The sequence below is a fragment of the Cellulomonas shaoxiangyii genome (assembly GCF_004798685.1).
In the GTDB taxonomy this organism is placed as follows: Bacteria; Actinomycetota; Actinomycetes; order Actinomycetales; family Cellulomonadaceae; genus Cellulomonas; species Cellulomonas shaoxiangyii.
Genome location: NZ_CP039291.1, coordinates 3,498,179 through 3,551,257 on the forward strand (window position 1 = coordinate 3,498,179; position 53,079 = coordinate 3,551,257).

61 protein-coding genes (2 of these 61 only partly in view) are annotated in these 53,079 nt (G+C 75.3%); 32 read left to right on the forward strand and 29 right to left on the reverse strand.

Features of this window, described 5'->3' with window-relative positions; translation table 11 throughout:
* The 3 genes in view from E5225_RS15635 to E5225_RS15645 are tightly spaced (at most 48 nt apart) and all read left to right on the forward strand, a layout consistent with a single transcriptional unit that may run on beyond the window.
* Positions 1-88, forward strand: partial view of a uridine kinase family protein gene (locus E5225_RS15635; RefSeq protein ID WP_166435867.1) — the 3' end only. The gene continues 428 nt to the left of window position 1, outside the view; only the last 88 of its 516 coding nucleotides appear in the window; its start codon lies beyond the left edge, outside the window; the stop codon is at positions 86-88.
* A 48-nt stretch (positions 89-136) separates the two neighbouring features.
* Positions 137-382: a hypothetical protein gene (locus E5225_RS15640; RefSeq protein ID WP_135972050.1), complete on the forward strand. Its 246-nt coding sequence runs from the start codon at positions 137-139 to the stop codon at positions 380-382.
* The gene (locus E5225_RS15645; RefSeq protein WP_135972051.1) at positions 379-921 is read left to right on the forward strand and encodes a hypothetical protein; all 543 of its coding nucleotides are present in this window, start codon (positions 379-381) and stop codon (positions 919-921) included. Before E5225_RS15640 ends, E5225_RS15645 begins: the two co-directional genes overlap by 4 nt.
* A 201-nt stretch (positions 922-1,122) precedes the next feature.
* On the opposite strand, the gene E5225_RS15650 is transcribed toward E5225_RS15645, so the two are convergent.
* From E5225_RS15650 to E5225_RS15670, 5 genes are all read right to left on the reverse strand, one after another.
* Positions 1,123-3,006: an FtsX-like permease family protein gene (locus E5225_RS15650; RefSeq protein ID WP_243738068.1), complete on the reverse strand. Its 1,884-nt coding sequence runs from the start codon at positions 3,004-3,006 to the stop codon at positions 1,123-1,125.
* Between the two features lie 5 nt (positions 3,007-3,011).
* Positions 3,012-3,761 (reverse strand): ABC transporter ATP-binding protein, encoded by a 750-nt coding sequence (locus tag E5225_RS15655; RefSeq protein WP_135972053.1) that lies wholly within the window; start codon positions 3,759-3,761, stop codon positions 3,012-3,014.
* Between the two features lie 131 nt (positions 3,762-3,892).
* Positions 3,893-4,576 carry a response regulator gene (locus E5225_RS15660; RefSeq protein ID WP_135972054.1) on the reverse strand — a complete coding sequence of 228 codons (684 nt, stop codon included), beginning with the start codon at positions 4,574-4,576 and terminating at the stop codon, positions 3,893-3,895.
* Entirely contained in the window at positions 4,573-5,898 is a 1,326-nt protein-coding gene (locus E5225_RS15665; RefSeq protein WP_135972055.1) for a sensor histidine kinase, read from the reverse strand. The genes E5225_RS15660 and E5225_RS15665 overlap by 4 nt, the downstream gene beginning before the upstream one ends.
* Before the next feature lie 5 nt (positions 5,899-5,903).
* Complete coding sequence (locus E5225_RS15670) at positions 5,904-6,815, reverse strand: CPBP family intramembrane glutamic endopeptidase (protein WP_243738055.1); 912 nt, start codon at positions 6,813-6,815, stop codon at positions 5,904-5,906.
* A 376-nt stretch (positions 6,816-7,191) separates the two neighbouring features.
* On the opposite strand from E5225_RS15670, the gene E5225_RS15675 reads away from it, so the two are divergent.
* The gene (locus E5225_RS15675) at positions 7,192-8,190 is read left to right on the forward strand and encodes an SMP-30/gluconolactonase/LRE family protein (RefSeq protein WP_135972057.1); all 999 of its coding nucleotides are present in this window, start codon (positions 7,192-7,194) and stop codon (positions 8,188-8,190) included.
* 46 nt (positions 8,191-8,236) lie between these two features.
* Here the strand turns inward: E5225_RS15675 and E5225_RS15680 are convergent, their stop codons facing one another.
* The gene (locus E5225_RS15680) at positions 8,237-8,680 is read right to left on the reverse strand and encodes a hypothetical protein (protein WP_135972058.1); all 444 of its coding nucleotides are present in this window, start codon (positions 8,678-8,680) and stop codon (positions 8,237-8,239) included.
* A gap of 37 nt (positions 8,681-8,717) precedes the next feature.
* The gene (gene bsh, locus E5225_RS15685; RefSeq protein ID WP_135972059.1) at positions 8,718-9,665 is read right to left on the reverse strand and encodes a choloylglycine hydrolase; all 948 of its coding nucleotides are present in this window, start codon (positions 9,663-9,665) and stop codon (positions 8,718-8,720) included.
* A 276-nt stretch (positions 9,666-9,941) separates the two neighbouring features.
* Between bsh and E5225_RS15690 the strand changes: the two genes are divergently transcribed.
* Positions 9,942-10,490, forward strand: a complete 549-nt coding sequence (locus tag E5225_RS15690; protein WP_135972060.1) for a D-alanyl-D-alanine carboxypeptidase family protein — start codon at positions 9,942-9,944, stop codon at positions 10,488-10,490.
* 17 nt (positions 10,491-10,507) lie between these two features.
* Here the strand turns inward: E5225_RS15690 and E5225_RS15695 are convergent, their stop codons facing one another.
* Entirely contained in the window at positions 10,508-11,773 is a 1,266-nt protein-coding gene (locus E5225_RS15695) for a PP2C family protein-serine/threonine phosphatase (RefSeq protein ID WP_135972061.1), read from the reverse strand.
* Between the two features lie 72 nt (positions 11,774-11,845).
* Between E5225_RS15695 and E5225_RS15700 the strand changes: the two genes are divergently transcribed.
* Both E5225_RS15700 and E5225_RS15705 read left to right on the forward strand, forming a co-directional pair.
* A complete protein-coding gene (locus tag E5225_RS15700; protein ID WP_135972062.1) occupies positions 11,846-12,142 on the forward strand; it encodes an antibiotic biosynthesis monooxygenase family protein in 297 nt (98 codons plus the stop codon).
* Between the two features lie 54 nt (positions 12,143-12,196).
* Entirely contained in the window at positions 12,197-13,198 is a 1,002-nt protein-coding gene (locus E5225_RS15705) for a DUF2332 domain-containing protein (protein ID WP_135972063.1), read from the forward strand.
* 42 nt (positions 13,199-13,240) lie between these two features.
* On the opposite strand, the gene E5225_RS15710 is transcribed toward E5225_RS15705, so the two are convergent.
* The gene (locus E5225_RS15710; protein ID WP_135972064.1) at positions 13,241-14,284 is read right to left on the reverse strand and encodes a S66 family peptidase; all 1,044 of its coding nucleotides are present in this window, start codon (positions 14,282-14,284) and stop codon (positions 13,241-13,243) included.
* 102 nt (positions 14,285-14,386) lie between these two features.
* On the opposite strand from E5225_RS15710, the gene E5225_RS15715 reads away from it, so the two are divergent.
* Positions 14,387-14,965 (forward strand): ArsR/SmtB family transcription factor, encoded by a 579-nt coding sequence (locus tag E5225_RS15715; RefSeq protein ID WP_135972065.1) that lies wholly within the window; start codon positions 14,387-14,389, stop codon positions 14,963-14,965.
* Positions 14,962-15,753 (forward strand): SRPBCC family protein, encoded by a 792-nt coding sequence (locus E5225_RS15720; RefSeq protein ID WP_135972066.1) that lies wholly within the window; start codon positions 14,962-14,964, stop codon positions 15,751-15,753. The genes E5225_RS15715 and E5225_RS15720 overlap by 4 nt, the downstream gene beginning before the upstream one ends.
* A gap of 100 nt (positions 15,754-15,853) precedes the next feature.
* Here E5225_RS15720 and E5225_RS15725 read toward each other — a convergent pair whose 3' ends face one another.
* On the reverse strand, positions 15,854-16,723 hold the full coding sequence (locus E5225_RS15725; protein WP_135972067.1) for an AraC family transcriptional regulator: 870 nt from the start codon (positions 16,721-16,723) through the stop codon (positions 15,854-15,856).
* A 231-nt stretch (positions 16,724-16,954) separates the two neighbouring features.
* Here E5225_RS15725 and E5225_RS15730 point away from each other — a divergent pair, with 231 nt between their 5' ends.
* From E5225_RS15730 to E5225_RS15740, 3 genes are all read left to right on the forward strand, one after another.
* Complete coding sequence (locus E5225_RS15730) at positions 16,955-17,788, forward strand: ETEC_3214 domain-containing protein (protein WP_135972068.1); 834 nt, start codon at positions 16,955-16,957, stop codon at positions 17,786-17,788.
* 102 nt (positions 17,789-17,890) lie between these two features.
* Complete coding sequence (locus E5225_RS15735) at positions 17,891-18,388, forward strand: hypothetical protein (RefSeq protein WP_135972069.1); 498 nt, start codon at positions 17,891-17,893, stop codon at positions 18,386-18,388.
* Positions 18,385-18,690, forward strand: coding sequence for a transcriptional regulator (locus E5225_RS15740; RefSeq protein ID WP_135972070.1), 306 nt, complete (start codon positions 18,385-18,387; stop codon positions 18,688-18,690). Before E5225_RS15735 ends, E5225_RS15740 begins: the two co-directional genes overlap by 4 nt.
* Positions 18,691-18,700: 10 nt before the next feature.
* Here the strand turns inward: E5225_RS15740 and E5225_RS15745 are convergent, their stop codons facing one another.
* Positions 18,701-19,273 (reverse strand): membrane lipoprotein, encoded by a 573-nt coding sequence (locus E5225_RS15745; RefSeq protein WP_135972071.1) that lies wholly within the window; start codon positions 19,271-19,273, stop codon positions 18,701-18,703.
* A 212-nt stretch (positions 19,274-19,485) separates the two neighbouring features.
* Here E5225_RS15745 and E5225_RS15750 point away from each other — a divergent pair, with 212 nt between their 5' ends.
* Together E5225_RS15750 and E5225_RS15755 are read left to right on the forward strand one after the other, a co-directional pair.
* Positions 19,486-20,139 carry a DUF998 domain-containing protein gene (locus E5225_RS15750; protein ID WP_166435868.1) on the forward strand — a complete coding sequence of 218 codons (654 nt, stop codon included), beginning with the start codon at positions 19,486-19,488 and terminating at the stop codon, positions 20,137-20,139.
* Between the two features lie 91 nt (positions 20,140-20,230).
* On the forward strand, positions 20,231-21,763 hold the full coding sequence (locus E5225_RS15755) for an SDR family NAD(P)-dependent oxidoreductase (protein ID WP_135972073.1): 1,533 nt from the start codon (positions 20,231-20,233) through the stop codon (positions 21,761-21,763).
* 36 nt (positions 21,764-21,799) lie between these two features.
* On the opposite strand, the gene E5225_RS15760 is transcribed toward E5225_RS15755, so the two are convergent.
* Positions 21,800-22,321 carry a DinB family protein gene (locus tag E5225_RS15760; protein ID WP_135972074.1) on the reverse strand — a complete coding sequence of 174 codons (522 nt, stop codon included), beginning with the start codon at positions 22,319-22,321 and terminating at the stop codon, positions 21,800-21,802.
* A 106-nt stretch (positions 22,322-22,427) separates the two neighbouring features.
* Here E5225_RS15760 and E5225_RS15765 point away from each other — a divergent pair, with 106 nt between their 5' ends.
* Entirely contained in the window at positions 22,428-22,859 is a 432-nt protein-coding gene (locus tag E5225_RS15765; RefSeq protein ID WP_135972075.1) for a PPOX class F420-dependent oxidoreductase, read from the forward strand.
* Positions 22,860-22,869: 10 nt separating this feature from the next.
* Here E5225_RS15765 and E5225_RS15770 read toward each other — a convergent pair whose 3' ends face one another.
* Complete coding sequence (locus E5225_RS15770) at positions 22,870-23,391, reverse strand: DUF3995 domain-containing protein (RefSeq protein ID WP_166435869.1); 522 nt, start codon at positions 23,389-23,391, stop codon at positions 22,870-22,872.
* Between the two features lie 34 nt (positions 23,392-23,425).
* Between E5225_RS15770 and E5225_RS17620 the strand changes: the two genes are divergently transcribed.
* Entirely contained in the window at positions 23,426-23,581 is a 156-nt protein-coding gene (locus E5225_RS17620; RefSeq protein ID WP_166435870.1) for a hypothetical protein, read from the forward strand.
* Here the strand turns inward: E5225_RS17620 and E5225_RS15775 are convergent.
* The 5 genes from E5225_RS15775 to E5225_RS15795 all read right to left on the reverse strand — a co-directional run bounded on the left by E5225_RS15775 (position 23,563) and on the right by E5225_RS15795 (position 28,310).
* The gene (locus tag E5225_RS15775) at positions 23,563-24,060 is read right to left on the reverse strand and encodes a nucleotidyltransferase domain-containing protein (protein WP_243738057.1); all 498 of its coding nucleotides are present in this window, start codon (positions 24,058-24,060) and stop codon (positions 23,563-23,565) included. The two genes, E5225_RS17620 and E5225_RS15775, sit on opposite strands and share 19 nt — an antisense overlap.
* On the reverse strand, positions 24,057-24,755 hold the full coding sequence (locus E5225_RS15780; RefSeq protein WP_135972077.1) for a hypothetical protein: 699 nt from the start codon (positions 24,753-24,755) through the stop codon (positions 24,057-24,059). Before E5225_RS15780 ends, E5225_RS15775 begins: the two co-directional genes overlap by 4 nt.
* A 123-nt stretch (positions 24,756-24,878) precedes the next feature.
* Positions 24,879-26,858, reverse strand: a complete 1,980-nt coding sequence (locus E5225_RS15785; RefSeq protein ID WP_135972078.1) for a PKD domain-containing protein — start codon at positions 26,856-26,858, stop codon at positions 24,879-24,881.
* A 250-nt stretch (positions 26,859-27,108) separates the two neighbouring features.
* The gene (locus tag E5225_RS15790; RefSeq protein WP_135972079.1) at positions 27,109-27,789 is read right to left on the reverse strand and encodes a GOLPH3/VPS74 family protein; all 681 of its coding nucleotides are present in this window, start codon (positions 27,787-27,789) and stop codon (positions 27,109-27,111) included.
* Positions 27,790-27,824: 35 nt separating this feature from the next.
* The gene (locus tag E5225_RS15795) at positions 27,825-28,310 is read right to left on the reverse strand and encodes a MarR family winged helix-turn-helix transcriptional regulator (RefSeq protein WP_135972080.1); all 486 of its coding nucleotides are present in this window, start codon (positions 28,308-28,310) and stop codon (positions 27,825-27,827) included.
* A gap of 77 nt (positions 28,311-28,387) precedes the next feature.
* Here E5225_RS15795 and E5225_RS15800 point away from each other — a divergent pair, with 77 nt between their 5' ends.
* Positions 28,388-29,305, forward strand: a complete 918-nt coding sequence (locus E5225_RS15800) for an alpha/beta fold hydrolase (RefSeq protein ID WP_135972081.1) — start codon at positions 28,388-28,390, stop codon at positions 29,303-29,305.
* 140 nt (positions 29,306-29,445) lie between these two features.
* Here the strand turns inward: E5225_RS15800 and E5225_RS15805 are convergent, their stop codons facing one another.
* The 3 genes from E5225_RS15805 to E5225_RS15815 form a co-directional block, all read right to left on the reverse strand.
* Positions 29,446-29,838, reverse strand: coding sequence for a cupin domain-containing protein (locus E5225_RS15805; RefSeq protein ID WP_135972082.1), 393 nt, complete (start codon positions 29,836-29,838; stop codon positions 29,446-29,448).
* A gap of 89 nt (positions 29,839-29,927) precedes the next feature.
* Positions 29,928-30,551, reverse strand: a complete 624-nt coding sequence (locus E5225_RS15810; RefSeq protein WP_135972083.1) for a transcriptional regulator — start codon at positions 30,549-30,551, stop codon at positions 29,928-29,930.
* Positions 30,548-30,958 carry a DNA-binding protein gene (locus tag E5225_RS15815; RefSeq protein ID WP_135972084.1) on the reverse strand — a complete coding sequence of 137 codons (411 nt, stop codon included), beginning with the start codon at positions 30,956-30,958 and terminating at the stop codon, positions 30,548-30,550. The genes E5225_RS15810 and E5225_RS15815 overlap by 4 nt, the downstream gene beginning before the upstream one ends.
* Positions 30,959-31,037: 79 nt before the next feature.
* Between E5225_RS15815 and E5225_RS15820 the strand changes: the two genes are divergently transcribed.
* Genes E5225_RS15820 through E5225_RS15830 form a run of 3 tightly spaced genes read left to right on the forward strand, consistent with a single transcriptional unit; the run spans position 31,038 to position 33,839 of the window.
* Complete coding sequence (locus tag E5225_RS15820) at positions 31,038-32,294, forward strand: PEP/pyruvate-binding domain-containing protein (RefSeq protein WP_279633246.1); 1,257 nt, start codon at positions 31,038-31,040, stop codon at positions 32,292-32,294.
* The gene (locus tag E5225_RS15825) at positions 32,291-32,896 is read left to right on the forward strand and encodes a histidine phosphatase family protein (protein ID WP_135972086.1); all 606 of its coding nucleotides are present in this window, start codon (positions 32,291-32,293) and stop codon (positions 32,894-32,896) included. Before E5225_RS15820 ends, E5225_RS15825 begins: the two co-directional genes overlap by 4 nt.
* 49 nt (positions 32,897-32,945) lie before the next feature.
* A complete protein-coding gene (locus E5225_RS15830) occupies positions 32,946-33,839 on the forward strand; it encodes an aminoglycoside phosphotransferase family protein (RefSeq protein WP_135972087.1) in 894 nt (297 codons plus the stop codon).
* Between the two features lie 24 nt (positions 33,840-33,863).
* On the opposite strand, the gene E5225_RS15835 is transcribed toward E5225_RS15830, so the two are convergent.
* Positions 33,864-34,568: a nucleoside/nucleotide kinase family protein gene (locus E5225_RS15835; RefSeq protein WP_208012440.1), complete on the reverse strand. Its 705-nt coding sequence runs from the start codon at positions 34,566-34,568 to the stop codon at positions 33,864-33,866.
* A 173-nt stretch (positions 34,569-34,741) separates the two neighbouring features.
* Here E5225_RS15835 and E5225_RS15840 point away from each other — a divergent pair, with 173 nt between their 5' ends.
* Both E5225_RS15840 and E5225_RS15845 read left to right on the forward strand, forming a co-directional pair.
* Positions 34,742-35,566: a tryptophan-rich sensory protein gene (locus E5225_RS15840; protein WP_135972088.1), complete on the forward strand. Its 825-nt coding sequence runs from the start codon at positions 34,742-34,744 to the stop codon at positions 35,564-35,566.
* A 58-nt stretch (positions 35,567-35,624) separates the two neighbouring features.
* Entirely contained in the window at positions 35,625-35,951 is a 327-nt protein-coding gene (locus tag E5225_RS15845) for a hypothetical protein (protein ID WP_135972089.1), read from the forward strand.
* A 103-nt stretch (positions 35,952-36,054) separates the two neighbouring features.
* Here the strand turns inward: E5225_RS15845 and E5225_RS15850 are convergent, their stop codons facing one another.
* Together E5225_RS15850 and E5225_RS15855 are read right to left on the reverse strand one after the other, a co-directional pair.
* A complete protein-coding gene (locus E5225_RS15850; RefSeq protein WP_135972090.1) occupies positions 36,055-36,555 on the reverse strand; it encodes a hypothetical protein in 501 nt (166 codons plus the stop codon).
* A gap of 207 nt (positions 36,556-36,762) precedes the next feature.
* Complete coding sequence (locus E5225_RS15855) at positions 36,763-37,608, reverse strand: G1 family glutamic endopeptidase (protein WP_135972091.1); 846 nt, start codon at positions 37,606-37,608, stop codon at positions 36,763-36,765.
* A 412-nt stretch (positions 37,609-38,020) separates the two neighbouring features.
* Here E5225_RS15855 and E5225_RS15860 point away from each other — a divergent pair, with 412 nt between their 5' ends.
* The 5 genes from E5225_RS15860 (at position 38,021) to E5225_RS15880 (ending at position 42,438) form a co-directional block, all read left to right on the forward strand.
* A complete protein-coding gene (locus tag E5225_RS15860) occupies positions 38,021-39,073 on the forward strand; it encodes a polysaccharide deacetylase family protein (protein ID WP_243738058.1) in 1,053 nt (350 codons plus the stop codon).
* A 126-nt stretch (positions 39,074-39,199) separates the two neighbouring features.
* On the forward strand, positions 39,200-40,213 hold the full coding sequence (locus E5225_RS18170) for a glycoside hydrolase family 11 protein (RefSeq protein WP_135972093.1): 1,014 nt from the start codon (positions 39,200-39,202) through the stop codon (positions 40,211-40,213).
* A 500-nt stretch (positions 40,214-40,713) separates the two neighbouring features.
* Positions 40,714-41,502, forward strand: a complete 789-nt coding sequence (locus E5225_RS15870; RefSeq protein ID WP_135972094.1) for a hypothetical protein — start codon at positions 40,714-40,716, stop codon at positions 41,500-41,502.
* A 178-nt stretch (positions 41,503-41,680) separates the two neighbouring features.
* The gene (locus tag E5225_RS15875; protein WP_135972095.1) at positions 41,681-42,187 is read left to right on the forward strand and encodes a DUF2975 domain-containing protein; all 507 of its coding nucleotides are present in this window, start codon (positions 41,681-41,683) and stop codon (positions 42,185-42,187) included.
* On the forward strand, positions 42,187-42,438 hold the full coding sequence (locus E5225_RS15880) for a helix-turn-helix domain-containing protein (RefSeq protein ID WP_135972096.1): 252 nt from the start codon (positions 42,187-42,189) through the stop codon (positions 42,436-42,438). The genes E5225_RS15875 and E5225_RS15880 overlap by 1 nt, the downstream gene beginning before the upstream one ends.
* Before the next feature lie 112 nt (positions 42,439-42,550).
* On the opposite strand, the gene E5225_RS15885 is transcribed toward E5225_RS15880, so the two are convergent.
* On the reverse strand, positions 42,551-43,723 hold the full coding sequence (locus E5225_RS15885) for a hypothetical protein (protein ID WP_135972097.1): 1,173 nt from the start codon (positions 43,721-43,723) through the stop codon (positions 42,551-42,553).
* Positions 43,724-43,946: 223 nt separating this feature from the next.
* Between E5225_RS15885 and E5225_RS15890 the strand changes: the two genes are divergently transcribed.
* The gene (locus E5225_RS15890; RefSeq protein ID WP_135972098.1) at positions 43,947-44,717 is read left to right on the forward strand and encodes a 2-phosphosulfolactate phosphatase; all 771 of its coding nucleotides are present in this window, start codon (positions 43,947-43,949) and stop codon (positions 44,715-44,717) included.
* Positions 44,718-45,160: 443 nt separating this feature from the next.
* Positions 45,161-46,000 carry an alpha/beta hydrolase gene (locus tag E5225_RS15895; RefSeq protein ID WP_135972099.1) on the forward strand — a complete coding sequence of 280 codons (840 nt, stop codon included), beginning with the start codon at positions 45,161-45,163 and terminating at the stop codon, positions 45,998-46,000.
* Between the two features lie 17 nt (positions 46,001-46,017).
* Here the strand turns inward: E5225_RS15895 and E5225_RS15900 are convergent, their stop codons facing one another.
* Entirely contained in the window at positions 46,018-46,677 is a 660-nt protein-coding gene (locus E5225_RS15900) for an HAD family hydrolase (protein ID WP_135972100.1), read from the reverse strand.
* 194 nt (positions 46,678-46,871) lie between these two features.
* Between E5225_RS15900 and E5225_RS15905 the strand changes: the two genes are divergently transcribed.
* Both E5225_RS15905 and E5225_RS15910 read left to right on the forward strand, forming a co-directional pair.
* Positions 46,872-48,566, forward strand: coding sequence for a cellulase family glycosylhydrolase (locus tag E5225_RS15905; RefSeq protein ID WP_208012441.1), 1,695 nt, complete (start codon positions 46,872-46,874; stop codon positions 48,564-48,566).
* A 162-nt stretch (positions 48,567-48,728) separates the two neighbouring features.
* On the forward strand, positions 48,729-50,201 hold the full coding sequence (locus E5225_RS15910) for a lipase maturation factor family protein (RefSeq protein ID WP_243738069.1): 1,473 nt from the start codon (positions 48,729-48,731) through the stop codon (positions 50,199-50,201).
* Positions 50,202-50,474: 273 nt separating this feature from the next.
* Here the strand turns inward: E5225_RS15910 and E5225_RS15915 are convergent, their stop codons facing one another.
* From E5225_RS15915 to E5225_RS15925, 3 genes are all read right to left on the reverse strand, one after another.
* Positions 50,475-51,254, reverse strand: a complete 780-nt coding sequence (locus tag E5225_RS15915) for an SDR family oxidoreductase (RefSeq protein ID WP_135972101.1) — start codon at positions 51,252-51,254, stop codon at positions 50,475-50,477.
* A gap of 94 nt (positions 51,255-51,348) precedes the next feature.
* Positions 51,349-51,963: a class I SAM-dependent methyltransferase gene (locus tag E5225_RS15920; protein WP_135972102.1), complete on the reverse strand. Its 615-nt coding sequence runs from the start codon at positions 51,961-51,963 to the stop codon at positions 51,349-51,351.
* Positions 51,960-52,463, reverse strand: coding sequence for an NUDIX hydrolase (locus E5225_RS15925; RefSeq protein ID WP_135972103.1), 504 nt, complete (start codon positions 52,461-52,463; stop codon positions 51,960-51,962). Before E5225_RS15925 ends, E5225_RS15920 begins: the two co-directional genes overlap by 4 nt.
* A gap of 123 nt (positions 52,464-52,586) precedes the next feature.
* Here E5225_RS15925 and E5225_RS15930 point away from each other — a divergent pair, with 123 nt between their 5' ends.
* Positions 52,587-53,079, forward strand: the 5' portion of a protein-coding gene (locus tag E5225_RS15930; protein ID WP_135972104.1) for an MFS transporter. The gene runs 833 nt beyond the window's last position; the window shows 493 of its 1,326 coding nt (coding positions 1-493); it begins with the start codon at positions 52,587-52,589; its stop codon lies off the right edge, out of view.

Genomic DNA, 53,079 nt, shown 5'->3' on the forward strand with positions numbered 1-53,079 from the left:
GATCGCTCGGTGGCGCGCCGCCGAGGACCACTACGTGGCGAGCTGCGCCCCTCGTTCGGCGGCTGCGTTGCGGGTCCGGGGCGCCTGACCCGGTCCATCCGTCCCGCACCTCGACGCGGCGCTCGACGGTCTCGACGTGATGCTCGCCGCGCCCGGTCCCACCGGCGACAACCGCTGGGACGCGCTGCTCGCCGGCGCCGTGCGGTACCGGCTGCGACTCATCGACCGCCCGGCGCCGGCATGGACCGTGCGCGACCCCCTGCCCGCGTGGTGGTGGCCCGGCGGCCGCGGCGCCCGCGCGGTCCTCGCCATGCAGCGGACGCCACCCGAGCTGTCCCGCCTCGGCATCTGGTTCGACGCCCGGAACTTCACGACCGCATGACGACGGACCCGGCGCTCTCGCGCGAGGACATCCACCGGCTCCTCACGGAGGTCGGCGCCTACCTGCACGTGCGGCGCTGGACGGCGACGGTGTACGTCGCGGGCGGCGCCGCCATGTCGCTGCTGTTCGACGGGCGCACCACCACGCGCGACATCGACGCGGTGTTCCGCTCCGACCGCGGACAGCTGGAGGCGGCGGTCCGCGACGTGGCGGTCCGCCACGGCCTGCCTGTCGACTGGCTGAGCGACCGGGTCACGCGGCACGTCCCGGACGCGGACGACACGAGCGCGACCGAGCTGGTCGTCCCCGGCCTGCACGTCCTGGTCTCCTCCGAGCGGCACCTGCTGGCCATGAAGATGCTCGCGGGCCGCGAGCGCGACGTCCCCGACCTCGCGCTCCTCTTCGCGCGCCTGGGCATCACGACCCCCGCGCAGGCCGTGGCGATCACGGATGAGGTGTTCGGCGACACGTACCCCGTGGAGCGGCCGCCGGTCGAGTACCTGGAGGCCCTCGCGGCCGACGTCCTCGACGAGGGCTGACCCGCTGCGGCTCCCGGCACGTCGGCGGGTGTGCACCGCGCCATCCTGCCCGGCGCCGCCCTCGCTCACACCGCGTTCGCCACGTCGGCGACAAGGACCTCCGGCCGCGACGCGTGGTGTCGGACACCACTCGCCTCGCCCGGAGGCCCTCGTCCCTGTCGGCGACGTCCACGCGCACCGCACGTCGAACGAGCGCCGCGCCTACGCGACGGCCGTCGCCAGGCGCGTCGTCCGGCGTGCCGCCAGGGCCGTCGCGACCAGCGCAAAGACCACCACGGCCGCACTGACGACGCCGTACGACGGCACGTCGACCACCGGCGGCCCGTTCAGCACCCCGGCGCTCACGCCGATCAGCGCCGGCACCACCGCGACGGTGCCGACCACCCACGCCGTCAGTCCCGTGATCACGGCCTCGACGGTGGTCATCGCCATGAGCTGGCGGCGGGTGGTGCCGGTGCGGTGCAGCAGCGCGAGCTCGTCGCGGCGCGCCACGGTGGTCATGGCCAGCGTGCTCGCCGCACCGACCGCCACGACGGCGAGCAGCAGGAGGAGCAGCGCGGTGCCGATCTCGTTCTCGCCGCCGGCCGACTGCATCGCCGTGGCGACGTGGGTCTCGGGGTCGGCCGCCGTCGTCCCGAGGGCCGTGATCGCCGCGGTGACGTCCGCGACGTCCGCACCGGGGGCGAGGTCCACGAGCACGGTGTCGGCCACCACGGGCAGCCCGTGGGCCTCGGCCGTCGCCGGACCGGTGATGAGGCCGGCGACGCCCAGGCCGCGCGAGAACACCGCGACGACGGTGGCGTCGACCGTGTCCTCGCCGAGCCGGAGCGTGAGCGTCTCGCCCAGGCCGGCACCCGACGTGAACGCCGTGTCGCTGCTGACGGCCACCGTGTCAGGCGCGTCGAGGCCCGTGAGGGAGCCGTCGACGACGTCCGGGTCCAGAGCGGTCGAGCCGGCCGGGACGACGCGCAGCGCGGTCGCCTCCCAGCCCAGCGCGCCGCCCTCGGCGTCGGTGCGCAGCTGCGCCGGGACGGTCCCCAGCGGGACGGCCGCCGCGACGCCCGGCACCTCCGCCACCTCTGCGGTCAGGTCCTGCGTCGCACCCTCGGTGGGCGTCACGACGAGGTCCGCGGTGACCGCGGCGACGAACTCCTGCTGCGCGGCCGTCGTGATCGCGCGGTTCACGCTCGTCTGGACGGTCGCCGCGGCGACCACCAGTGCGAGGGGGACGACCACGGTCGTCAGCCGCCGCGAGAAGCCGCGCACGTTGCGGACGGCGAGCATCGTGGCCGGGCGACCACCGGGACGCATCCGTGCCAGGCGGTCGAAGATCCAGCCGACGAGGACAGGGCCGGCGAGCGCCGCGGCGCCGATCAGCAGGAACGCCGACAGCGAGGCCGCGGCACTCCCCATCACGCCCGGCACCCACAGGGGCGAGAAGGCCGCGCCGAGGCCGCCGAGGGTCATGGCCAGGGCGGTCAGCCGACGCCCTGTCCCGACCTGCCGGTCCTCCACCGCGCTCTGCTGGAGCGCCGCGGTCGGTGCGGTACGGGCGGCCTCCCGGGCGCCGAGCCGGCCCACGGGCACCGCGGTGACCGCGATGAGCGCGACGGCGGCGAGGACGGGCAGCGGCGACAGGGACGAGCTGAAGTCCGGCGCGACCATCTCGCCCCGCACGAGCAGCGGGTCGAGGAGCCGGGCGCCGAACAGGCCCGCGAGCGCCCCCAGCGGGGCGGCGACGAGCGACACCACCGCGACCTCGATGGTGACGGTGCGCCGTACCTGCGACGGGGTGGCACCGACCGCACGCAGCAGCGCGAACTCACGACGCCGGCTGCGCAGCGCGAGGCTGACGGTCGCCGCGACGACCATCACCACGACGACGATCAGCGTGCCGGCGTAGGAGGAGGCGAGGGCGACGAGCAGCCCCCCGGAGGCCGCGTCGCCGCCGGACTGCGTGCGCAGTCCCGACTCGAAGAGCACGCCCGTGACGGCGAGGACGGCCGCGGCGACGGCCAGGACGACGGCGGTGCCGGCGAAGGCCCCGCGGTGGGCGCGGACGCCCGAGGACGCGAGCTGCCACATGGTGCTCACCGGCCCTTCGTGAGGAGGCGAGCGGTGACCTGCTCGGCGGTGGGGCGCTCGAGCTGGTCGACGACCAGCCCGTCCGCGAGGACGACCACGCGCTCGGCGGCGGCCGCGACCCCGGCGTCGTGCGTGACGATGACGACGGTCTGCCCGAGCTCGGCGGCCGTGTCGCGCAGCACCTGGAGCACGGCGGCCCCGGTGCGGGAGTCCAGCGCGCCCGTCGGCTCGTCGGCGAAGACGACGGCGGGCCGCGTGACCAGCGCACGGGCGATCGCGACCCGCTGGGCCTGCCCACCGGACAGCTCGCCCGGCAGCCGGTCCATCAGCTCCGGCACGCCGAGGAACTGCAGCAGCGCCGACTCCCACGCCGCGTCGACCTGGCGGCCCGCGAGCACGAGCGGCAGCCGGACGTTCTCGCGTGCCGTCAGGTGGCCGATGAGGTTGTAGGACTGGAAGACGAAGCCCACGTGCTCGCGACGGAACCGGGTGAGGTCGTCGGGGCGCAACGTCGTCAGGTCGTGACCGCCGACGACGACCGAGCCGCGGCTGGGCGTGTCGAGCCCCGCCGCGCAGTTCAGGAGGGTGGACTTGCCCGAGCCGGACTGACCGACGATGGCGGTCACCGAGCCGGCGAGCAGCTCCAGGGACACCCCGCGCAGCGCGTGGACGGGCTCGCGGGCCGGGTAGGTCTTGTGGATGTCGACGAGGCGGACGGCGGTGCCCGTCACCTCAGCCGTGGTGAGGGTGGCCATGATGTGCTCCTGGGATCGAGGTCGCGTCGTGCTGTCGATCTCGAACCTAGGAACCGGGCGGGGTGCCCATCGAGCCTCGGAAGGAGGCCCCGGCAGGGTTCCATCCTTCGATGGAGGCGCCCCCGCCGACGTCAGCCGCCGACGTCGACGACGCCGTTCTGGTACGCCCACACGACCGCCTGCAACCGCGACTTCACGCCCAGCTTCGGCATCACCCGGGCCAGGTGCGACTTCACGGTCGACACCTCCAGGAACAGCTCCCGCGCGATCTCGTCGTTGGACATGCCCTGCGCCAGCAGCAGGACGATGTCGAGCTCGCGCGCCGTCAGCAGCTCGCTCGCGCGCGCGGCCGTCACGGGCTGCGTCCGGCGGCGGGTGACGACCTCGCGCAGGACGCGCCGGGTCAGCGCGTTAGCGAGCATGCCGTGCCCCGCGGCGACCGACCGGACGGCCTCGATGAGCGTCGCGGGCTCGGCGTCCTTGAGCAGGAAGCCCGACGCGCCGGCCTCCAGCGCGCCGAACAGGTACTCGTCGACGTCGAACGTCGTCAGGATCAGGACGGGGATCGGGTCGTCGACGCCGGGACCGCACAGCTCCCGCGTCGCGGTGATGCCGTCCTTGCCGGGCATGCGGATGTCCATGCACACCACGTCGGGCCGCAGCGCGTGCGCGAGCTCCACGGCGGTCCCGCCGTCGGCCGCCTGCCCGACGACCTCGATGCCCGGCTCGGTCGCGAGCATCGTGGCCAGCCCCATGCGGACGAGCGGCTGGTCGTCCGCGACCACCACGCGCACGGCCGAGGCGACCTCGCTCATGCGTCCTGCCCTTCGCTCGTCGTCGGCGCACGGTCGGCGGCCGGGGGGACGGCCGCCGAGACGGTCGCGGAGACGGTCGCGGAGACGGTCGCGGGGACCGACAGCGTGACCTGCCAGCCGCCGTCGAGCGTCGGCCCGTACCGCAGGGTGGCGCCGGTCAGCTCGGCGCGCTCGTGCATCCCGACCAGACCGTAGCCGGGGTCGTGGTGCGCGGGCGCCTCCCCCGCACCGGGCGGGCCGTTGCGGACCACCACCTCGACGCGGCCCTCGTCGTGCGCGTCGAGCCGCACGTCGCAGCGCGCACCGGGCGCGTGACGGGCGGCGTTCGCGAGCGCCTCCTGCACGACCCGGTACGCCGCGAGCTGCGCCAACGGGCCGACGGCCCCGGACGCCGCGACCTGCGCCACCGGGCCCGTCGAGGTGAGCGAGACCGCCAGCCCCGCCTCCTGCGCCCGCGCGACGAGGTCCCCGATCCCCGCCAGGGTCTCCATGCGCACCGGCCCGCCGGGCTCCACCGGCACGTCGACGTCACGCAGCAGCACGACGAGGTTGCGCAGGTCCCGCAGCATCGCGGTGCTCTGCTCGCGCACCTGCGCGACCGCGACCTTGGCACCGTCCGGGTCGACGTCGATCTGGCGCCCGATGGCCGCGGTCATCACGGCGATGCCCGACAGGTGGTGCGCGGCGATGTCGTGCAGCTCGCGCGCCATCGCGGTCCGCTCCCGCTCGACGGCGACCTGCACGAGCGCGTCGCGCTCGCGGCTCTGCGCCTCGGCGGTGCGCGCGAGCGCGTCCACGGCGTCCTGCCGCGCCGCGACGACGCTCGCCAGCACGAACGGGAGGCCGACGGCGGCCACGCCCTGCAGCAGACCCGCGACGACGACGGCCAGCCCGCCGGCGCCGTTGCCGACCTCGGAGCCCGCCACCCCCGCGGCCACCAGCGCCCCGGCCGCGACCAGGGTCGGGGTGAGCCGACGGGCGGGTCGTGCCAGGACGGCCCGGTACGCCGCGACCAGCACCGGCAGGAGGCCGACCCCGACGGCCTCGCCGAGCGGCATGAGCGCCGGGACCCCGGCGGCGACGGCGAGGAGCCCGACGCGCGGGTGCGCACCCGAGGCGCCGAGCGCCGCCGCCTGCAGCGTCAGCACCGCCACCGCCGCCCACCACGCGACGTCGCCGAACCCGGGCACGCCGCGCGCGGCCGACGGGTCCGCGTCGTTCAGGACCACGGAGGCGGCGAGCAGCCCCACCGACAGCAGCCAGCAGGCCGCCGGGACGACGTACGTCGCCCGGCGGCCGCTGTGAGCAGGACGCTCGATCACGGTCGTCACGATAGGGGCGACGCCTCGAGCGGGCGGGTGGTCTCCACGGGGCGGGCGATCTGCTCGTCGCGCTCCGGGTGGTACCCCAGCCGCCCCCGGGTGGCCACCAGGGTGACGACCGCTCCGACGGCCGCAGCCAGCAGCAGCGCGCCCTGGATGTTGTCGTAGTCGTCCCCGATGAGCGGGAACATGTCCGCGATGACGAGGCTGGCGTAGGTGTTGATGCTCACGTGCAGCAGCATCGCCATCGGCAGGCTCTGACCCGTCCGGTTGAACACCCAGGTCATGACGACGTTGAACAGGACGCAGAAGGCGATGAACGCCACGGGCCGCAGCCAGTGGAGGGTGTCCCAGTGGCCCCACTGGGTCAGGTACAGCGGCAGGTGCCAGACGCCCCACAGGACGCCGATGCCCACGGCCGCGACGAGCGCTCCGAAGCGGCGCTGCGCGCGGGGGAGCGCGAAGTCGCGCCAGCCCGGCTCCTCGGCGAGGCCGGTCGTGAAGACCTGCATGACGAGGAACGGCAGGTACTGGACCAGGGTCTGCATCGGCACGGCATCGACCTGACCGCCCCCGGCGACGAACGACGCCAGCAGCAGGGCGGCAGGGGTGCCGACGAGGATGCCGACGTACCAGCGCCAGTTGACCTTCCACTTCGTCAGCCGCCTCAGCCAGGCGCGCACACCGGCACGCCCCTCGGTGACGGCGGTGACGAAGAACGCGGCGCCGATGGGTCCGAGGAACGCGCCCGGCAGCATCGCGAAGAGCTGCCAGCCGTCGTCCCCGCCGGGGACCTGGATGTCCCAGACGCCGAGCCCGTAGGACCCGAGGACCAGCGGGATCCACGCGAGCCAGCTGCCGGCGATCGCCAGCACGACGAACGACAGGAGGGGGTGGCGCCGGACGACGTCCAGCACCCCTCCTCGGCGGGGTGGTGCGTCTGCCTGAGCAGGGAGGACGCTCATCGGAGTTCCCTTTCGTCGAGGTCGGTGTGACGTGACTCGACGCTAGGAATCCGCGACCCGGTGCCGCGCCGGGCGCAGGGTGGAACCCCGGACGTTGCATCGAAGGATGCAGGCGGTACCCGCAGGACGGCTCGGGTCCGGCGGCGGCTTCGGTGCGGCGTCCCGCTCGAGCCGTGGTCGGCGTCGCGCAGTTCCTGGCGGTACGTCCCGTTCCTCCCTAGGGTGGGTGGCCGCGCCGTCCTCTCGTTCGCCGGACGCGCGCGCTCATGGGGTGACGGCGGGGGACGCACCCGGTGAGACCGACGGCTCCCCGCCGAAGGGGACAACGATGCGCTCCAGCCTCACGACCACCCTCGCCGCCGTCGCGGCGTTCACCCTCCTGACGGCCGTGCCGGCCTCCGCGCACGACACGCAGGGGCACGGGCACGACCGCCACCACCCCGACCGCCCCACGACGTACCTGCTCGACCCGTCCGGCCCCGCGGCCGACGACGTCTACCCGGAGGGCGTCGCGGTGCGCGGCGACGACTTCTTCGTCAGCAGCACGACCGACGGCACGATCTACCGCGGCGACCTCGACGAGCCCACCGCGACGCCGTTCCTGCTCGGCGGCCAGGACGGCCGGACCTCCGCGATCGGCGTGAAGGTCGACGGCCGGACGCTGCTGATCGCCGGTGGTGCCACGGGCCGCGTGTGGGCGTACGACCTCAGGACTCGTGCGCTGACCGGGTCGTGGCAGGTCGTGCAGGACGGCACGCCGGCGTTCGTGAACGACCTCGCGGTGAGCCCCCGGGGCGACGTGTACGTGACGGACTCCGTGCGCCCGGCGCTGTACCGGATCGACGCGCACGAGCGCCGGACGACCGGGACCGAGCTCCTGGAGCCCTTCGTGTCCTTCGACGGGACGGCACTGGCGTACAACGACGGCTTCAACGTCAACGGCATCGCGATCTCGCGCGACGGCCGGCACGCGGTCCTCGCGCAGACGAGCACGGCGACGCTGTTCCGCGTGGGCCTCACCGACCGCAGCGTCGAGGCGATCGACCTCGGCGGGGAGCCGGTCAGCGGTGACGGCCTCCTGCTCGACGGCCGCCGGCTGCAGGTGGTGGAGTGGCTGGGCGACGAGTCCTCGATCGTGACGGTGGACCTCGACCGGGGGTACGCCTCCGGCACCGTCGTGTCCCGCACGAGCGACCCGTCCTTCGACGACCCGACGACCATCGCCCGGGCCGGCCGCAGCCTGCTGGTGGTCAACAGTCAGTTCGGCACCCGCGCCGCGGGCGGGACGCCGGAGCCGTTCACGGTGTCGCGCATCCCGGTGCCCTGACGGCGGCCCGGGCCGACCGTGCGCCCACGGACGCGCCGCCGTGGCGTCAGGCCGTGCGCAGCGCCAGCAGGAACTGCCCGCCGCCCGGCTCGACCTGCGTCGCGACGGCCAGGTCGGGGGCGAAGCGCGACAGCCGGTCGACCAGCCACGCGGCGGCCTGGTCGGCGTCCGCGCGGCTCGGGCAGCGCGCCACCACCTCGCGTCCGCCCTTGCGCCGCAGCCGCTCCACGGTCTCGGCGATCGGCGCCGGGTCGACGACGAAGAGGTCGGGCGACCACGGCACGACCGCCTTGACCGCGCCCTTGCGGGTGTTGCAGGCGCGGTGGGCGAGCCGCTCCAGGGTCGCCGCGCCCTTCTTGGGCTTGGCGACGGCGCCGAGGTCGACGCTGGGGCCGCGGTCGGAGTTGACCGAGGCGTCCGGGTCCACCGGCTCGTCGCACAGCCAGCAGCGCCACGAGTCCCGGTCACCGACGACGCTCAGATTGCTCATGCGCGCACCGTAGCCTCCCGGCCCCGTGCGCCCGTCCTCAGACGACGACCAGCTCCGTCCCGTCGGGCGAGTGGTCCGCCAGGCTCTCGCTGTGGATCGCCGGGTCGTCGTAGGTGTTCCAGTAGTACGTGTTCGTCCTGGACGAGAAGAGGCCCGTGTAGATGGTCTTCTCGAACTCGCCGGAGCCCATCGCCGCGCAGCCGTCGACCATCGCGACCTGCTGCAGCGTGTGGAACGCGCGGCTGACGTTCTCCTCCTCGCTGGCCTTCGTCGGGTAGTGCTCGTTGACGTAGGCCGCACGGACGAAGCGGGACGGCGAGTAGTAGTCACCGGGCACCCCCCGCATGTGCGAGCCCGAGCCGAACGGGGTCAGGCTGGCCCGGCCGAGCTCGGTCGCCTCGGGGAACTCCGGCGAGGTGTTGAGGTAGTTGCGCAGGTTCTCGTGGTGCCACGCGAACCCGGGCTGGTTCGCCAGGACGTCGACGTCGTCGTCGAAGACGTGCATCCCGTCGCTCGTGTGCTCCACGACGATGGCGCGCGTCGCGTCGCCGATGATCCAGTGGAGCAGCGAGCTCGGGTACTTCTCGTTGATCGGCTTGTCGACGATCGCCACGTCCTTCAGCGCCGCCTGCACCTCGTCGACGCTCGCGAACTGCGAGGCGACCCAGAGCGGGAACTCGTACGCCGCGACGTTGGTCTTGCCGTCGACGGGCCCGGGCGCGTAGGACGCGTAGCCGGGGAAGTTGAGCCCCGCCACCGCCAGCCCCGCGTCGTTGCCACAGTCGAAGTAGAGCGGTGTGCCCTCCTCCACGATGCCCATGCCGATGGTCGCGTGCCGGATGCTCGGCACCGCCCCGAACGGCGACGTGGGGACGAACCCGGTGGGAGTCACCACCACCCGCTCCCCGTAGCCGCTCGTCCAGTCGAGGTTTCGCGCGAGGTAGAGGTTGCCGCTACCGTCCGAGAACCTGATTCCTGTGCACATGGTGTCCCCCCGCGTTGACTCCTCCAGTGTGCTTCCGGGCGACGCGACGGGCATGTCGAGGCCGCTACCGGCCACACGGTGACGCGGAGCTCACGGAGCGGGTCACGCCTCGAACGTACGGCGGGCGCGGACCGGGGGATCCACCCTCGGACGGCCCAGCCGGCGGGTGCGCTCGTCCCGCGGGCGGACCCGGGCCACCGGAGGATGAGGGCACGGCGGCCGGTGAGGCGCCCACGGGACGACGCCCGCGAGCGCCGCCGGACCCACGGTGGACGCATGACGACGACCACCGACCCGCGTCCCCCGCGGAGCACCCGCCGCCCCCACAGATCGCCGCTGCTCGGCGTGCTCGCGCTGCTGCTCGCCGGCGGGGCCGGCCTGGCGTACGGGCTCACCGACGGGCCCGGACCTCCCGCCGGCGTGGTGGTGCCGCCGGGAGCGCCCACCGGGGCGACCGGCCTGCACCCCGATCTCGAGCGACGCCTCGCGGCGGCGCGCGAGGCGGCCGCGGCCGACGGCGTCACGCTCACGCTGACGTCGGGGCTGCGCACGGCCGCGGAGCAGCAGGAGCTCGTCGACGAGGCCGTCGACGAGTACGGCGCGCCCGAGGCGTACCGGTGGGTGCTGCCGCCGGAGCGGTCGGCCCACGTGCAGGGCCTCGCGATCGACGTCGGCCCGACCGCGGGCGCGTACTGGCTGCAGGAGCACGGCCCGGACCTCGGCCTGTGCCCGACCTACGTCAACGAGGTGTGGCACTTCGAGCTCCTCGCCGAGGGCGCGGCCGCGTGCCCGGAGCCGCGGGCCGACTCGTCCTGGGCGTGGTGACGCGCCCGCGACCGCCGTCAGCGCGGCTTGTCGGACCCGCTCGTCGTGCGGCGGCGCGTCGTGCCGCCGTGCCACTCGAGCAGCAGCAGGGCGGCGTCGTCCTGGACATCGGCGCCCACCGTCTCCAGGAAGGTGCGGGAGATGTCCTGCGCCACGTTGCGGGGGTGCCGGTCGGCGGTGTCGCGCAGGGCGGCGGGCAGGTCGAAGTGGGCGGCGCTGCGCTCCAGCATGCCGTCGGTCATCAGCAGCAGCCGGTCCCCCGGGTACATCTCGATCTCCTGCACGCGGTACTCGTGCGGCTGGAAGCCGAGCAGCGGGTTGTTGGCGGGCACGACGCTGGTGACGTGGCCGTCGTGCAGGAGGAGGGCGCCGGGGTGGCCCGCGTTGATGACCCGGACGACCGCGCGCTCGTCGGCGTCGTCCTCGCCGTCGTGCCCGCCACCGGGCGACCGGAGGTCGATCTCCAGGAGGATGCCCGTGACGTGGTCGCCCCCGTCGGGGCCGCCGTGCTCGACGAGCGCCGTGTTGGCCGCGTGCGCCTGCTCGACGAGGCTCGCGCCCTGCCGGCGCGCGTTGCGCAGCGCGTTCACGGCGAGGGTCGACAGCATGGCGGCGTTGAGGTCGTGCCCGACCGCGTCGGTGAGGGTGGCGATGAGCCGGTCGGCCGACGCGACGTAGTCGAACGTGTCGCCCGCGGCGCTGGCGGAGGGCTCGAGCCACCCGGCGAGCGTGAAGGAGCCGCCCTCGCACACGAATCCGAGCGGCAGCAGCCGGCGCTGGATCTCCCGCGGCAGGGTGAACTCCGCCGACCGCATGGCCGTCTCGTAGCTGTCGGTGTGCCGCTGGTTGGCGACCAGGATGTAGGCGAACGCGTGGGCCACGGCGGCGAGGTGCTCCGCCGTCGCGGGGTCGAGCTCACCGTTCCCGTCCCCCGGTGCGTCGGCGTCTGCGTCCGTGTCCTGCGCCGACAGCTCCACCGCCAGCACCCCGAGGGCGTCGCCGCGCACGGTGACGGGCGCGTACGCGTGCCGGTCACCGTCGTGCACGACGCGCTGCTCCCGCCAGGCCTGGCCCGCGTCGGTCCCCGTGAGCTGGAACCGCGCGTCGGGGTCGGCGTGGTCGATGAGCGTGTCGCCGGCGGCGTCGGCGATCAGGAACGTGGCGGACTCCACGCCGAGCGTGCGGACCAGCGCGTCGGACGCCGCGGAGATCGCGTCGGCCGGGGAGACGTCCTCGGCGGCTGTGAGGAGGGCGGAGATGTCCACAGGGTCCGAGCGCGTCATGGCGCAACGATGACACGACGGCCCCGCGCGCTCGACCGGGACGACGGCCGCACCTGCTGGCACCATCACGGGATGGTTCTCGAGCACGCGCTGCTGCCCGTCGCACCCGGACGTGAGACGGAGTTCGAGGAGGCGTTCCGCGCGGCCCGGGCGATCATCGCGAGCATGCCGGGCTTCGGCCGCCTGACGCTGTCGCGGTGCCTCGAACGGCCCGGCACCTACCTGCTGCTCGTGGAGTGGGACTCCCTGGAGGACCACACAGTCGGCTTCCGCGGGTCGGCCGAGTACGAGCGGTGGCGCCGGCTTCTGCACCACTTCTACGAGCCGTTCCCGACCGTCGAGCACTACGAGCAGGTCCTCGACGCCTGAGGACGACGGCGAGCGGTCCGTACGCCCGCGCACGTCAGCGGGCATCCTGCGTCCATGGACCCCGCGACCCACCTCGGCACCGCCACCGTCACCGCCGCCTACCGCGCGTTCGGTGAGCGGGAGGCCCGCGGCGTCTCGCCCGTCTACGAGGCCTGGGCGCTCGGCGTCGCCGAGGACGCCGTGGTCGCCGACCTGATCGCGACGCTGCCCCGCGGCAAGCGCCAGCCGAACCTCGTCCTCGCCGCCGCCCGGTGGCACGGCGCGCGTGGGGACTACGACGACCTCCGCTCGACCCTCCTCGGGCAGTGGCCGCAGGTGCGCGCGACGGTCCTCGCGCGCGCCACCCAGACCAACGAGGCGAACCGGTGCGCCGTCCTCCTGCCGTTCCTCGCGGAGCTGCCGCAGCCGCTCGCGCTCCTGGAGGTCGGGGCCGCCGCGGGGCTCTGCCTGCTGCCCGACCGGTACTCCTACCGCTACGACGACGGCACCGCGCTGGACCCCGACGACGGCCCCGCGGACGTGGTGCTGCCCTGCGCGCTCGGCCCCGGGGTCCGCGCGCCCCGCCGGCTGCCGCAGGTCGCGTGGCGCGCCGGCATCGACCTGGCACCCGTGGACGTGTCCGACGACGACGCGTGCGCCTGGCTCGAGGCGCTCGTCTGGCCCGAGCACGACGAGCGCCGCACCCGGCTGCGCGCCGCGCTGGACGTCGCGCGCCGCGACCCGCCGCGCGTCGTGCCGGGCGACCTGCTCGACGTCCTCCCCGCGCTCGCCGCCGAGGCACCCCGCGACGCGACCCTCGTCGTGCTCCACAGCGCCGTCCTCGCGTACCTCGACGCCGGGGCGCGGGCGGCGTTCGTCGACCTGGTCGGGACGCTCCCGGGGCACTGGGTCAGCAACGAGGGCGCCCGGGTGCTCCCGATGACCGCGGACCTCGTGCCGGGCACGGGCGGCCGCGACTTCGTGGTCGTCGTCGACGGCGTGGCGCGCGGCTACGCCGACCCGCACGGCCGCTCGCTCACCGGCCTGGGCGGCCGGGACGCGACGAGCGCGGACTGAGCCCGCGGTCAGGCGTAGGCCGCGGTCAGGGGTAGGACGCGGTCAGGCGTACGACGCGGTCACGGTGCGGGTCACGCCGTCGAGGGTCAGCGGCCCGCCGTACGGGACGATCCACTGCGGCCGCGTGTGCCCGAAGGGCACCCCGACGCACACCACGGCCCCCGGGTTGTAGCGGGTGACCTCCTCGACGACGGCGTCCCGCTGCGCCGCGCGGCGCCGTGCCCGCTCCGCGGCGTCGAGGCGCACGTCGACGCCGGTCACGGGCGGACGCGCGACGCACACGCCCGCGACGACCGCGAGCAGGCCCCGCTCGCCGAGCGCGCGCACCCACATCCGGACCGTCTCGGCCGACGGCAGCTCCTCGCTGGTCTCGAGCAGCAGGATCGCGCCCTCCAGGGCCGCCGTCGGCGGGAACCGGTCCGCCATCGCGAGCCAGTCGAGCACCTCCAGGCACCCGCCCCACGTGCGCCCCGTGACCGAGCGCGCCGGCCCGGCCCAGGTCCAGGGGCCGGTGGGCTCACGCTCGCCGTGCTCGGTGAGGGCACGCGGGTCCAGCCAGTCGTGGCCCATGTCCTCCGACTCGCCGGGTTCGGTCAGTGTGAGGGTCTCGCCGGTGAGGAGGGCCGCCCGCAGCGAGGCCAGGTGCACGTCGTCGATCGCCGGGCCCGGGCCGAGGTGCACCTGGGTGGAGCCGCCGTAGAAACCCGCGACGCCCTGCTGCCACAGCCAGCCGAGCAGGTTGGTGTTGTCGCTGTAGCCGAGGAACGGCTTGGGGTCCGCGCGGACGGCGTCGGCGTCGAGGTGGGGCACGACCGTGATCTGGTCGTCCCCGCCGACCGTCGCGAGCACCGCGCGGACGGACGGGTCGGCGAACGCGGCGTTGAGGTCGCGGGCCCGGTCCCGGGAGGACGCGCCGACCTGACGCGTGGTCGGGTACTCGACGGGCACGAGGCCGGTCGCGGCGACGAGCCGCCGAAGGGCCTGCTCGTGCACGGCCGGGGCGTACCCGGGCGCGGCGAACGACGGTGAGACCACGGCGACGCGGTCACCCGCGACGGCCTTGGGCGGGGAGACGAGGGACGGCATCGGCCCACCCAACCAGCCCGGTCCGTCCGGAGCGCGGGGAATCCCGCGGCGCACCGGCGGACGACCCTTGACAACAATTACTGTCAAGAGGAGCGTGGAGCCATGCAGGACGTCGAGGTCATCGAGGACGTGGGCGCCGCAGCCGTGGCGCTGGACCCGGTGCGGGCACGGCTGCTCGCCGAGCTGGCCGTGCCGGCCTCCGCTGCAGGGCTCGCCGCCCGGGTCGGGATCCCGCGCCAGAAGGTCAACTACCACCTGCGCACGCTCGAGGCGCACGGCCTGGTGGAGCTGGCCGAGGAGCGCCGGCACGGCGGCATCACCGAGCGCGTCCTGCGGGCGTCCGCCGCGCGGTACGTCGTGTCCCCGGCGGCCGTCAGCGCGTCGGCGGCCGACCCCGACGCGACCGCCGACCGCCTCTCGGCCGGCTACCTGGTCGCCCTGGCCGGGCGGGTGGTGCGCGAGGTCGGCGCCCTGGCGCGCCGGGCCGCCGCGACGGGCGCACGGCTGCCGACGCTGACCGTCGACACGCAGATCGGGTTCCGCTCCGCCGCCGACCGCGCGGCCTTCGCGGACGACCTCACCGCCGCGGTGCTCGACCTGGCCGCGCGCTACCACCACGACGACGGACGCCCGCACCGGCTGGTCGTCGCCGCGCACCCGCTGCCCCAGGAGGACGCATGAGCACCGCACCGCACGTCCCGTACCGCCTGCAGTTCGACGTCGAGGTCCCCGGCACCCCCGAGCAGGTCTGGCAGGCCATCGCCACCGCGGCGGGCCTGAGCGCCTGGTTCCTGCCCACGCGGCTCGAGGAGCGCGAGGGCGGCTCGCTGCACTTCTCGATGGGCCCGGAGATGGGCTCCGACGGCCACGTCACCGGCTGGGAGCCGCCGCACCGCCTCGTCTACGAGGAGGACTGGGCGGCCCTCATGGGCAAGGACCCCGACACCCTCAGCCCGATGACGTCCGAGTTCGTCGTCGAGGCGCGCTCGGGCGGCACGTGCGTCGTGCGCGTGACCACCAGCGGCTTCGGCACGGGCGCGGACTGGGAGCAGGAGTGGTGGGACGACATGGGCACCAGCTGGAAGCCGTCGTTCGACGTCCTGCGCCTCTACCTCGCCCGCTTCGCCGGGCAGGAGGCCACGCACCTGGACGCCACGGCGTCCCACCCGGGCGACGCGCGGGGGGTCTGGGCGGCCCTGCACGACGCGCTGGGGCTGGGCGCCGTCGGCTCGACGGTCGAGGTGCTCGGCGCCACGGGGACGCTCGAGCGCGTCGGCGAGCGTGACGCGCTGGTCCGTCTCACCGCACCGGTGCCGGGCATGCTCACCGCCGCCGTGTACGCCGACGGCGGCGACACCGCGACCGCGTACGTCCGGGCGCAGCTGTTCTCCCCCGACGCCGCCGCGTACGTGCGTCGCGAGGAGCCGGCGTGGCGCGACTGGCTGCAGGGGCTCGTCGTCCCGGCCTGACCGGCCTGACCGCGAGGACCGGGCGCCGCGCCGGCGGCCGCGGGCACGCACACGGCGACGCAGGGAAGGACCCTGTGCACGGCGCGTGCCCGCTCGGGCCTCAGCCCGCCTCGACCGGCAGCCAGAGCTCGACCGTGGCGGTGCTGAGGTCGTCCGCGCGGTCGAGCACCGCCACCACCTCGGGACCGGGCCGCAGCCGCCAGGGGTTCGACGGGAACCACTCGGTCGCCGTCGCGGCCCACACCGACTGCAGCGTGTCCGGGTAGGGGCCCGCCGCGCGGAAGACGGCCCAGGTGCCCGCGTCGACGGGGACGACGTCGAGGTCGTCGGGCACCGGCACGGCATCCGTGACGGCGACGCCGTGCAGGTACGTCAGCTCGGTGCCCTCGCGGCGGTCGGGGTCGAGGTCGGTGCTCACCGCGAGCAGGCCGTGCGGCTCGGCGTCGCCGAGCGCCTTGAGCCGCTGGTGCTGCTGCGGGGTCAGCGACGCGACGTGCTGAGCGATCGCGGGGTTCACCCCGTGGTGCACGAGCGGGACGCGGGCGGCGTGCCCGGCGAGGCGGAAGGCGGGTCGGGAGACGATGCGGACGTCCATGGGGTCTGCTCCTTCGACGGTCAGGCGGAACCTGAGGCGGGGTTGGGTGCGCAGGGGGCCGCCGTGGCGCCGGGCCTGCCCGGGACTGACGCCGTGGACCGACCGGAACGCCCGGCCGAACGCCTCGGCCGAGCCGTACCCGTGGCGCACCGCGATGCCGAGCAGGTCGCTCGAGCCGGCGAGGACGTCCGCGGCGGCGACCGTCATGCGCCGGCGGCGCACGTACTCCGACAGCGGCATCCCCGCCAACGAGGCGAACATGCGCCGCAGGTGGTACTCGGTGGTCCCGAGCGCGGCGGCGAGGCGGACCACGTCGAGGTCCTCGGTGAGGCCCTCCTCGACGACGTCGACGAGCCGGTTGAGCCAGGCGATCACGGCGCCTCCCTTCGGACACCGACCCTGCCAGCCGGAGCCCTCGCCGGACCCGATCGCGGCTGCCCGTCGTGATCAGGGACGCCGCGGACCCGCGGCGTCCCGGGCGGCGACCGCGACGGGCCGGAACGGCGGAGCGCGGCGGGACGGCCCGCCGGGCCTGGACGGGCACGAGCGCGCGGGACGACGATGAGGACGTCCGGATCACCCGTCCTCGCCCGCTCGGTGGCACCCATGACCGGCACGGAACCAGCGGCCACGGGATCGCGCGTGCACGCGCGGCTGCAGCACCTGCAGCAGCACCCCGTCCTCGCGGTGCTGCTCTTCAGCGCGGGGGTGATCGGCGCGGTGGGCGTCGTGTGGGGGGCGCTGAGCTGGGGCCGGGACCGGTACGAGGACATCGCGCACCCGTACGCGGAGCAGTACGCCGAGCTCGAGCGGCTCGACCTCGACATGCGGCTCGAGTACTTCGAGGACACGTTCGGCGTGGCGAAGGCCGTGGTCGACGTGTGCGCGGTCTCGACGTGCCCGGAGCCGCCGCCGGAGTCGCTGCAGCTCGTCGTGCACGAGACCGACGAGGTCGTCGTCCGCGGCCTCTTCGCGGGCAACAGCATGGCCGCGTACCTCGTGACGACGACGACCGACGGGTTCGAGCCGCCCGTGACGTGGATCGACCTCGACCTCGGCCGGCTGGGCACCGTGACGACGGCGGAGGTCCTCGACGCGGTGGGCGCGCCCCTCGACGGCGACGCGTCCGTGGTGCGTGGCACGGCGTGGACCGCGTACGCCGACGTGCTGCCCGGCGGCGCCCCGGCGAGCTACCGGGGCCTCGTGCTGGCGTGGTCGCCCCAGGGCACCGGCACCGGCTACGGCCTCGAGGCGTCGGAGCGGCTGGTCGCCGCCCAGGACGCGTCGGACGAGGCGGCCCGCGTGGCGGCGCTCGACGACCTGCGGGCGACGACCACGCCGAACACCTACGGCGAGTTCCGCGACGACGGCCCCCTGGGTGCCTGGCTGCACGACCCGGCGGTCGTCCACGACCTGCTGTTCGTCGGCAGCGAGTCCTGACCGGGCGCCTGTCCGGCCCGCGTGCACCCGGCGGTGAAGGTACGGCGACGCCGGCGCGGTCCCGCCACTTGCCAACATGGAAAGCGGTGCTAGTTTTCCACCATGGAAAGCAGCCCGAACGCCACGCCCGCGGACGCGCAGGCCGCCCTGCGCCGGCTCGACGACGCACGTGAGCGCCTCGCGGAGCGGATCACCTCGCCGTGGTGGTACCGCCTGGGAGCCGCGGCGTGCACCGCGTCGATGTTCGTCGGCGCCGGTCTGATCGTGGGGCGGCCCGCGAGCGGCAGCAGCGCCGAGTCCGCCTCGATGATGCTCATCGTGCTCGGGGCGATCGTCGCGCCGATGGTGCTGCTGTGGGCGCTGCGGCGGTCGACGGGCATGTCCGTCGAGCGCTACGCCGAGGGCATGGGCACCTGGTACGCCGTGGTCTTCGGGCTCTTCGCGGTCGGGTTCGTGCTGCAGGCGTTCGCCGGCGTGCCGTGGGCGATGACGGTCGCCGGCGTCGGCGCCGCCGTGGCGACCGTCGTGCGCGAGCGCAGCCTCGACGGCCTGCTGCGCCGGCGGGTCCGCGCGGGGCACGACGTACGGGCACGCGCATGACGGCGGCGGAGCCCGTCTTCGACGAGGTGGTGCACGCGCCCAACCGCCTGCAGATCTGCGCGATGCTCGCCGCGGTGGACGAGCTGGAGTTCGCGACCGTGCGCGACGCGCTCGGCATCAGCGACCCGGTGCTCAGCAAGCACGTCAAGGTCCTGGCCGAGGCGGGCTACGTGCAGGTCTCGAAGGTCCGGCACGGCTCGCGGACGCGGACCTGGTTCACGCTGACCGACGCCGGCCGCGCCGCCCTCGACGGGCACCTCGCAGAGCTGCGCCGGATCGCGGCGATGGCCGCGGCGACGTGACGGGCAGACGTCAGCCGCCGAGTGCCGGCGGGTCGACCGGTGCGCCCTCGCCGTGGGGCGGCAGGTCGCCGCGCTCGACCGGTGGCCCGGCGACCTGCAGGTCCCGGAAGAGGTCGGCCAGCTCGTCGGCGCGCGGGACGCGCACCGCCTCGCCGGCAGCGCGCAGGGTCGCCGCGTCGACGTCCTCGCCCTGGAGCAGGACGTGGACGTCGCCGCGCCGGACGGTGCAGCCCGGCACGGCCGGCGCGGAGTCGGGCAGCTCCGCGCACGGCGCGACGGACGGCGTGGGGTCCCACGACGTCGCCAGCATCACCGTGCCGCCGGCCTCCCGCACGTAGTACGCCGACATGCCGACGTCGCCGACGACACCCACCGACTGCGTCGCGAGCGTGTACCCGTCGACGTCGGTCACGTACACCAGGTCGGGGTCGACGCCCGACCCCTCCACCCGGGCGGCGATCTCGGCGCGCTGCGCCGGGCCCGTCGTCGGCTGCGGCCCCGCGCCGGCGCGTCCGGCGCAGGCGCCGAGCGCGAGCAGCACGGGCAGGACGACGAGGGCGGCGGCGTGCCGGGTGCGCATCACCCCGGCACGCTACCGCCGCAGAGTCGGGCGGATCGGGCCTTCCGGGCACGAGGGGGCGGCTCGCGCTCGCGTGCCGTGCGCGGCGTCGCCCCGCTCCTGATCCGACCGGCGCACCGGGCAGGCGTCGCAGGCTCGGGCGGCCGGCGGTCGTGGTAGAACGCCGCATGGCAGCGGCGCGCCCAGGCGGACAGGTCTCGTCGGCGGAGCGTCCGGTGCGGCCGCCGGGCGCCGGTCAGCGCCGCGCGCTCGCCCTCGGGGCGGCGGCGTGGCTCGTGCAGCCGCTGTACGTGGTGGCCGAGCTGCTGGCGGCGGCCCGGTCGAGCGCCCCCTACAGCCTGCTCGACCAGACCATCAGCGACCTCGGCGCCACGACGTGCACGGCCATCGACTACGCCCACGGGCCGGTGGAGGTCTGCTCCCCCTGGTACCCGGTGATCAACGCGAGCCTCGTCGTGTTCGGGCTCCTCCTCGCGGTGGGGGCCGTCCTGCTGCGGAGGTTCCTGCCGCGACGCCGGTCGGCCACGGCCTCGACGGTGGCGTGGGTCGTGGTGGGCCTCAGCAGCGTCGCGACGGGCCTCGTGCCCCTGGACCGCGACCTCACGCTGCACTCGCTCGTGGCGCTGCCGGCCCTGCTCGCCTCGCCCGCCGCCCTGCTGCTCCTCGCGGCGAGCCTGCGCCGGGCCGTCCCGTGGTTGTCGGCCGCGACGGCCGCGGTCGGGCTCGCCTCCCTCGTCGGCGCGGTCGCGTTCCTCGTCACCACGGGGAGCCCCGACCTGGGCGGCCTCTGGGAGCGGCTCGGCTTCTGGCCCACCTACCTGTGGCTCCCCGTGGTCGCCGCCGTCCTGCTCCGCCGGGCGCGCACCTGAGCCCACCCCGCCTATGTGGGGGGAGCGCCGCGTACGATTCTCCGGGCCCGCGAGACCGCGACGGCCCTCCCCCATGCAGGACGGACGGCGCATGAGCGCGCACACGACCACGCCGGTGCACCCCGCCGGCGACACCCCCGAGGACCCCACCGACGGCACGGCGCCGGAGCAGGCCGGCGTCACGGCCGCCGACTTCGCGACGTTCCTGCGGGTCATGGACCAGGTGGCCGTCCTGCCGCAGGAGCACCCGCAGCACGCCGCCGCGCGGCGGGCGTCCTCCGCGCTGTTCAAGGCGGCGAAGAAGCACCGCCGCGGCGAGAAGCGCCGGTTGATCGCCGAGGCCGACGCGGCCGTCGTCGCCGCGACCGCCACCGGGAGCCCGGGGCGGATCGACGACGAGACCCTCGGCCTCACGCTGACGTCGGCGGCGACGAGCGCGACCGCGGGGACCCTGCTGCGCGCGCGTCCCTGCTACGTCTGCAAGGAGGCGTACACGGTCGTCGACGCCTTCTACCACCAGCTCTGCCCCGCGTGCGCGGCGCTGCACCACGCGAAGCGCGACGCCCGCACGGACCTCACGGGGCGGCGCGCCCTGCTCACCGGCGGCCGCGCCAAGATCGGCATGTACATCGCGCTGCGGCTGCTGCGCGACGGCGCCGACCTGACGATCACGACACGCTTCCCGCGCGACGCGGTCCGGCGGTTCAGCGCGATGGAGGACGCCGCCGACTGGCTGCACCGGCTGCACGTCGTCGGGATCGACCTGCGCGACCCGTCGCAGGTGGTGTCCCTCGCGGACCACGTCGCGGCGCAGGGCCCCCTGGACGTCCTGATCAACAACGCCGCGCAGACCGTGCGCCGGTCGCCGGGGGCGTACTCGCGGATCGCCGACGCCGAGTCCGCGCCGCTGCCCGCCGAGGCGGCCCGCATGATCACGACGTTCGGGCACACGAGCGACGCCCACCCGCGCGCCCTCGCCGGGTCCGTGAGCGAGCTGACGAGCCCCGCGCTGGCGATCGAGCGCGCCGCCCGCGCCGCCGACGAGCTCGTCGCGCAGTCGCTGACCGCCGAGGCGGCGAGCCTCGAGCGGCTCGTCGCGGGCACGTCGATCGACGCCGGCGGGCTGATCCCCGACGTGGCGGAGACGAACAGCTGGGTCGCGACCGTCGAGCAGGTCGACCCCATGGAGCTGCTCGAGGTCCAGCTGTGCAACCAGACGGCGCCGTTCATCCTGATCAGCCGCCTGCGCCCGGCCCTGGCCGCGTCGCCCGCGCGGCGCACGTACATCGTCAACGTCTCCGCGATGGAGGGCGTGTTCTCCCGCGGCTACAAGGGCCCCGGCCACCCGCACACCAACATGAGCAAGGCCGCGCTGAACATGCTGACGCGCACCAGCGCGGCGGAGATGCTGACCGACGGCATCCTCATGACGGCCGTCGACACCGGCTGGATCACCGACGAGCGGCCCCACCCCACCAAGGTGCGGCTCGCCGAGGAGGGCTTCCACGCCCCCCTCGACCTGGTCGACGGCGCCGCGCGGGTGTACGACCCGATCGTGCGCGGCGAGGCCGGCGAGGACCTGTACGGCTGCTTCCTCAAGGACTACGCGCGCTCGCAGTGGTGAGGCCGGCGGGGGCGGTGCGGGTGCGGGCACCCGGCCCTACTCGCCCGTCGTCCCGTCGGCCAGCTCGCGGGCGACGTCGAGGTGCCCCGCGTGGCGCGCGTACTCCTGCAGGACGTGGAACCCGATCCACGCGAGCGTGGGCGCCGGTCCGGCCGTGAACCGCCCGCCGACGGCGGCGCGGGCGTCGAGCGGGACCGTCGTCAGGATCGCGGTCGTCCGCTCCCCGCCCGCGTCGAGCCGCCGCACCAGGTCGGCGGCGGTGACGCCGTCCGGCACCTCCCAGCGACCGCCGTCGGCGCCGGCCGCGTGGTCGCCCCACGGGTCGTCGACCGGCTCGGCCAGGAAGCCCCAGACGAACCAGCGCCGCTCCATGTGCACGAGGTGGTGGAGCAGCTCCAGCGGCGCCCACCCCGACGGCAGCAGCGACGTGCGCTGCTGCTCCTCCGACAGGCCCGCGACCTTACGGGCGACGACACCCCGGTAGTGATCGAGGTACGCGACGAGCTGCACGGCGGGATCGGCGGAGTCGACGTGCGGCTCCCTCTCGGAGACGGCCATGCAGGGAACCTAGCGGCAGCTGCCAGCGCAGCGGCCGGCCCCCACGGCCGCCGCCGGAGCACCCGGAAGCCATGACGGCTCGGGGCCCGGCACGCCAGGATGGACCATGTTCACCGAGCAGGAGCTGGACTACCTGCGGTCGCAGAGCCTCGCGCGGCTCGCCACCGTCGCCCCGGACCGGCAGCCGGACGTCGTGCCGGTCGCGTTCGAGTACGACGGCCAGGACTTCTGGGTCGGCGGTGTGGACGCCTCGGTGACCCGGACCCGCAAGTTCCGCAACGTGTCGCGCGGCGGTCAGCAGGTCGCGCTGGTGATCGACGACCTGCTGTCCCTCGACCCCTTCGTCGCCCGGGGCATCCGCGTCTACGGACGCGCGGAGGGTCCGCTCGAGCGCACCGGGATGCTGGGAACCGGGTACTTCCTGCGGATCACGCCCGAGGAGTCGTGGTCGTGGAACCTGGACGCGCTGCCGGTCGGGGACGAGTGGTACCCGGCGCACCACGACCGGCACGTCCCACCGCCCGATCCCCTCGCCTAGGCCGGCCTCGTCACGCGGCTGCCCGTGCGGGCCGGGACGGCGCGTCGGGGAGCCGCTGACGACGCAGCGTCGCCCCGCCCAGCAGCAGCCCCCACACCAGGAACCAGGGCTCCCAGAGCAGCAGCCGCCACCTGAGCGCCCGGTCCGAGAGCGGCTCGGCCGGCACCACCGCGCCCGCGGCGACCAGGGCGACCGACGCCACCTGGAGCGCACCGTAGAGCACCAGGACCGTCGCCCCCAGCCAGCCGAGCGCGAGCAGCAGGCGGCGCGGGAACCGTCGCCCCCACGGCTGCACGAGCGCCAGCGCGAGCACGCCGCCGAGCACCTTGAGCACCAGCGCCACGGCGTTGGCGGCCAGCAGCACCGGGTCCCCGGCGCGGCCCCTCCGCTCGATCGTGCCGCCCAGGGTGTCGAGCCCGACCGTGCTGCCGAGCGCCCACACCAGGCTGACGCCGGCGAACGCGAACGCGACGACCACCGCCCCCCACGCGACCCACGCGGGCGGGACCCACGACCGCTGCTCGGGGCTCACGACCACCCACGGTAGGCCTGGGCGGGACCGCGTGGTGAGGCACGCGCGGGCCGCACGGGCGGCTGGGCGCGGGGACGACGGCGAGTTCCTCGGCCGGCGCTCGTTCTACCGCCGGTTCGCCGTCACGTCGTCGCAGTGGCTGGGCCCGCAGCCCGAGGAGGGCGCCCCGGCTCACCCGTCGCGCAGCTGACGCAGCAGCGCCAGGTCGGCCAGGTCGACCTCGCGCGGCTCGTAGCCGGTGTGGAAGAGGAGCTGCTGCTGCACCGACAGGCACCCGACCGGGCGGCCGGCGACGGTCCCCGTCACGAAGCACGCCGCGGGATAGGTGAACACGCCGCCGTCGAGGTCCGCCTGCACGCCGTCGCCCGCCTCGTCGAAGACGACCGGGTGCAGGTCGACCCAGCGGCCGCCGGGTGCGGCGAGCTCCACCCGGACCGGACGCCAGTCCGTCTCGACCGCATAGCCGCGCCGCGCGAGCGCGCGCAGGGCGGCCGCCTCCGTCGTGGCGTCGACGGCGAGGTCGAGGTCGCGGTGCTGCCGCGTCTGCCGGCCGAGGAGGGCGTCGACACCCCAGCCACCTGCCACCCAGGCGCGGCAGCCCGCGAGCGCGAGCGCGTCCAGGACGGCGTGCACCTCGTCGGCGTCCATGCCGCCGGCGAGCTCCGTCATCGGCGAGGGCGAGCGACGCGGCGGACGGCGACGACGACGCCCCACAGCGCCAGCGGCACGAGGACCACCCACCACGACGCCACGGTCAGACCGATGCCGACCGGCGTGGCCCGCAGCCCCAGGGCGGACACCGCGAGCGCCGTGCCGAACCACGTTCCCAGGACCAGCGCGAACGCCCCGCCGAGGTGCGTCCAGACGCTCACGGCGCGCCGTTCGCGTGCGACGGCGTACTGCTGCTGTCGGCGCAGGTCGTCGCTCCGGCCACGCTCGCGCGCCCGGCGCTGGGCCGCCGTGATGCGACCGGCGCCGGCGGTGGCCTGCCCGGGACGCGCACGGAAGGGCGCCGCTCCTGCGGCCCGCGTGAGCCTGCGCCGCGTGACGACCGCCCCGGCGGCGGCCGCGAGGCACGGTGCGAGCAGGACGAGCGCGAACGCCCACCACCCGTCGTGCGGGGCGAGGTCCCACTCCCAGTGCACGGCCTGCCGGACGTCGGCGGCCGACAGGACGGGGCGCAGACGCTCCTCGTCGGACCACAGCGGGATGGTCGCCGCGGCCGCCATCCCCGCGAGGGTGCCGGCGACGGTGGCCGCCGCGGTCCGGCGTGCCCGGCGGTCCGCCTCGCGCAAGGGCGTCAGCGGGTCGGTGGCGACGGGCGCCTCCGTGCTGGCGGAGGCCGCGGCGGATCCGGTGGTCATGGCGGTCACCGTACGCACGCGACGCACGCCGCGGGGCGTCCGCCACGAACGAGGCGGCACCGGCGTCCGACGGGCCGGGGCGGCGGGTCGCCCACCGCCCCGGCCACGTGCGCAGGACCTCGATCAGCGCTGGACCAGCACCTGCCCGGACAGCAGCGGCTGCGGGTCGGCGACGTCGACGTCGTACCCGGCGCCGAGCCGGTTGTCGTAGCGGATCTCCTCGCCGGGGTGGTCACCGGCGCTGAGCGGCCACACCACGACGCGAACCCGGTCGGGTCCGGGCCGGCACCGGGGCGTCACGGCACCGTCGGCGCAGCCGTCGTAGCCGTAGAGGACGATCCCGAACGTCTCGGTCTCGAAGTCCACGTGCCCCTGGCCCTTCGCGGCGATCTTGCCGTCCGGGGTGACCACGAGCCACTCCAGCCCGGAGCTGCCCGAGTCGAACCGGAAGTTCGGCGCGCCGTCGGCCAGCCACGTCTTGACCTGGCCGGTCGGCACGGTCGCGGTGGACCCGTAGTAGCGGGCGGTGAGGTGGAACCACTCGTCGCCGGTGCGTCCCGGGTTCGGGACGTAGGCACCGGGCGGCGTCGTCACCGACCCGTCGGCGTTGGCGGCACCGGCGTCCGGGTCGTAGACGACGACCATCACCTCGGCCGAGGCCGACGCACCGTCGTCGTCGGTCACGGTGACCCGGATCGTGTACATCCCCGCGTCGGGGAACACGTGCGTGCGGTCGCAGGAGCCGCCGGTGCCCGCGTACTCCTCGGGGGCGGCCGTGTCGTCCCAGTCCACCGTGCAGGTGTGGGTGTCGTTGGCGGCGTCGGTGAAGGACGCCGTCAGGCTGACCGGTGCGTCCGCGCGGAACAGCTGCCACGGGGTCGGCCCGGTCAGCGTCAGCACCGGCGGCGCGTTGCGCACCGTCACCACGGCGGAGTCGCTCACCGGCGGGTGCACGCCGTCGTCCGCGGTGAGGGTGACCGTGTAGGTGCCGTCGTCGGTGCAGATCACGGAGGTGCGGGGGCTGTTCGGTCGCGTGAAGGAGCAGCTCGCCCCGGGTTCGGCGGACGTCACCTCGGCGCTCCACGTGGCCGTGGTGGCCTGGCTGTCGTCGCCGACCGTCCCGGCCAACGGGATCGGGGTGCCCTCGTCGCCCGACACGTCGGGCCCGGCCGAGACGGTCGGCGCGCCTCCGTCGTCCGGCGGGGCGTCGGCGTCGCGGAACGGGAGCACCCCGAAGAGCGCGTCGTGGTCCGAGCAGGGGTGGTCGATGAGGCCCGCGAAGCACGTGGTCCGGTCGATCACCTCGGCGCTCAGGCCGGGTCCGAAGTGCTCCTGGTCGGCGAAGACGTAGTCCAGCTTCTCCCCCGCGTAGAACGTGTGGCGGTCGGCCGGGTGGTCGGCCTCGAGGAAGAGCCCGTCCCCGCCCTGCACGGGGACGTAGACGCCCGGGAAGAACTCCGGGGAGGCGTTGAAGTCGCCCATCAGCACCAGGGGGTGGTCGGTCCCGTCCTCGGTCATGAAGTCGGCGAACCCCTCCGCCTGGACGGCCGCGATCTGGTCGTCGGTGTCGAGGTGCAGGGCGCAGGCGCGCACCGTCCGGCCCAGGGTCGACCCGAAGTCCGCGGTCAGGCAGGCCGCCTGCCGTTCCCTCGGCTCCGAGGTGATCGTGCCGTCGTCGTTCAGGTAGTACGACACCGGGTCGGTGACGGCGTCCGCACCGACCGCGATCACCGCGCTGCCCGACCGTGGGGCCCCGAGGCCGCCCGTCGTGCACAGCACGTCGACGCCGTCGGCAGGGGCGAAGTGCAGCTGCGCCGACCCGAACCGCTCGGCGAGCCCCTCCCGGGCGTGGTCGGCCTGCGCGGAGCAGGTCTCGTTCATCGACACCAGGTGGGGCGTGCGGGCGTCCGCGAACTCGAGCAACCGGTCGACGACCTCCATCGCACCCTGGTTGTCGGGCTTGTCCGGCTCGAAGGGGTTGATCGTCATCCCCGCGATGTTCCAGTGCAGCACCCGCAGCGGGTCGCCCGGGGCGGCAGCGGCCGGCGCGGTGGGCGCCAGCGCGGTGGCGGCCAGTCCGGCCGCGACGGCCAGTCCGGCCATGGTCCTGCGCCGGGACGCAGGTCGTCGTCGTGATCCGTGCATGTGATGCCCCCTGTCGGTGCCCTGACCGCTGCCACCGCGGCGGCGATCGCGCCGCCGCAGGCCCTCCCTCGCGTGGGCTGCACCCACGGTCAGGACGACACGACGGACCGTAGCGAGAGGCTCCGACATTGCGGTCTTTCCGGGCGCGGCGGCCCGGCGGTGCACCCAGCCGACGGGCGACGGGCGCTCGCTGTCTGCCGACGGGACGTCAGCCCGACGAGGCGGCCGCCGCGCCGGCCGCCGTGATCCCCGCCATCACCGCCGCCTCCACCGCCTCGACGGCCTTGCGCGCGGCCTGGCCCCCGACGTCACCGGCGGCCACCTGCTTCGCGCGGGCCTTGAGCTCGCGGTTCGGCAGCCCGGTGCCGAACCGCACCTTCGGCACCGCGTCGACCGCCGCCAGGAGCGCCACGAGCGACGCCTCGCGCGGGGTCGGGGCGCGCCCCGCCACGAGCACCTCGTGCAGGCTCCGGAGCACCTCGGCCTCGTGCGTGGCGTCGACCGCGGGCCACGACGCGGTCGGGAAGACGCCGAGCACCCGGCCCTCCTGGGCGCGCAGCACGCCGCGCGCCACGAGCCGCGCGTACAGCCGCTCGCGCAGCCCCTTGCGGATGCGGCCCAGGACGGCCGTCGGGGACGCGCTGCCCGGGCCTGCGGCGCGGACCAGGGCGTCGTCGAGGACGTCGTCGCCGAGCGGGCTCGGGTCCACCACGCGCAGCGTCGTGCGCGGGAACAGACCCGACGACACGGCGACCTCGAGGCGCCCGGCGGCGGCCAGCTCCGCGATCACCGCGCCGGCGACGGCGATGTCCCGGCGGGTGCCGTCCACGACGGCCTTGCCGGTGGCGTCGTCGGTGAGCAGCAGCAGGACGTCCTCGGCCACGATCATGCGCTCACCGTACGAGCGCCGCGGCGCGGAGGGGATCACCCGAGGGGGTCCGGCCGGTCGCGTTCCCGGCCGCGGGCGGCGGCGGAGGGGTCGACGACGCGGTCACCGACCAGCGTGTGCAGGTCCGCCTCGAGCGCGGCGAACCGTTCCTCGCCCAGGCGCTGCTCCCACTGCGCGCGCAGGCCGTCGAGAACACCCTCGCCGCGCCGGAGGACCTCGCGCCCCAGCGGGCTCACCTCGAGGCGCTTGCGGCGCGCGTCGGCAGGGTCGGCGCCGCGCGTCACGTAGCCCCGCTCGACGAGGACGGCGATCGTCTTCGCCGCCGCCTGCTTCGAGACGCCCGTGCGCCGGGCGAGGTCCGACGCACCGTCGGCACCCGCGGCGATCGCGCGCATCGCGAACTCGTGCACGGGGCGGAAGTCGCCGTGGCCGTCCGCGGCCAGCTCGGCGGTCGCAGCGTCGACCAGGGCACGGTAGCCGCCCAGGAGAAGGAGTGCGAGGTCGGCACCGGTGCGCGGCATGCCGTCAGCGTAGGGGTCTCGACATCGGTCAACTCGGTTGTCTACCTTGGACAACCATGTTGACCGAAGGAGACCCGATGAGCACCGCACGAACCCACGCCACCGCGGCCGGCGTCGACCACCACCACCTCGACGTGGGCGGCGTGACGCTGCACTACGTCTCCGCCGGGACAGCGGGGTCGCCCGTCCTCCTCGTCCACGGGTTCCCCGAGACGTGGTGGGCGTTCCACCGGCTGCTGCCGCTGCTGGCCGAGCAGCACCGCGTGGTCGCCGTCGACCTGCGCGGCTTCGGCGACTCCAGCAACGGCGAGGGCACCTACGACAGCGCCACGTCCGCGCGGGACCTGCACCTGCTCGTGCGCCACCTCGGGCTCGGTCCGGTCCACGTCACCGCGCAGGACGTCAGCGGCAGCGCGGTCGTCCGCCTCGCCGCCGCACACCCGCAGGACGTGCGGAGCCTCACCGCGATCGAGACCGGGCTGGCCGGCTTCGGCCTTGAGGCGCTCGGTGACGTCACCCGCGGCGGCTCCTGGCACGTCGGCGTCCTCGCCGCGCCCGGCATCCCCGAGCTGCTGCTCGCCGGCCGCGAGCGCGACCTGCTCGCGCAGTGGGCGTTCCCGACGATGACCGCCGTCCCGGGGGCAGTCACCACGACGGACGTCGACGAGCTCGTCCGCACGTTCGCGCGACCGGACGGCTGGCGCGGGGCCGCGGGCCTCTACCGGTCGATGCTCACCGAGGGCGACGACCTCCGCGACCTGCTCACGCGGTCGCCGCTGCGGATGCCCGTGCTGGCCGTCGGCGCCGGCGGCGGACCGTTCACGCTCCGCACGGTCCAGCAGGTCGCCGCCGGACGCGTCGAGTCCGTCCAGCTCGACGGCGTCGGGCACCACGTCGCCCTCGAGGCGCCGGAGGCGCTCGCCGAGGCCCTGCTCCGCTTCACCGCGAGCGTCGACGCGGAGGTGCTCGACGCCGACGGCGACCGGGTGCGGTAGCGACCGGGTGCGCCGGCGACCTGGCGGACGTGGCGGCGCCCGGCACCCCTGGACACGGCGGCGACGCCCGGGCCTGAGCCCGGGCGCCGCCGCCACGATCACCCCGTCGGGATCAGCCCGTCGGGGTCACTCCGTCCGCATCACTCCGTCGGCGGCTCGTCCTGCCCCGACTCCTCGGCGGCGTCCGCCTCCTCCTTGGTGCGGTGGACGGCGCCCTCGGCGTGCTCGGGCGGGCCGTAGACCGTGTAGAGGATCAGCGGGTTCTCGCCCGTGTTGAGGAAGTTGTGCTTCTTGCCGGCCGGGACGACGACGAGGTCACCCTGCGCGACGTTCTTCTCCCGGCCCGAGACGATGGCCTTGCCGGTGCCGGAGACGAACGTGAGGATCTGGTCGATGTCCTCGTGGACCTCCTCGCCGATCTCACCACCCGGCGGGATGGTCATGATGACGAGCTGCGTGTGCTCCCCCGTCCACAGCACGCGCCGGAAGTCCGGGCTCTGCTGTGCGGTGGTCGCGATCGTCCAGTGCTCCACGGGTGTTCACCTCTCGGTCGGGGACGGTGACGTGGTCATCCTGCAAGGGGACGGCCGCTTCCGCCTCCGGAACCGTCCGCGCGGTCGCGCTACCGGGTCAGCCCCAGGGTCGCGACGAGGTCCTCGTGGAGCTCGAACCAGACGCGGTGGCACGAGTCGACGTGCGTGCCGTCGACCCACGCGCCGTCACCGGCCCGAGCGCGTCGTCGCGCGGCGGCGAAGCGCACGTCGTACCCCTGGAGGCGGGTCAGGACGGCGCCGAGCCGGTCGGCGAGCGGGGCGAGGGCGAGCTCGAGCGCCTGCAGCTCGTCGAGCACGCGGGTGTCCCACGCGGCGTCGGCGTGGTCGTTGGCGGCCAGGCGGTCGCCGGGCGACGGCCGCAGCTGCCAGTCCGTGCACGCGCGCTGCAGCCGGGCGTTGAGCGGGAAGAAGGCGCGGTGGACGTCGGCGACCTCGTCGCGCCCGCCGACGTCCGCGAGCTCGGCGGCCAGCAGCCGCTCCCCCTCCGCGCGTCCCCGGTCCGACAGCGACCAGCCCCCGACGCCGGCGAACGCCGCGTGCGCGACCCAGCCGCGCGCCTCGGCGTCGAGCAGGAGGTCCTCGGTGACCGCCTCGTCGAGCCGGAAGCGGCGGGCGACCGCGCCGGTGCCGGCGAACCCGAGCACGCGCACGGCGTGCAGCACCAGCAGGTCCGGGGCCGAGTCGCGGGTCACGAGGACGTCCCGCGCCGTGCGGTCAGCCGGGTGTGGTGCTGCTGGCAGGCCTGCGGGGAGTTGAAGCCCATGGCCGCCGCGATCTGCGCCCAGGTCAGGCCCGCGCTGCGGGCGACGAACAGCAGGCCGTCCTCGAGCCCGTCCACCTCGGCCCGCGCCGACGGGAGCAGGGCCAGCGCCTGGAGCACGTCGTCCGGGGTCAGCTCGCTCGAGCGCCAGAGGGCGAACTGCACGAGGTCCACCGCGGACGGCGGGACGGGTGCGGGACGCCACGGACGGTCGCCGATCCGGTCGGCCCCGAGGGCGAGCAGCCGCGTCCGCGCCGCCTTCTCGTGCCCCGCCTGCGCCTGGTCGGCCCGCGCCGCACGGGCGGCGTCCTCGGTCGTCCCGTGGCCCTTGATCTCCATGTGCCGAGGGTGGATAGTCAACGCCACGTTGTCAACAACTTGTTGAGGAGGCGCCGTGCTCGTCCCGCTGGCCGACGCCGTGAGACGGACGTGCGGGGGCAAGGCGGGGGCCCTCGGCGCCCTGGTCCGCGCGGGTCTGCCCGTGCCCGCCGGCGTGGTCGTCCCGTTCGCCGCGTACCTCGCCGCCGGCGGTGACCGGGCCCCGGGCGGGCGGACCGCGGAGCGGCGCGACGCCGACACCGCGGCCGTCGCGGCGCGACCTCTCCCCTCCGACGTGCGCGACGCCCTCGCGCGTGGGCTCGACACGCTGGGCGACCCGGTCGTGGCGGTGCGGTCGTCCGCGGGCGACGAGGACACGGCGCGCGCGTCGGCCGCCGGTCAGCACGCCACGGTGCTCGCCGTGCGGGGCGTCGACCAGGTCGCCGACGCGGTGCGCGCCTGCTGGGCGTCGCTGCACTCGGCTCGAGCCGTGTCCTACCGGGCGGCCTCCGCCGCCGACCCGGACGCGGGACGGGACGACGGGCCGGGCCCCGGGCCCGACGACGTGCCGGTGATGGCCGTCCTCGTGCAGCGGCTGGTGGACGCGGACGTGTCCGGGGTGATGTTCACCCCCGGCGGTCCGGCCGACGCGACCGAGATCGAGGCGTCGTGGGGCCTGGGCCCGAGCGTCGTCGGCGGCACCGTCACCCCGGACGCCTACCGCGTCACCGCCGACGGGACGGTCACCCGCTCGCTCGCCGACAAGCCGACCCGGATGGACCGGCGCGACGGACGCCTCGTGACGAGCGACGTGCTCGCACCCGACCGTCGCCGGCCGACGCTCGACGACACCACCGCCGCCCGGCTCGCCGCGCTCGGCGCGCGGATCGCCGCCGTGCTCGGCGGGGCGCAGGACGTCGAGTGGGCGCTGGCCGGCGGGGAGCTCTGGGTCCTGCAGGCGCGGCCGGTGACCGCCGACCTGCCGGGACCACGGCCGGGGCCACGGCAGGGTCCTCGGGCCGCCGGCGCACCGGCCACCCTCACGGGGACGCCCGGCAGCCGCGGCACGGCGACCGGCGCGGCGCGGATCGTCCGCGGCCCCGCCGACTTCGGCCGCGTGCGGGCGGGCGACGTCCTCGTCTGCCCGTGGACCGACCCGGCGTGGACGCCGCTGCTCGGCGTCGCGGCCGGCGTGGTGACCGAGACGGGCGGCGTGCTCTCGCACGCGGCGATCGTGGCCCGCGAGCGCGGGATCCCCGCCGTGCTCGGCGTCCGGGGCGCGACGACGACGCTGCGCGACGGCGCCACGCTGACGGTCGACGGCACCGCGGGCACGGTCACGGCGGTCCACCCATGAGGACGGGCACGCGCCACCTCTACCTCGCGCGCCACGGCGAGGCCGACGCCTTCGGGGAGCTCACCGACGTCGGCCGCCGCCAGGCCGCCCTGCTGGGCGAGCGCCTCGCGCACCTGCCCGTGGGCGCCGTCTGGCACTCGCCCCTGCCGCGGGCCGTCGCCAGCGCGCGCGAGCTCGCCCGCCACCTGCCCGGTGTGCCCGTCGCGGCGGCCGCCGAGCTCGTCGACCACGTGCCCCACGTCCCCGCCCCGGCCGAGACGCCCCCGTCCTGGCGCGGCTTCTTCGACGGCTACGACGACGCCGAGGCCCGGTCCGGCCGCCGCGTCGCCGACTCCCTGGTCGCCCGCTTCGCGGCGCCCGCCGCGGGCGGCAACGACACGCACGAGGTCCTGGTCACGCACGCCTACCCGATCGCCTGGCTCGTCCGGCACACGCTGGACGCACCCCCGTCCCGGTGGCTCGGCCTGGAGAGCGCGAACGCCGCGCTGACCGTCGTGCAGTACCGCACCGGCCTGCCGCCGACGCTCGTGACGTTCAACGACCTGAGCCACCTGCCCACCGGGATGCGCTGGACCGGGTTCCCCCCCGCCCTGCGGCCGTAGCCGGTTATCCAGGCGAACGGCGCCCGCCACGACGCCTACGCTCCGCCGGATGAGCGACCACCCCGCCGCGGAGATCACCGTGGATCTCGTCCGGCGCCTGGTCGCCGAGCAGCACCCCGCCTGGGCCGCGCTGCCGGTGACGCCGGTGCCGCGCAGCGGGTGGGACAACCGCACGTTCCGCCTGGGCGACGAGCTGCTGGTGCGCCTGCCCAGTGCCGCGGGGTACGCCGGCGCGGTCGCCAAGGAGCAGCGCTGGCTCCCCGTCCTGGCCCCGCACCTGCCCCTGCCGATCCCCGCGCCCGTGGCCCTCGGCGCCCCCGGTCAGGGCTACCCGTGGCCGTGGTCGGTGTACCGGTGGCTGCCCGGCCGGTCGGCCGACGAGGCACCGCCGGCGGACCTGACGCGGTTCGCCGTCGACCTGGCGGGCTTCCTCACCGCCCTGCGGGCGGCGCCGGGACCCGGCCCCGAGCCGGGTCAGCACAACTGGTGGCGCGGCGGCCCGGTGGCCCACTACGCGGACCAGACCCACCACGCGCTCGACGTCCTCGCGGGGGACGTCGACGTCGCCGCCACCACGGAGGTCTGGGACGCCGCGGTGGCGTCGACGTGGCACGGACCGGACGGCTGGCTGCACGGTGACGTCGCCCCGGGGAACCTGCTGGTGGACGCCGGCATCCTCAGCGCCGTCATCGACTTCGGCACGTCCGGCTGGGGCGACCCGGCCTGCGACCTCGTGATCGCCTGGACCGTCCTCGACGGCCCGTCCCGCGACGCGTTCCGCGCGGGCGTCGACGCCGACGCGGGGACGTGGGCCCGTGCGCGGGGGTGGGCGCTGTGGAAGGCCCTGATCACGCTGGACTGGGAGCGCCACGACGCGGTCGCCGTCGCCGACGCCCGCCGCGTCCTGCGCGCCGTGCTGGCCGACCACGGGTCCCACGCCTAGCGGGGGACGCCCCTCGGGTGCGGCTCAGCGCGCGGCGTGGGCCCTCGCGGGCGCGATGACCGCGGGCGCCGTCGGATCGGTGTTGTCCACCACGACCGAGGCGCGCTCCCAGGGGCGGGCGTGCGCGAGGTACAGGCGCTGCGCCCCGGCGTACCGCGCCAGCAGCGCGTCCGCGAGCTGCTCGTCGAGGCCGCCGCGCTGCCGCATCCGCCGCTCGGCGACGTCCGTGGGGACGTCGAGGTAGACCGACGCGTCCCAGAACGTCGCGAGCTCATCCCGGTGCAGGAAGGTCCCCTCGACGACCACGAGCGCGTCCTCGGGAGCCTGCTCGACGTCGGGGCAGGTAGCGGCCCCGGTGTCCCGGTCGAAGGACGCCCGCCGGTACAGCCCCGTGCCGCCCCGGCACAGGGGCCCGAGCGCCCACGAGACGAGGGCGTCGTAGTCGTAGGTGTCCAGCCAGAACCCCTCGGGCGAGAACCGTCCGCGGGCGTGGCGGACGGCTGCGGGGTGGAAGAAGTCGTCGGCGTGGAGCAGAACGACGGGTCGCGTCCGCACGTGCCCGGCGAGCGCCGCGGCGAAGGTGCTCTTGCCGCTCGCGCCGATCCCGTCGACGGCCAGCAGGGCGCGCCTCCGGGCCGGAAGCCCGCGCACGACCCGGGCCAGGACGGGCGTGCGTAGGTCCTCGGTGGGCGTCGGCCGTGCGCCGCCCCTGCCGCCTGCGTCGACCACGGTCCCCAGGGTGCCGCCCGTCGCCCGCGCGTGGCGAGCCCGTGGCCTCCGGCGGGTGCGCTCGCGCCCGCCGGTCGCCGGCCTCCGCGTCCCCCGCGGGCGCCGTAGCGCGGCCCGGGCGGTCATCGGCCCCTCAAGATGCTCAGCATGCTGAGTGTGGGCACTCTGGAGGCATGGAGACCACGAGCACGGCCGTCGACGCCCCCGCTACGTCCCGTGACCGGGTCCGCCAGGTCACCGTCCTGATCGGAGCCGGCGTGGCGATCGTCGCCGCCGCCATCGGCTCCGGAGCGGCCGGCGGGCAGCCGGTCGCCGAGGCCGCGGGGGGTGCGCTGTCCGCGACGGCCACCCCGCTCGCCCCCGACAGCCCCGCGTTCTCGATCTGGTCGGTGATCTACACGGGGCTCGCGGTCTTCGCGATCGTGCAGGCGCTGCCGCGGCAGGGCTCCGACCCGCGCCTGCGGGCCGTCTCGTGGTGGGTGCTGGGGTCGATGCTGCTCAACGCGCTGTGGATCGCCGCCGTGCAGGGCGACTCCGTCGGCGGCAGCGTGGTCGTGATCGTCGTGCTGCTGGCCGTGCTCGCGGTGATCTTCGTCAAGGTCGTCCGCATCGCGCACACGGGCACCGTGGCGTCGTGGGTGACCGACCTGACGGTCGGTCTCTACCTCGGCTGGGTCAGCGTCGCGACGCTCGCCAACACCGCGGCGTTCCTCGCGGTCGCGGGCGTCGGCGAGCTCGGCCTGGGCGCGACGACCTGGTCCGTGATCGTGCTCGCGGCCGCCGCGGCGCTGTCGGTCGCCTACGCCGTGTTCGGTCGCCGCCGTCCGGCCGTGGTCATCCCGATCGGCCTGGCGATGGCCTGGGGACTGATGTGGATCGGCATCGGGCGGACCCAGGGCCCGCTGCTGGACGGGACCGTGGCGACCGCCGCGTTCGTCGCCGCCGGGGTCGCGCTGCTCGCCCCGATCGTGACGGCGACGACGGCCCGCCGGCATTGACCCGCCGGGGCCCTCGCGGCAATGTGCGGCCCGAGCCACGGCGGAGGAAGGCGGACCGATGATCGGACGCGGGCACGTGCGCGCACCACGGGAGCCGGTCGACCGCTGGCTGGAGGATGCGGGCGGGGCGACGCACGAGAAGATCGGGCCGGTCCGCGCGGAGCTCGCGAGCGAGGAGGTCGACGTGGTGCTCGCGGGCCTCCGCCGGGCCGGTGTCGATGGGCCGGCCGACGCACTCCTCGGCCTGGCTCGGCGGATCAGTGCCACGCCGAGGTGGTCGCTCGGGCCCGTGGGGACGCAGGGCCGCGACGCGCGGGGCCGGCTGGTCCGGGTGGCGATGCGGACCGAGCTCTCCGTCCGGGGGCGGTTCGGGCGCAGCGAGTAGGCGCCGACACCCGTCCGCCGCGGCGAGCACTCGGCACGAGGCGAGCGGGCAGAACAAAGGGGGCGGCCTCTCGGCCGCCCCCTTCAGTTCAGGAAGTCGGTGCTCAGCGAGCGCCGGCCACGCCGTGGTCGCGGACGTCGTCGTGGTCGTCGCCCTCGATCTCCTTGGCGAACAGGTACGAGCCGATGGCCCAGACCGCCGCACCGATGACGCCGACCCAGACGCCGATGTCGGTGCCGAGGCCGTCACCGCGCTCGAGGCCGCCCATGGGGTTCAGCGCGAACGCGAGGCACTGGATGGTCGCGGCGATGCCGACGGCCATCGAGACCAGCGTCAGGCCGCGGTGCTGGCCGCGGCGCGCACGCTTGAGCGCGTAGATCATCGCGACCAGCAGGCCGAGGCCCAGGTAGGCGATGAACGGCACGAGGGAGTCGGTCTCGTAACCGGTGCGCGGGTCGGCGTCGCCGCCCGGGTTCACCCAGTTGAGGAGGGGCGAGATGTTGAACACCACGATGCCTGCACCGGCGACGGCGAGACCGGTGGTCTTCGCCCGTCGGGTGTCGCGGTGGGTCGAGTCACCGACGCGTGCGTCTGAAGAAGCCATGAAGTGTTCCCATCAGGTAAGGGGGTTTTGGAACGGTACGAGGATTGCAGCAGGACGCGCCGACCGCAGCCTGAGAGGCGAAACTGCCCGCACCCGACGCCGGCCAGGGGGTCCGCGTGCAGGTGACCGGTCCGCAGGTCCGGGGCGCCGGCGGACGCCTCAGGGCGGCGGCCGGGCGACCGTGGGTGGTCGGCGGGTGCCGTGCGGTCAGCCGGCGCGGACCACGCGGAACGCGTAGTCGTTGAGGCGCACGGGCGTCGCGAGCGTGGCACCGTCCCACCCGACCATCGTGACCGCCTGGCCACCGGTCACCGGGCGCGGACCGGCCGTGGTGTAGGCGGAGAGCTCGTCGAACCAGACGGCGCCGAACCCCGCGAGCGGGTTGAGCGCGTTGCCCGCCGCGCCGCGGCTGACGCCCACGTCGACCGTGACGGCCGGTGGGAAGCCGGTGTCGAGGCTGAAGCTCACCGTCTCGGACCGGGTCTCGTTCGCGAGCACGTAGTTGGCACGCCCGGGCGGGTTCGCGTCGAGGCACAGGGAGCCGGTCAGGACGTCCCCGGGTGCGACCGGCAGGCCGACGGCGCCCACGCCCTGCGCGGTCAGCGTCGCCGTGACCGCGTCCGACGCGTCGACGGTCATCTCGACGTGCACGTCGAGGAACCCGAGCCCGAGGAACGTCCGGAACAGGTCGGGGCCGTGCGGGGACGGCACGTACCGCAGGTTCGGCACGGACCACGTCGCGAACAGCGCGGTGAACGGCGCTCCGACGCTCGTCAGCGTGTACCCGCAGTGCTCCGTGGGGTGGAGACCCAGCGCCCGGGTCGGCAGCGCGCCCTCCGGCAGCGCGGCCTGCGCCGGCAGGTGCGCGAAGCCCGCGAACCGGCGGGCCTGCCGCTCCCAGAGGGTCGCCAGGCCGGGATCGGTGTGCGGATCGGGCCGCGGCGGGAGCCCGCGCACGAGCAGGTCGCGCGGCCGCGCGGTGAAGGGGTCGAAGCCGTCGTCCAGGACGCTGGTGGCGATCGCGTGGTGCGCGCTGCGGGGCTGCTCGGTCATCGTGCCCTCCGTCCCGCGCTGCGGTGCGCGGCCGGTTCCCGGTGGGAGTTCCACGCTAGCCCCGCGGGCGGGCGCACACCAGGTTGCCCGGGCAGTCCCTCGGGGTCGCACGGCGCCGATCGAACCCCCGGGCCGGCCGGATCTCCCCGGTCCGAGCCTCGACAGTTTCGAGCCGTAGGCAGGGAGAGCGGCGTGGTCACGCTCCCGCACGACTCCGGTTGCTGCCTCCGAGTGACTTAAACCTTTCGTGACTGTCGCGGGGTGTTCACACGGGTGCCGTGCGGTCTGCACACTCGCCTCGATAACGATTTCGATGGGGCGGTGCGGCCGCAGCGCGTCCCCGACGACGCGGACAGCCACGGCACGCACGGCATGCCCACGGTCCCCCTCCGTCGGCACGAAGGAGTGCACGATGACCGACAGTTTCGCCCGCCTCGACCCGAACCAGGGGTCCCGGCGACCGCTCCGGGCGGTGCTCGGCGCCACAGCGGTGGCCGCGGTCCTCGCCGGCGGCCTCGCCGCCGCGCCGGCCGCCACCGCGATCACCGGCTCCACCTGCTCCGCGGGCTACGTCGGCCTCACGTTCGACGACGGCCCCACGGCGAGCACGTCCAACCAGATCATCAGCACGCTGCGTCAGTACGGCGCGACGGCGACGGTCTTCCCCACCGGGCAGAACGCGCAGAACAACGCGTCGCTCATGCAGGCGTACAAGAACGCCGGCCTGCAGATCGGGAACCACAGCTGGGACCACCCCCACCTGGTGCAGCAGTCGCAGTCGCAGGTCCAGTCGCAGCTCTCCCGCACGCAGCAGGCCATCCAGCAGACCGCGGGCGTGACGCCCACCGTCTTCCGCCCGCCGTACGGCGAGACGAACGGGACGGTCAGCTCGGTCGCGTCGTCGCTCGGGCTGCGCGTCGTCACCTGGGACGTCGACTCCAACGACTGGAACAACGCGAGCTCCGGCGCGATCCGCCAGGCCGCGACCCGGCTCACCAACGGCCAGACGATCCTCATGCACGACTGGCCCGCCGCGACCGTCCAGGCACTGCCCGGCATCCTGCAGGACCTGCGCTCGCGCAACCTGTGCACGGGCCACATCTCGTCGAGCACCGGCCGCGTCGTCGCCCCCGCCGGGGCCGGCACCCCGACCACGCCGCCGCCCGCGACGCCGTCGCCGACCACCCCTCCGCCGGCCAACCCCGGCACCGGCACCTGCAGCGCCGCCGCCACGAAGGGGCAGGAGTGGGGCGACCGCTTCAACGTCACCTACAACGTCTCCGCATCCGGCGGCTGGAGCGTCACCGTGTACCCCAGCAACGGGCAGTCCATCCAGAGCGCCTGGGGCGCCACGCGCAACGGCAACACCTTCACCGGCAGCGGCAACGCCTCGTTCGGCGTCACCTACTACAAGGGCAGCAACAACGTGAGCTGGACGCCGACCGGCGTCTGCTCGCCGCGCTGACCGGGTGACGCCCCACCGCCGCCCGGCACCCGCCACGACGGCCCACCCCGCCGGGACCTCAGGGTCCCGGCCCGGCGACACCGTCCTCCGTCCGGCACCATCCCTCACGCACGAAGGAGTGCACGCATGACCGCAACACTCACCGTCCCCCGGACCCGCACCCGCCGGTCCCTGCGCGCCGTGCTCGCAGGCACCGCCGCGACGGCCCTCATGGCCGCCGGCCTGGCCGTCTCGGCGACCCCGGCCGCCGCGCAGACGATCACCAACAACGACGTCGGCACGCACAACGGGTTCTACTGGACGTACTGGAAGGACCGCGGCAACGTCACGATGACGCTCGGCAGCGCCGGGAACTACAGCACGTCGTGGAACAGCATCAACAACTGGGTCGGCGGCAAGGGCTGGAAGCCCGGTGGCCGCAAGGTGGTCTCCTACTCCGGCACCTTCAACCCCGGCGGCAACTCCTACCTGACGCTGTACGGGTGGACCCGCGGCCCGCTCGTCGAGTACTACATCGTCGAGAACTGGGGCACGTACCGCCCGACCGGCACCCACATGGGCACGGTCACCTCGGACGGCGGCACGTACGACATCTACCGCACCCAGCGCGTGAACCAGCCGTCCATCGACGGGACCCAGACGTTCTACCAGTACTGGTCCGTGCGTCAGCAGAAGCGCACCGGCGGCACCATCACCACCGGCAACCACTTCGACGCGTGGGCGCGTGCCGGCATGAACCTCGGCTCGCACGACTACATGGTCATGGCCACGGAGGGCTACCAGTCCTCGGGGTCGTCGAACATCACCGTGTGGGAGGGCACCTCCGGCGGGGGCAACCCGAGCCCCAACCCCACCACTCCCCCGCCGAGCAACGGCGGCGGCGGCGGCAGCTGCACCGCGACGGCCACCAAGACGCAGGAGTGGGGTGACCGCTTCAACGTCACCTACAACGTGTCGGCGCCGGGCAACTGGAGCGTCACGGTCTACCCGAACACCGGGCAGTCGATCCAGAACGCGTGGGGCGCCTCGCGCAACGGCAACACGTTCACCGGCAGCGGCAACGCCTCGTTCGGTGTGACGTACTACAAGGGCAGCCAGAACATCAACTGGACGCCGACGGGCATCTGCTCGCCGCGCTGACCCGCGACCGGGGTCACCGGCGCCGCCCTTCGTGAGGCGCCGGCGACCCCGCACCACCCCGCCCGGCCCGCGTCCTCGTCGCGGGCCGGGCGGTCGTGCGTGGGGCACCGCGCGCCGCCGCCGCCCACCCCGACCCCCACGCCGAGTTCGCCGGTCCACCCTCCAGTTCGCTGCCCGGGACCGGCGATCTCGACGCCGAGCCGACGACCTCGGCGTTTCCCGGCGCCCCGTCCACAGGAGCTCTCCGTCGCCACCCGCGGACCGGCGGGCCGTAGCAGCCTCCCCGCATGCCTCGTCGTCCCGGACCGCCCTCTCCTCTTCAGTGCCACACGGCACCGGCGCCAGCCGTGCACCTGCTCGCGCACCACCCGCCCGCAGACGTGGCTCGCCATGTCGCCTCCGGCAGCTGGACACGGGTCCGGCGGGGCGCGTACGTCGAGACCGGTCCGTCGTCCGACCCGCAGGGGGACCGACGCCTCGCGCTCGCACGCATCACCGCGGTGCACCGGCAGGCACTGCACCCGCCGCTCCTGATGGGCGAGTCCGCTGCTCTCGTGTGGGGGCTGCCGTTGCCACGGGTGCCCGCACGCACGCACGTCGCTCAGGTGACGCGTCCCGGTGACAGCAGCGCCGCCGACGTGGCGCGCCATGTGGTCCACGTCCCGCCCGAGCAGCGCACCGTCCATCACGGGCTCCACGTGACGACGCTCGAGCGCACAGCCTTCGACTGCGCGGCCGCCCTCGATCCCTATGCCGGGCTCGTGGTCGCCGACGCCGCCCTGCACGTGGGCGCAGACCGCGAGGCGATCCTCGCGATGGTGGCCCGAGCCGGCGGGCACCGCGGCGTGCGTCGCGCCCGGGCGGTCGTGGAGGCCGCCGACGCCGGCGCGGAGTCGCCCGGCGAGACCTGGCTGCGGTGGACGATGCTGCGCTTCGGCCTGCCGCAGCCGACCACACAGGTCCCCGTGCAGACGCCCGCCGGGTGCTACTGGGCGGACCTGGGCTACCCGGCGTGGCGCGTCCTCGTCGAGTACGACGGCGCCGAGAAGTACGGGGCCGACGGTGCGCAGGCGGTCGCTGCGCTGCGGAAGGAGCGGCGGCGTCAGCTGGCCGTCGAGGAGGCCGGCTGGCGAGTCGTGCGCGTCACCGCCGCGGACCGCCGCGACCCGCCGGCCCTGGTCGCGCGCCTGCGCGCAGCGCTGCCCGATCACCAGTCGACCCCGCGCCCCTACCTCCAGCCCACCACCCGCCGCCGCCGCCCCGGCGCCCGCCAGCCGGCCCGGCCCTGACCCGTCTCGCTCCCCGGCGTCGAGTTCGCCGGTTCCACGCCGAGATCGCCGTCCCCGACCCGCGAACTCGGGGCCGAACCGGCGAACTCGGCGCCGGGGTGGGGAGGTGGGTGGGGCGGGGGTGTCGGTGGGGGGTGTTGTGCGATAGGTTTCTATCGGTAGTCGATAGGAGACGGTCATGGTCGGGTGGGGTCGGGTCGCCGTGCTGGCGTCGCGTGCGGTGATCGTGGTGGTGCTCGGCGGGACGCTGGTGCTGCAGCTGTACATGCTGCCGAGCCTGCTCGCCGACGTCCGGGAGGAGGAGGGTGCGCTCGAGCTGCTGCGCCTGCCGGTGCTGGCGCTCACCATCCTCATGGTGGCGTGCGTGCAGGTCGCGCTCGTCTGCGTCTGGCGGCTGCTCACGATGGTGCGCCGGGACACCGTGTTCTCGCCGGCGGCGTTCCGGTGGCTCGACGTCGTGACCGGTGCGGCCGTCGTCGAGTGCCTGCTGTTCCTGCTGTTGGGCGCGCTGTTGGCGCCGGGCGAGGCGGTGCCCCCGGGCGTCGTGCTCATGCTCGGCGTCGTCGGCGCCGGGTTCCTCGGCATCGCGCTGCTCGTGCTGCTCATGCGGTCGCTGCTCGCCAAGGCCGTCGCGCTCGACACCACCGCGACGACCCTGCGGGCCGAGCTCGACGAGGTGATCTGATGCCGATCGTCGTCGACATCGACGTCATGCTCGCGCGCCGCAAGATGTCGGTCGGCGAGCTCGCCGACCGCGTCGGCATCACGCCGGCCAACCTCGCGGTGCTGAAGAACGGGCGCGCCAAGGCGGTCCGGTTCACCACCCTCGAGGCGCTGTGCGACGCCCTGGGCTGCCAGCCCGGCGACCTGCTGCGGCACGAGCCGGACGGCGCGGCCGGCGCCGACGCCGAGCCGACGCACGACGGGCGCGGCTAGCAGACCCCGGCCGGGATCGCCGTGCGTCGGCCGTGGCGACGGCAGGCCGCCGGGGTGGCACGTCGGCGCCCCGGCCGCCGGAGGGGTGCGGCCGGGGCGTCGGACGCCGCCGTCAGCAGCGGGAGACGGGCCCGCTGACGTTCCGGATCACGAGGTTGTCGGCGCACGGGTTCTCGACGACGCGCGCACCGTTCGTGAGGGTCAGGTTCTGCAGCGTGATGTCGCGGTTGCCGGGGAACTCGGACCGCTCCGCGAGGCGGACGTCGCCGCGCGAGACCGTGCCGCCCGACGTGGCGAGGCTGACGTTCGTGCAGTTCTCGATGAGCACCGGGTTGTTGCCGGTGTTCGTCAGCTCGACCCGGTCGACGCGCAGTCCGCCGCTCTCGGAGACGCAGAAGATCCCGCGTCCGCCGCCGCTCGCCCGGACGGTCCCCACCTCGATGTTCGTCGGGTAGGAGCTGCCGACGCGGCCGGCCCGGTTGGCGATCCGGAAGGCCGCGTAGCCGGTGCCGGCACCCGCGTTGACGGCGTCGACCGTGCCGACGCGCGCGTTGATCGTCTGGTTGAGCAGCAGTCCGGACTCGCGGACGTCGCGCGCCGTGAGCGTGCCGAGCGTGAACCCGTCGACGCCGTACGTCTCGACGGCGTGCGAGCCGGCGCCGGACACGTACGCACGGTCGATGGCGATGTTGCGCGCGAAGCGGCTGCGGTCCCCGTGGTTGTCGATGCGGACCCCGATGCCGCCGCCCGACAGGCGCATGTCGATGTCGCGCAGGCGCAGGTCGTCGACGTTGCGGGCGAAGATCCCGTAGACCGGCGTGCCGGTCATGGCCAGGCGCGCGACCTCGATGTCGCGGGCACCGCGCATGTAGACGCCGGCGACGTTGCCGGAGCCCGACCCGCTGACGTGGATGGTCCCGCACGACTCGAACGCGGTGTGGCTCGGCAGCGAGATGCGCGCGTTCGCGCTCATGGTGCCGTTGCCGTTGACGACGACGCGCTGCTTGCTGGTGCGGCCCGCGTCGAGCGAGTCGATCGCGCGCTGGATCGCGGTGCGCATGTCCGAGCCGGACCACAGCTCCCGCGAGCCGCGGTAGGCGCGCCACGTGCCGCCGTCCTGGACGGCCGAGGCGTGCACGGTCGAGCCCGTGCAGCTGGTGCCGGGCGCAGCGTGGCCGGGCGCGGCGAGGGCGAGGGACGTCGCGCCCATCGCGACGGCGGCCAGCGCCGCGAGGGACGCGGTGCGCAGGCGCCGGACGGGTCGTGCGAACAGGGGGGACGGCATGCGGTGACCTCTCGTCGGGGCCGGCGGTCCGGGGGCGGCGTGCGTCGGTGGACGCCGCGACGGGCCGGCCGGGACCGACCCTAGGAGCGGGACGGCTGGCCCGGCAGCGTGTTGAATCGTTTCGGAGTGCGCTTTCCGAGGCGTCGCGCGGGACGGGTGACCGCGCGCCTCGTCCTCGCTCCGGGCCTGGTGACGGGCCGACCGTGCTGGCAGGGTGCGCCGCATGCCGTCGCCGCGCCGCCCCCTGCCCGACCAGCGGCCGGCCCGCGTCCGCCTCGAGTGGGGCGCGGGCGGCGCGTCCGCGCTGGCCGGCGTCGGCACGCTCGCCGTCGTCGTCGACGTGCTGTCCTTCTCGACGGCGGTCACCGTGGCGTGCGCCGGCGGGACCGTCGTCCACCCGTACCCGCTGCGGGACCCGGCTGGCGCGGCCGCGCTCGCGGCACGGCTCGGGGCGACGCTCGCCGCGCGCCGGGGTGACGGCCGCGTGTCACTCTCCCCCGCCTCGCTGCGCGGCCTCGGCCCGGGGCGGCTCGTCCTGCCGTCGCCCAACGGCGCGACCGTGAGCCTGGCGGCGGCCGCCGCCGGCGCCGGGGTGGTGCTCGGCTGCCTGCGCAACGCCGCCGCCGTCGGGCGCGCGGCGGCCGAGCACCTCGCCGCGGACGCGTCGCACGACGTGCTCGTGGTGCCGGCGGGCGAGCGCTGGCCGGACGGGAGCCTGCGCCCGGCCCTCGAGGACCTGCTCGGGGCGGGAGCGGTCGTGACCGCCCTGGTGGGGGCCGCGGGCGAGTCGACCACGTCGCCCGAGGCGGCGGCCGCCGCGACGCTCTGGCGGTCGGCGCCCGACCCCGTCGACGCCGTGCGCCGCAGCACGAGCGGCCGCGAGCTCGTCGACGCGGGGTGGGGCGACGACGTCCGGACGGCGACGGCGCTCGACGCCGACGCGTGCGTGCCGCGGCTCGCGGACGACGGGGCGGGGCCGGCCTTCCGTCCCTGAACGGGTCGGCGCACGGCAGGGCCTGGCGCGTCCGGGACGAAACCGGACAAGATACCTCTGTCGTCGACGGCCGCCACCGCACCGGGTGATCCGGTGCGTGACCGCCGGCGCGGCGGGGGACGGCAGTCCGTGCGCGGCACGGAACGCGAGCGACCGACGGCGGTGGGCGACCATGCGCGAGGACGTACCGGGGAGCGCTCGGGCGCCTCGCCGCGTTCCCGCGCACGCGCGTGCCACCCGGCTCGCGACCACCGACGTCCCGGCGCTCGTCGTCCCCGGCGACGAGCGGACCGTGCCGTGCGGGGCCGGTGGCGCGCTGCGCCGGCCGCCTGGTCGGCACCACGCCCCCGGTCGACCGGCGTGGCCACCACGCTGCCGGACCTCGACCGCGCGGCCTCGCACGCCGACCCGCTCGCGTTCATCGACGGCTGAGGAGCACCGACATGTCCGACACCACCGGCACCCGCCCCGACACGATCGTCCTGGTCCACGGGTTGTGGATGACCCCGCGCTCGTGGGAGCACTGGGTCCCCCACTACGAGGCGAAGGGCTTCACCGTCCTCACGCCCGGCTACCCCGGCTTCGAGGTCGAGGTCGAGGCGCTGCGCGCCGACCCCGGGGTGATCGCCCGGCTCACGGTCCCCGAGACGGTGGACCACCTGGCTCGCGTCGTCGAGTCGGTGGCGACGCCGCCCGTCGTCATCGGCCACTCGTTCGGCGGCACGCTGACGCAGCTGCTGCTGGCACGAGGCCTCGGGGCCGCCGGCGTGGCGATCGACTCCGCCCCGACGGAGGGCGTCCGCGTCACCCCGATCTCCCAGGCGCGGTCGCTGTTCCCCGCGCTGAAGAACCCGGCCAACCGCCGCGGGGCGATCGCCTTCACGCCGGAGGAGTTCCACTACGCGTTCACCAACACCCTCTCCGCGGAGGAGTCGCGGCGCGTGTGGGAGCGGTACGCGATCCCCGCCCCCGCGCACTGGGTCGTCGAGTACGGGCTCATCGCCAACTTCAAGCCCGGCCACCAGGACACGTGGGTCGACTACGACGCGGACCGCGCGCCGCTGCTGTTCGTCGCCGGCGAGAAGGACCACATCATGCCGCCGTCGGTGAACCGCTCGAACGCGCGGCACTACCACCGCTCCCCCGCGGTGACGGACTACGTCGAGCTGCCCGGCCGAGACCACTGGACGTGCGCCGCGCCGGGATGGGAGGAGGTCGCCGACCTCGCCCTCGACTGGGCGCTCGACCACGCCCGCGTCGACCGGCCGTGGGTGACCGCCTGACGTTGCCCGTCGACGGGTCAGAACGCGCGGCGGACGTCGGCGAGCGTCCGGACGCCGTGGGTCGCGGTGACACCGGGTGGCAGCCCTCGGCCTGCCCGGTCGACGTGCACCGTGCGGATGCCCACGGCGGCGGCGCCGACGACGTCCGCCGCGCCCGAGTCGCCGACGTGGACGACGTCCGCGGCATCGACGCCCAGCAGCTCCAGTGCCCGCCGGAAGGGCTCGGGCCGCGGCTTGTACGCACGCACGTCCTCGCTCGTCACGACCGTGGTCACCGGCAGGCCGTGGTGCGCGACGGCGGCACAGGCGTCCGCGCGGTCCGCGTCGGACACCACGCACACGGGCACGTCGATGCCGGCCAGGAACTCGCGGGCGTCCGGCAGCAGCCGGGGCCGGCGCCACGCCGCGCGCAGGACCGCGAGCTCCGCGTCGGCGTCGACGGGCACGCCGAGCAGCCCGGCCACGTGCCGCAGCGTCGCGTGCGTGAGGTCGGCGAGGCCCCGGAAGTCGTCGCCGTGGCTGTCGGCCGCCGCCCACAGGTGGGCGTCCCACGCCTGCGCCACGGTCGCCGCGGGTACGCGCCCGCGCGCCGCCAACCGGGCGCACACGTCGGCGACGGGCGCGTCGTCGTCCGCCACGAGCGTGCCGTACAGGTCGACGAGCACGGCGCTCAGCATGTGCCGGACCGTACCGCCCTGCCCAGGCGGCAGGCGACGGCGGGTGGCGAAGCGTTCCGGGGGTTCCCGCCGAACCGGACGACCCGTACACTCCGGTCGAAGCGCTTCGACGATCGCCCGTCGCAGCCCGCGGGCACCGTCGCCCGCGCCAGCCGGGGAGCAACGTCGCCCCCCGCGCCCGAAGGAGATCACCCGTGAACCGACGCCTGTGGGCGAGCGCCACCGCGCTCGTCTCGACGGCGGCGCTGGCCGTCGGCCTCGCCGCCCCCGCGGCGGCCGCGCCCGACCCCGCGGCCCGCGCCCCGAGGCAGACCGCCGCCGAGAAGACCGTCGCCGCCATGCAGCCCGGCTGGAACCTCGGCAACACGCTCGACTCGGTCGGCGCCGACGAGACCGCGTGGGGCAACCCGCGGGTCACCGCGGACCTGTTCGACGCGGTCGAGGACGCCGGCTTCAACAGCGTCCGCATCCCGGCGACGTTCGGCCAGCACCAGGGCCCGGCGCCCGAGTACGCGGTGGACCCGGTCTTCCTCGACCGGGTCGAGGAGGTCGTCGACATGGCGCTCGACGAGGGCCTCTACGTCCTGCTCGACGTGCACCACGACTCGTGGCAGTGGGTCAACCAGATGCCGGCGCGGCACGACGAGGTCGTCGCGCAGTACGACGCCCTGTGGGAGCAGCTCGCCGAGCGCTTCCGCGACCACTCGCGCCGCCTGCTGCTGGAGAGCGTCAACGAGCCGCAGTTCGCGGGCGTCGACGACGCGCAGGCGTACGCGCTGCTCGACGAGCTGAACGTGCGGTTCCACGAGATCGTCCGCGCGACCGGCGGGCGCAACGCCGACCGCGTCCTCGTGCTGCCGACGCTGCACACGAACGCCGAGCAGGGCCGGCTCGACGCGCTCACCGCGACCTTCGAGGCGCTCGACGACCCGAACCTCGCCGCGACGGTCCACTACTACGGCTACTGGCCGTTCAGCGTGAACGTCGCGGGCGGTTACCGCTACGACGCGACCGCCCAGGCCGACACCGAGGGCACGTTCACGCGCGTGCACGACTCGTTCGTCGCCCGTGGCATCCCGGTGATCCTCGGTGAGTACGGCCTGCTGGGCTTCGACCGGCACACCGGCACGATCGAGCAGGGTGAGAAGCTGAAGTTCTTCGAGCACCTCGGCCACCTGGCCCGCACGACCGGCGTGACGACGATGCTGTGGGACAACGGCCAGCACCTCGACCGCACCACGTTCGAGTGGCAGGACCCGGCGCTGTTCGCGCAGATCGAGGAGTCCTGGAAGCGCCGCTCGGGCACGGCCTCGACCGACCAGGTCTTCGTCACCCCGGGCGCCGTCACCGACCAGACCGTCACGCTGCAGCTGCACGACTACCGCGTGAAGGACGTCCGCCTCGACGGGCGCAAGCTCAAGGACCGCGAGTACCGGCTCGTGGGTGACCAGCTGACGCTGCCCGCGGCGCTGCTCGAGCGGGTCGTCGGCACCGGTGCGTACGGCACGCGGGGCGTGCTCGAGGTCCGGTTCAGCAAGGGCCTGCCGTGGCGCATCGAGGTCGTCGCCGCGGACGCGCCCGTCCTGGCCGACGCGACCGGCACGGTCGAGGCCTTCGCGGTCCCGACCGACTTCCGCGGCGACCGCCTCGCGACGATGGAGGCGCGCTACGCCGACGGCACGAACGCCGGCCCGCACCCGTGGACGTCGTTCAAGGAGTTCGACGTGACGTTCGCACCGGAGGACGGCCACATCGTCCTGCGTCCCGCGTTCTTCGCGGAGGTCACCGACGGCGCACCGGTGTCGCTGACGTTCCACTTCTGGAGCGGCCGCACCGCCGAGTACACGGTGACGCGCACGGGCACCACGGTCACCGGCACCGTCGGCTGACGCACGACGCCCCGCCGAGGTCGCCGGTTCCGCGCCCAGGTCGCCGCCCGTACCGGGCGATCCGGGCGCGGACCGGCGACCTCGCGTCGTACCGGCGACCTCGGCGCGCGTCGCGCCGGGCGCGCGGCCACGCTGGGCGGCGGGCACGGTGCGTTCGTGGGGGTGGGTGCGGTGGAGTGGTTCGACGCCGAGGGGTACACGATCGCGCGGGCGGTCGTGCAGCGCGGGGTCGCGGCGGTGTACGTGCTGGCCTTCGTCGCGGTGCTGCGCCAGTTCCGTCCGCTGCTGGGCGAACGGGGCCTGCTGCCCGTGCCGGCGTTCACCGCGCGCGTGCCGTTCCGGGCCGCGCCGAGCCTGTTCCACCGGTGGTTCTCCGACCGGCTCGTCGCCGTGGTCGGGTGGGTCGGTGTGCTCGTGGCGCTGACGCTCGTCGCGGGGCTGCCGCAGCAGGGGCCGCCGTGGTTGCCGCTGCTCGCGTTCGGCGTGCTGTGGGCGCTGTACCTGTCGGTCGTCAACGTCGGGCAGGTGTTCTACGGGTTCGGCTGGGAGTCGCTGCTGCTCGAGGCGGGGTTCCTCGTCGCGTTCCTGGGGTCGGACGAGGTCGCGCCGCCGGTCACCGTGCTGGTGCTGCTCTGGTGGCTCGTCCTGCGGCTCGAGCTCGGCGCGGGGCTCATCAAGTGGCGCGGTGACCCCGCGTGGCGGGACCTGACGGCGCTGTACTACCACCACGAGACGCAGCCGATGCCCGGGCCGCTGAGCCGGCTGTTCCACCTGCTGCCGCGACCGCTGCACCGCGTCGAGGTGCTGGCGAACCACGTGACGCAGCTCGTCGTGCCGTTCGGGCTCCTCGTGCCGGGGCCCGTGGCGTCGACCGCAGCCGCCGTCATGGTCGTGACGCAGCTCTGGCTGGTCCTGTCGGGCAACTTCGCGTGGCTCAACTGGCTGACGATCGTGCTGGCCTGCGCGGCGATCGACGACGCGTCGTGGCGGTGGGCGCTCGGGCTCGTCGGCGTGGACGTGCGCGTCGCACCGGCCGCTGGTGACCCGCCCGTGCGGTTCGTCGTCGTCGTGCTCGCCGTCACGGTGCTGTGCGTGTGGCTGAGCCGGCACCCGCTGCGCAACCTGCTCTCCCGGAACCAGGCGATGAACGCGGCGTTCAACGTGTGGCACCTGGTCAACGCCTACGGCGCGTTCGGGTCCATCACCCGCCGGCGCACCGAGGTCGTCGTCGAGGGCACGCGCGACGCCGAGCCCACCACGGCCACCTGGCACGAGTACGAGTTCCGCGGCAAGCCCGGCGACGTGCGACGCCTCCCCCGCCAGTACGCGCCGTACCACCTGCGCCTCGACTGGGGCATGTGGTTCCTCGCCATCGGCTCGTCCGCGCAGCTGCGCTGGTTCGTGCCGTTCCTCGGCAGGCTCCTCGAGGCAGACCGGGCGACGCTGCGCCTGCTCGCGCACGACCCGTTCGGCGGCGAGCCGCCGCGCTGGGTGCGTGCGCACCTCTACCGCTACCGCTTCGCCACGCCGGCCGAGCACCGGGAGATCGGGCAGCGGTGGGTGCGCGAGGACGACGGGCTGATGGTCGACGCGGTGGACCGGGCGCGCCTCGCGCGGATGCACGCCGGCCGGTAGACGCCGGCGCCCGTCGCCGTCGTCCACCGGTGCCGTCACCGACAGGACAGCGGCGCTCCGGCGTGTCTCCTCCTTCTGCCCGGTGCGTCGCCGCCGGAGCGGGGTCTGTTCCGCGGGCGTACGCACGGTGTGCGTACGCCCGCGGGAAGAGGTCCGCATCCCGGCCGACGCGCCGTGGCGACACGCGGACGGTGCCGGCCGACGCGGTGCCGGCGGACGCGGTGCCGGCCGACGCGGTGCCGGCGGACGCGGTGCCGGCCGACGCGGGTGGCGTCAGATGATCAGCGACTGGCCGCCGTCGACGAACACCTCGCTGCCCGTCACGTGGCCGGCCGCGTCGGAGACGAGGAACGAGACGACGTCAGCCACCTGCGCGGCGGAGCCGGACTCGTCGCCCGTCAGCGGGATCTGGCCCTCGGGGAACTCCACGGGCACACCGACGTCCTCGGTGCCGCGCTGCTCGGTGCTGTCCAGGATGTTCGTGTCGATGGCGCCCGGGCACACGGAGTTGACGCGCACGCCGCGCGGGCCCAGCTCCACGGCCATCATCCGCGCGAACGCGACCTGGCCGGCCTTGCTCGTCGAGTACGCCGACGCGCCTGCGGTGGTGAACGTGCGCGTGCCGTTCATCGAGGAGATCACGACGACCGCACCCCCCTGGCGCACCAGCAGCGGCACCGCGTACTTCACCGTGAGGAACGTGCCCGTGAGGTTCGTGGTCAGCGTCGCCTGCCACTCCTCGGGCTCGAGGTCCTCGATCGGCGCCCACACGCCGTTGATCCCGGCGTTCGCGACGACGACGTCGAGCCGCCCGAGCTCCTCCTCGACGCGCGCGTACACCGCGCGCACCGCGGCGGCGTCGCCGACGTCGGCGGCCACCGGCAGCACCGTCCCGCCGGCGCCCCGGATCTCCGCCGCGACGTCGTCGGCCTCGTCCTGGTGGTGCCCGAGCGCGACGACCGTCGCCCCGTCGCGTGCGAGCCGCAACGCGCTCGCCCGCCCGATCCCCGACCCCGCGCCCGTGACCAGCGCGACCTTGCCCTGCAGCGTCATCGTGCAACCCCTCCCGTGGCCGGCCCCGGTGCCGGCTGCGTCGACGCTAGCGACGCCCCCGCGCGACCGCCCGGCGAGAGCCGCAGAGCGACGCTCACGCGGCCGGGCGCGTCCAGACCACCGACCAACGCCAGTACAGGTGGCGCCGATAGCGGCCACCCGGTAGCACCTCGGCCACCAGCACCCGCATCTGCGCGTACGTCGCGGGTGGCGGCCAGACCGTCGGAGACGGGTGCTCCCAGTAGCCGCGGCGGCGGCGCGCCACCGCGTTCGCCGCCACCGCCGCCACCTCGTACGGCAGGTCGCGCGGCGACGCCGAGCGCGCCAGCCCGACCACCGCGAGCCGGCCACCGGGCCGGACGAGCTCGGCGAGGCGCAGCAGGCCGGCGCGCGCGTCGAGGTGGTGCAGCGTGGCGACCGACGCGACGAGGTCGAACGACGCCGGCGGGAAGGGGTGCGTGAGCACGTCCGCCTCGACGTACGTGACGCCGCCGCCGGCCGCCCGAGCGGCGTCGAGGCTCGGGCCGTGGAGGTCGACGCCGGTCACGTCCGGCACGCGCTCCGCGAGGCGGCGGGCGAGCGTGCCCTCGCCGCAGCCGACGTCGAGCGCGGTGCGCGCGCCGGGGGGCAGGGCGTCGAGGACCACGCGGTGGTAGTGCGCGTTGTGGTTCCCGCGGTCGCCGTCGGCGGCCGGGGCGCCGCCGGTCACGCGCCCGCGCCCCGGGCGACGAGCGCGTCGATCGCGGGGACCTGGCCGGCGACGAGCCGCTCGCGCGCGTCGTCGAGGCCGCACCACGCGGCCCGGTCCACCTCGGGGAACGTCGCGCGCCGGCCCGAGCGCGGCGGCCACTCCATGTCGATCGTGCTGACGCCGGGCCGGGTCGCGAGGTCGTCCGACGCGGGGTCGTCGGGCGAGCCGACGAGGCCGGCCGGCACCTCGATCGCGAGGACGACGACCACCTTGCCGGACGCGTACCGGAACGCACCCAGCTCGACGGTGGGCAGGTCCGGCGCGGGCAGCCCGACCTCCTCACGGAACTCCCGGAGCGCAGCGGTCACGACGTCCTCGCCCCGCTCGACGAGCCCCTTGGGCACGGTCCACGCGCGCGCGTCCTTGCGCGCCCAGAACGGCCCGCCCATGTGGGCGAGCAGGACGCGCGGCGCGGGGCCGGCGTGGTGCAGGAGGACCCCGGCGCTGGTGACGGGCATCCCGGGAACCTACCGCGCGGCACCGACGCCCCGGGGGACGAACCGGCGGAGACCGGGACATCCGCGTGAAGGACCGCCCGCACTCGTGTCAACGCCCCGCGTGAAACTGCTACGGTGCGCCCCATGCCGACGCCCGGGCACCGCTCCGCGTTCTGGTGGCTGTGGACCTCGTCGGGGCTGTCGAACGCCGCGGACGGCGTGCTCAAGACCGCCCTCCCGCTCGTGGCGCTGCGCTACACCGACTCCCCCGTCGTCATCGCCGGCATCCCGCTCGCGCTCACCCTGCCGTGGCTGCTCGTCTCCCTGCCCGCCGGGGCGCTCGCCGACCGGTGGGACCGGCGCCGGACCATGCTGGTCGCGAACCTCGTGCGGGCCGTCGCGGTCCTCGCGCTCGTCGTCGTGCCCGCCACGGGCATCCCGTCGATGTGGCTGCTGTACGGCGTCGCGTTCGCCCTCGGCACCGCCGAGGTGTTCCACGACACGTGCGCGCAGTCGATCCTGCCGCAGGTGGTCGGGCGCGACGAGCTGGACCGCGCGAACGGGCGGCTGTACGCCGTCGAGATGACCGCCAACCAGTTCGTCGGGCCCCCGCTCGGGGGATTCCTCGTGGCCGCGG

What these genes read in the sequence shown, in the direction of transcription:
- E5225_RS15645 (WP_135972051.1), top strand. Translation starts at nt 379, where the DNA reads ATGACGACGGACCCGGCGCTCTCGCGCGAGGACATCCACCGGCTCCTC.
- E5225_RS15650 (WP_243738068.1), bottom strand. Translation starts at nt 3,006, where the DNA reads ATGTGGCAGCTCGCGTCCTCGGGCGTCCGCGCCCACCGCGGGGCCTTC.
- E5225_RS15655 (WP_135972053.1), bottom strand. Translation starts at nt 3,761, where the DNA reads ATGGCCACCCTCACCACGGCTGAGGTGACGGGCACCGCCGTCCGCCTC.
- E5225_RS15660 (WP_135972054.1), bottom strand. Translation starts at nt 4,576, where the DNA reads ATGAGCGAGGTCGCCTCGGCCGTGCGCGTGGTGGTCGCGGACGACCAG.
- E5225_RS15675 (WP_135972057.1), top strand. Translation starts at nt 7,192, where the DNA reads ATGCGCTCCAGCCTCACGACCACCCTCGCCGCCGTCGCGGCGTTCACC.
- E5225_RS15680 (WP_135972058.1), bottom strand. Translation starts at nt 8,680, where the DNA reads ATGAGCAATCTGAGCGTCGTCGGTGACCGGGACTCGTGGCGCTGCTGG.
- bsh (WP_135972059.1), bottom strand. Translation starts at nt 9,665, where the DNA reads ATGTGCACAGGAATCAGGTTCTCGGACGGTAGCGGCAACCTCTACCTC.
- E5225_RS15690 (WP_135972060.1), top strand. Translation starts at nt 9,942, where the DNA reads ATGACGACGACCACCGACCCGCGTCCCCCGCGGAGCACCCGCCGCCCC.
- E5225_RS15695 (WP_135972061.1), bottom strand. Translation starts at nt 11,773, where the DNA reads ATGACGCGCTCGGACCCTGTGGACATCTCCGCCCTCCTCACAGCCGCC.
- E5225_RS15700 (WP_135972062.1), top strand. Translation starts at nt 11,846, where the DNA reads ATGGTTCTCGAGCACGCGCTGCTGCCCGTCGCACCCGGACGTGAGACG.
- E5225_RS15705 (WP_135972063.1), top strand. Translation starts at nt 12,197, where the DNA reads ATGGACCCCGCGACCCACCTCGGCACCGCCACCGTCACCGCCGCCTAC.
- E5225_RS15710 (WP_135972064.1), bottom strand. Translation starts at nt 14,284, where the DNA reads ATGCCGTCCCTCGTCTCCCCGCCCAAGGCCGTCGCGGGTGACCGCGTC.
- E5225_RS15715 (WP_135972065.1), top strand. Translation starts at nt 14,387, where the DNA reads ATGCAGGACGTCGAGGTCATCGAGGACGTGGGCGCCGCAGCCGTGGCG.
- E5225_RS15720 (WP_135972066.1), top strand. Translation starts at nt 14,962, where the DNA reads ATGAGCACCGCACCGCACGTCCCGTACCGCCTGCAGTTCGACGTCGAG.
- E5225_RS15730 (WP_135972068.1), top strand. Translation starts at nt 16,955, where the DNA reads ATGACCGGCACGGAACCAGCGGCCACGGGATCGCGCGTGCACGCGCGG.
- E5225_RS15735 (WP_135972069.1), top strand. Translation starts at nt 17,891, where the DNA reads ATGGAAAGCAGCCCGAACGCCACGCCCGCGGACGCGCAGGCCGCCCTG.
- E5225_RS15740 (WP_135972070.1), top strand. Translation starts at nt 18,385, where the DNA reads ATGACGGCGGCGGAGCCCGTCTTCGACGAGGTGGTGCACGCGCCCAAC.
- E5225_RS15755 (WP_135972073.1), top strand. Translation starts at nt 20,231, where the DNA reads ATGAGCGCGCACACGACCACGCCGGTGCACCCCGCCGGCGACACCCCC.
- E5225_RS15760 (WP_135972074.1), bottom strand. Translation starts at nt 22,321, where the DNA reads ATGGCCGTCTCCGAGAGGGAGCCGCACGTCGACTCCGCCGATCCCGCC.
- E5225_RS15765 (WP_135972075.1), top strand. Translation starts at nt 22,428, where the DNA reads ATGTTCACCGAGCAGGAGCTGGACTACCTGCGGTCGCAGAGCCTCGCG.
- E5225_RS15775 (WP_243738057.1), bottom strand. Translation starts at nt 24,060, where the DNA reads ATGACGGAGCTCGCCGGCGGCATGGACGCCGACGAGGTGCACGCCGTC.
- E5225_RS15780 (WP_135972077.1), bottom strand. Translation starts at nt 24,755, where the DNA reads ATGACCACCGGATCCGCCGCGGCCTCCGCCAGCACGGAGGCGCCCGTC.
- E5225_RS15785 (WP_135972078.1), bottom strand. Translation starts at nt 26,858, where the DNA reads ATGGCCGGACTGGCCGTCGCGGCCGGACTGGCCGCCACCGCGCTGGCG.
- E5225_RS15790 (WP_135972079.1), bottom strand. Translation starts at nt 27,789, where the DNA reads ATGATCGTGGCCGAGGACGTCCTGCTGCTGCTCACCGACGACGCCACC.
- E5225_RS15795 (WP_135972080.1), bottom strand. Translation starts at nt 28,310, where the DNA reads ATGCCGCGCACCGGTGCCGACCTCGCACTCCTTCTCCTGGGCGGCTAC.
- E5225_RS15800 (WP_135972081.1), top strand. Translation starts at nt 28,388, where the DNA reads ATGAGCACCGCACGAACCCACGCCACCGCGGCCGGCGTCGACCACCAC.
- E5225_RS15815 (WP_135972084.1), bottom strand. Translation starts at nt 30,958, where the DNA reads ATGGAGATCAAGGGCCACGGGACGACCGAGGACGCCGCCCGTGCGGCG.
- E5225_RS15825 (WP_135972086.1), top strand. Translation starts at nt 32,291, where the DNA reads ATGAGGACGGGCACGCGCCACCTCTACCTCGCGCGCCACGGCGAGGCC.
- E5225_RS15830 (WP_135972087.1), top strand. Translation starts at nt 32,946, where the DNA reads ATGAGCGACCACCCCGCCGCGGAGATCACCGTGGATCTCGTCCGGCGC.
- E5225_RS15840 (WP_135972088.1), top strand. Translation starts at nt 34,742, where the DNA reads ATGGAGACCACGAGCACGGCCGTCGACGCCCCCGCTACGTCCCGTGAC.
- E5225_RS15845 (WP_135972089.1), top strand. Translation starts at nt 35,625, where the DNA reads ATGATCGGACGCGGGCACGTGCGCGCACCACGGGAGCCGGTCGACCGC.
- E5225_RS15850 (WP_135972090.1), bottom strand. Translation starts at nt 36,555, where the DNA reads ATGGCTTCTTCAGACGCACGCGTCGGTGACTCGACCCACCGCGACACC.
- E5225_RS15855 (WP_135972091.1), bottom strand. Translation starts at nt 37,608, where the DNA reads ATGACCGAGCAGCCCCGCAGCGCGCACCACGCGATCGCCACCAGCGTC.
- E5225_RS15860 (WP_243738058.1), top strand. Translation starts at nt 38,021, where the DNA reads ATGACCGACAGTTTCGCCCGCCTCGACCCGAACCAGGGGTCCCGGCGA.
- E5225_RS18170 (WP_135972093.1), top strand. Translation starts at nt 39,200, where the DNA reads ATGACCGCAACACTCACCGTCCCCCGGACCCGCACCCGCCGGTCCCTG.
- E5225_RS15875 (WP_135972095.1), top strand. Translation starts at nt 41,681, where the DNA reads ATGGTCGGGTGGGGTCGGGTCGCCGTGCTGGCGTCGCGTGCGGTGATC.
- E5225_RS15880 (WP_135972096.1), top strand. Translation starts at nt 42,187, where the DNA reads ATGCCGATCGTCGTCGACATCGACGTCATGCTCGCGCGCCGCAAGATG.
- E5225_RS15885 (WP_135972097.1), bottom strand. Translation starts at nt 43,723, where the DNA reads ATGCCGTCCCCCCTGTTCGCACGACCCGTCCGGCGCCTGCGCACCGCG.
- E5225_RS15890 (WP_135972098.1), top strand. Translation starts at nt 43,947, where the DNA reads ATGCCGTCGCCGCGCCGCCCCCTGCCCGACCAGCGGCCGGCCCGCGTC.
- E5225_RS15895 (WP_135972099.1), top strand. Translation starts at nt 45,161, where the DNA reads ATGTCCGACACCACCGGCACCCGCCCCGACACGATCGTCCTGGTCCAC.
- E5225_RS15900 (WP_135972100.1), bottom strand. Translation starts at nt 46,677, where the DNA reads ATGCTGAGCGCCGTGCTCGTCGACCTGTACGGCACGCTCGTGGCGGAC.
- E5225_RS15915 (WP_135972101.1), bottom strand. Translation starts at nt 51,254, where the DNA reads ATGACGCTGCAGGGCAAGGTCGCGCTGGTCACGGGCGCGGGGTCGGGG.
- E5225_RS15925 (WP_135972103.1), bottom strand. Translation starts at nt 52,463, where the DNA reads ATGCCCGTCACCAGCGCCGGGGTCCTCCTGCACCACGCCGGCCCCGCG.